Source organism: Rhodohalobacter mucosus, from assembly GCF_003150675.1.
Lineage (GTDB): Bacteria > Bacteroidota > Rhodothermia > Balneolales > Balneolaceae > Rhodohalobacter > Rhodohalobacter mucosus.
The window spans coordinates 115,344-173,014 of sequence record NZ_QGGB01000008.1; the positions used below are offsets into that span (position 1 = coordinate 115,344).

Consider the following 57,671-nt stretch of genomic DNA (forward strand, 5'->3'; position numbering starts at 1 on the left):
GGTTATGAATTGCTGCACGAAAAAGATCTTGATAAAAGCCTGGATGCAGCAAGGGATCTTCAACGATTAAATCCTGACGCCCCGGAAGGCTATACTCTTGAAGGTGAAGTGATGCAAAAACTGAACCAGTGGGAGCCCAGTATCAAATCATTCAACGAAGCCATTGAACGCGACGAAGACAACGGACGCCTCTATAACCTCAGAGGTTACTCCTATCTCAACTCGGATGATTTGGAAAAAGCCCGTGAAGATTTTGAACGCTCAATTGCACTTGACAACCTCTCTACCGCCCACCGGAACCTGGTTCTCTATAAAATTATGTCAGGAAAAGCTCAGGAAGCGATAAGTTATCTTCTTGACCGGATCCGGGCAGAGCCCAGAGATGTGGAAAACTGGATTCTAATGGGTGATCTTATGCAGAAAGGAGGCCATAATGACAAAGCCAAAACATACTATGAGCAGGCTTTAAAAATGGATCCTGAAAATGATTATGTACGAGAGTTGCTTGAAAATTAGTACCGGGACTGAATTACATCTGCCGAACAAATCTTATAAGGCCATAAAAAAAACCTGCATGATGGTAACCATGCAGGGTTTTTAGTTTTCTTCAAAACCGTTACGTACTACTTATTACTGGTCAGACCCTTCTTCCTGTGTTTGCTCCTGTGATTGCTGCTGAGGGGGAACAGCAGGCTGAGACTCAGATGGAATTGTGAAATCTGATGGATTTACATTCTCCATTCCCTGCTGCTGGATGGTGCTTTGATTTGCAGATCCCCGATCGATTGCAAAATTTGCGAGTACGCTCAGCGACAGAAAAAGAGCTGCAAGAATCGCTGTTGTTTTGGAGAGCAGATCGGCCGTTCTGCGGGCGCCCATTGCGGAACCTCCGGCCATACCCGCTGCCAGTCCTCCCGATAAACCCTCACGCTGCCCGGGCTGAAGAAGCACAACGATAATCAGCAAAAAGCAGATCAGGGTAATTAAACTGATAATTATTCCGTAAAGCATGATACTAATGATATAATTCGGTGGATGTAAAGAACATTTAAAATACGGGTCTTCGCAGACTTAACAAAGCCTCTATTTACTTAACGATCCATCTCCAATTTATTATATCCCTCTTCTGATGAAATATGAGAACGAAGGACAGACAGAGAAAAACAATTTTCGTACAATCTGAACTGCTTGCATCACATTATTTTATTTGGGAATGGGCTGTATCAGCTCAGGTGCATTATTTTGTGGATCATTCACTTTTTTACTTACACGCAAAACCGACATGTCCGTAAGCTGAATCTGATCACGGGCCTCCCTGAGAAGGGGTGCTGCCTGGTTCCCTTTCCCTTGAAGCCATTTATCAACATACTCCGAATTCAGCAAAACCGGCATAAACTCCGACATGGGCTGCACCAGCACATTCGATTCATCTTCAATGATTTTGAAATGAGTTGGTTCGGTATGCCCCCCATACACAATTCCCGCCATGGTAAGCAATGAGTGGTTAAGCAAGCGTACAAAGAACGGATATCCCTTTTCTGTGTCACCTTTCCAGATAAAAAAGCCGCTTGCCAATACGGAACAGCGAAACGTGTTGCCGCTTTGCAGCTCTTTATCAGCATCAGCCACCCTGATAAACGCATTACCGCCCGATTCCGGACCCCATCTCAATCTTTTAAAAATAATTTCCTCATCCTCGCGGTAAATCACCGGGATATGCTTGCCCGGAGTAATGTTGTAATCCGGTTCAAACAGATTATCCCTGATCGTGGAAATGCCAAGCCGGTTTTCCACCTCTTCTTTTGAAACAAAAAAGGCAAGTCTCTTCGACATAGTTTAAATAGCCTGATTAATATTGAATGCTTTGCTTACCAGATAACACTACCTTAAAAATGAATTATTTTTTACAGCGTTCAAAAATGAAAATCCTCTTTTATAACAATCATGAAAACAGGCTTCGCGCAGCGTGGAGGATTCTCATATTTTCTGTACTCCTGTTGAGCGGTATGCTTCTCTTTTCTGTTTTAACGAGTGGCAGCTCCGCTTTTTCCATTTTTATGGCGCTCTTCATCGTGCCATTGATTTGGTTCGCTGCAAAAAAGCTGGATAAACGGTCCATCCGAAATTACGGGTTATCACTATCCGGATCGTGGGTTCGCGACTTTGCAGCCGGAAATATCATGGCAGCCGCCTCCATGACGTTCCTGTTTTTGATAAGCCTGACAATGGACTGGGTCAGGATCGATGCATTTCAATTTCATTTCGATATACAATTCATTAGCGGGCTGCTCTATCTGCTGCTGCTGATGACGGCCGTAAGTGTATGGGAGGAAATTTATTTCCGAGGCTTTCTTATTACAAATCTGAAAGAGGGGCTCTATTTAAGATCCTGGGGAAACCGCGGTGCCGTGCTGCTTGCCGTCCTGATTTCATCCGTTTTTTTTGGGCTCATGCACTCCTGGAACCCAAATGCCGACTGGGCATCAACTTTGAACATTTCGATTGCTGGATTGGTGTTCGCTTATCCTTATATTGTAACCAATAGCATTGCCATTCCAATTGGCATGCACCTCTCCTGGAATTTTTTCCAGGGAGCAGTTTTTGGCTTACCGGTCAGTGGTACTACATTCGAACATATTTTGATGACTGTTGATGTAACCGGACCGGAAGTTTTTACCGGCGGGCAATTTGGCCCCGAAGCGGGCGCCGCCGGATTGATCGGGTTGATGATGTTACTCATATGCAATAGAGTCTATCTCAGCCGTTTTGTACATAGAGGTTGATAGTCCGGTAAGCATGCAGCACCGGCAGGATCAATACGCTGAGCCGGGTCCTTTTTATGGCCGCGGCTACTTGTAAATTGAATTATTGAATTAAATGAGGTATAACATTGTCGTTTAATCAGTTTCGACTACGCTCAGATATTTTAAAGGGCCTGAAGGACACTAAAATTGAAAGCCCTAATTCTCTACAGAAAAAAATCTTTAAAGCCGTTCAAACCGGGAATGACCTGGTCATTAATACTACAATCGATGAACAGCCGGAGGTAGGTTATCTTATTTCCCTGCTGAATCAGATTGCTCAGACAGACCGGCGACAGGGCACCCGCGCCATTATTCTGTCCGGTGACAAAGAGAGGGCTAAACAACTCGATGAATGGATATGGGCCATTGGTTATCATGCTTCCATAGAGAGTGCATGTATTACAGAAGATGGAGATCCTGAAGATCAGAAAAAAGCATTGTCTGCCGGCCCGGTTGTTATCGTTGCTACCCCGCACCGACTTGCAAGCCTGCTCGAAGAGAGCCGCACCATATTTCGGGAAGTGGAGCAGATGATTGTGGATCAGGCTGAAAACATTTCAGCCTGGAAGGATGTAGACTCTATCTCCAAAAGGATTATAAGTACGTGCCAGCGTATCTTTACAGCCTCCAGCGATAGCAAACAGCTTCGCGAAGCTGAAAAATCCCTGCTCACAGATCCTGAACTGGTAACGGTTGCTAAGAAGGAGAAAAAAGAAAAAGAGAGCACGACTGAAAAACCTGCCATTACCAAAGACCTAACGCAGTACTATATCAATGTTCCGCCGCGCTCTAAAATCTCGACCCTCATGGCGCATCTTAAACGCCATCAGGCCGATACGGTAATCATCTTTACAGCTTCCCGCCGCACAGCAGACAGACTCTACAAGATATTCAGAAAGAGCAACAAGAGAGCCGTTAGTATTCATGACCAGATAGACAAGAATACCTTTGATGAACGATTGGGCCGTTTTACCTCCGGGAATGTTCAGCATATTATAGTAGGTGAGCTTTCTGCCGCCGATATACCGCTTGAATACGCCACGCAAGTTATTAATTATGATGTACCCGAAGAGGTGGACGAGTACCGGCTGCGGGCTGATTTGGTTGGCGATGGAAAAGCCAGCAGAATACTATCCCTTGTTTCCAAACAAGACAGAAGCGATATACAGACGATCTGCGGATCGCTTGGTTACGCGCCGGAAGAAGTGCCCCTTCCCGAAGAGGTGAAGGAGAATGGATCCAAGGGAAAGCAAAAACCTAAAAAGACAACTTCAAAAAAATCCGGCGGACGCGGCAAAAAGGGAGGCCGGGGCAAGAAAAGGCCCCAGCGGGGATCAAAGAAAAAGCAGGGTGTTAACCTTGACGCTCTACCCAGGCCAACATTCGATCAGCTTGAGGGCGGAAGAAGCGGTAAGAAGAAAAAAGAGGAGAAAGAGGAAAAAGGCCTTGCCGGCTTCTTCAAGAAACTCTTTTCATAAATCACGTCTGTTCGAGATAAGAAGTTTAATTTAAAATGCCCCCTTTCCCGCTGGGATTCCTATGGGGCTGAGCATTAATTTTACTTCTGATTCCACCTGCATAACACCCTCCCCGCCATAAGGCGTACTCTCTTTCAGGACAGACTGCCGCTGTTGAATACACTCTGATCTTTAAGCTGCATGAATCCGGTTGATTAATCCAGCATCGCTTTAAACGTTTGATCTGTATCGTCCGGAGCCTGTGTATATAGGCTTACAAGCCAGGTAGCCAAAAGGGATGCAAAAAATCCCGGAATAAGTTCATACATGAGCTCTGACAATAATGGAATATAGTACCATACTATGGTGACAGCCGTTCCGGAAAAAAGGCCTGCAAAAATCCCGGCACGGGTAGTCTTTCTCCAGTAAAGGGCAAGAATGGATGTGGGGCCAATGGCCGCTCCCAATCCTGCCCATGCAAAAAGCACCAGCCAAAAAACCAGATCCTCAGCCAGAAAGCCGAATAACAGTGAGATAATGACGATGAACAGAACAACCATGCGGCTCAAAAAGACAAGCTTATTCTGTGATACATGTTCACCCTTTTTCAGAATCTTCTCATAGATGTCGCGAACTACGCTTGAAGCGGCAACCAGCAGCTGTGAATCGGCCGTGGACATGATAGCTGCAAATATAGACGCCAGCACAATACCGAATAGTACAGGGTGAAGATGCTGTTGGGCGAGCACCGGAAACAGATTCTCCGTATCACCGGCCGGAAGCATGGAAACATCGGGAAAATAGGCTCTGCCCGCCAACCCGATGAAAACCGCCCCCCAGGCCATAATCACATTCCAGCCGGTACCTATCAATGCAGCAGCTTTTAATTGTTTTGAGTCGTCAATCGACATGTATCTGGCCAGGATATGCGGATTTCCCGGTGAACCCAGGCCAATGCCCAGAAAGCCAATGGCTGCACCAGCCGAAAGCGAAAACGGATCCACAAACATTACATCCTGAGCCGAAATTTGTTGAAGAAGAGCTGGAAGCCCTCCGAAATCGATGATGGCAATAACGGGCAGCAGAACCAGCGAAAAAATCATAAATACTGCCTGTATCATATCACTCAGGCTGACAGCAAGAAATCCGCCCACAAGTGTATATACAAGAACGATACCCGCTGTGAGGAGGATTCCCGTATGCATTTCGAAACCGAAACCCGATGAAAATGCTTTTCCTCCGGCTACAAACTGTGCTGATACATAGCCGATCATAAATATGAGGAAAATGAGAACAAGGGTTGATCTCAGCCGGCCATTATCATCACCGAATCGTTCTGCAAAGAAATCAGGAATGGTGATGCAGTCGTATCGTTCAGTGAAGTTCCGTAACCGGCGGGCGTAATAGAGGAAAAGAAACAGTTCAACAATGATATAGCCTACGGCTGCCCAAATTGCTGAGGGACCCTGGGCATAAGCCATACCCGTAACCCCAAGCAAGAGCCATGCGCTTCTGCCTGAAACTACCGCAGAAAGAGCAACCACCACGCGATTCATTTTCCTGCCGCCGATAAAATATTCACTGATACCGCGGGAAGAAAACCTGGAAGCGTATATGCCAATTCCTATAATAAGTGCCAGATAACCGGCAAAAGCACCCGCAGCATACAGGTCAAGGGATACTGATAGTGACTCGGTTTCATTCATCGTTTATCCGCCTGCGTGACAGGAAATAGGCTGCTGCGATAATCAGTAGAGGCAAAACAAACATAATCAGATAAAATGAAACCATCTAAAATCTCCTTTATTTACAAAAATTTACCCCTGCTGAAAAAATTTATGAGCAATTGTTGTAACAAACTGCGCCTATACCCGTAGTTATGATATGATGTTTTGGTTAATGAAATGACTATCAAATAGTTCATAGGCCCGGCACCCTGAAAAGTGCCGGGTTCTTTTTTTTTGAGGCCTGCTTTAATCAGGGAAATATTCCCATACCGCCGTACATAAACGCCACTTTATCTATTGCACTTATAAAAGCGGCCGTTCTGAGGTCTACGCCCTTCGACTTTCTGATCTCATTAATTTCCCGGTAGGCATTCACCATTGTCTCTTCGAGTCCGGAATCAACTAGCTCCCTTTCACCACCTCCCTGGGCCAGAAATTCAAGCTCTTTTTCGGTAAACTTTCGGTCTGAGATGGTTTCAATCACTGACAGAATTTTCTTGTAACTATTCTCTTCAAAGCGCTTGCCCATTCTTCCGAACCGGACGTGCTGAATATTTTTGAGCCACTCAAAGTAGGATACCGTTACACCGCCTGCGTTCAGGTAATTATCGGGAATGATCAGTGCGCCACGTTTTTTAATAATTTCGTGCGCTTCATCGGTTGTAGGTCCGTTGGCAGCCTCGCCAATGATTTTAGCCTTTATTTTACCCGCATTATCCGCATTCAGCTGATTTTCCAATGCCGCCGGTATCAGTATATCACACTCTTTCTCAAGTACCGACTTGCTCGAACGTAATGTTTTGGTGCCCTCAAAACCGATAATGCCTCCGGACTCCTCCCGGTATGCCATCAGTTTTTCCAGGTCTATCCCCTTATCGCTATATATTGAGCCGTCTATCTCAGCAACGCCGATTAACCGGGCTCCACCCTCAATCATATACTTGGCAGAATGGTATCCAACATTACCCAGCCCCTGGACAATAAATGTTTTTCCTTCAAGGCCGCGCTCCAGCCCAATGGCTTTCATATCTTCCTCATTGTCGCAGGCTTCCTTAATGCCAAAAAAGACTCCTCGTCCGGTCGCCTCTGTACGGCCGCGAATTCCTCCCTGTCCCACAGGTTTTCCGGTTACACAGCCTTCCGCATTGATGTCGGAACTGATCTGCCTGTAAGTGTCAAATATCCATGCCATCTCTTTTGAACTGGTACCGTAGTCGGGAGCCGGCACGTCATTACCCGGGCCTATAAAGTTCTTTTTATAAAGCTCAAATGCATATCGCCGGGTGATTTTTTCCAATTCCTCTTCTGAATATTTTGACCGATCGATCATGATACCACCCTTGGCGCCGCCGAACGGTACATCCACTACAGCGCACTTATAGGTCATCAGTGCAGCAAGCGCCATCGTCTCATCCTCATTCACGGTCATGCTGTAACGAATTCCGCCTTTGGTCGGCATTTTGTGATGGCTGTGCTCGACCCGCCATGCGTGAATTACCTCAATGCTCCCGTCTTGTCTTTCGAGAGGGAAGGTAATGTGCAAAACGTCATTGCACGCCTTCATCTGTTCGAGCAGTCCCTTGCTGTGATTTGTAAACGCTGCCGCCTTATCAAAGGCTTTGTTAACCTGTTCGAAAAACTTGTATCCTTTCATTATTTATCGGGTTGTAAGTTATGGTAGTATGAATCGTATTGCATTGTCGTAATTCTGATTTTCACATCCAAATCATTCTGAACCTTTAGCTTAGCAGATTTTTTTTATGTACGATTTTCCACCTGTCGGGAAGACCGTTAATTTCCGCGAGAGCTATTGATTGTATATGCAATTTTTCAGGAATCCCCATCTCAAGCTTACTGAATTGGTCTTTGATTTTACTGCATGAGTTAAATCCATAGTAGATCGATGCATGAAAATTTTCTTTCCGGCCATATTTTCCCCCAAGAAGTAAATCCATTGATTCAGAATATTCCAGGAGCTCTTCCGGCTTATTTACCGAAATATAGAATCGCTGAAAGGGAGGGTCTCCGCAAATCAAATCTTTTGTATATACATTTAACGTTCTGTTTCGGGATGAAAATGAGTCCAGAATATCTGCAAGCCGCTCATATGCAGCAGATTCGGGTACAGACGAAAGCGTGATATGGGGTATGAACGGCGGCGAAGAAAGGCGGAGAGCCATTTGATTTATAAGGGAGGACAGATTTTGAGCAGCATACTCATCCGGCAGCAACCAGTATGAGTAACCTGTGGTCTCCTTTAGTTTATCCAAAGCAGAATAGTTTCGGATTTCGAATCATCCCCTTCATACATGCTTGTATGTATGAAGGGCCTGAGTCTAATAAGGTTCGCTTGCTGAGGCGTCAGCTACGGAGTCAGAGTGGAAACTGAATACATTTATTAAAAACAAAAATGCAATAGAGCCCAACGCAGCATAAACCAATGGCCCGAAAAGGCCCAATATGATGCAGATTACACCAATTATCAGGGATCCGACTGCGCCCCACACAACATTACCGATTGTTCCGATGCCTCTTTTAATCATCAGCAGATCTGTAAGATAACCGACAAGCATTCCGATGGATATCAGCCAGTAAATAGTGGCCCCGTTTAACTCTTCCATTCAATCATTCCTAAAATTTGTGTTTCTTTCCATAAAGCAAGAAAGGTACTAATTTAGAAGTTTCTTTGCCTCATTCACAGACGAAATTTACCCATGAATAGCAGAGCAGCTGAGCCCCGGAAAATCATTCATGTGGATATGGATGCTTTTTACGCCTCTGTTGAGCAGCGTGACAAGCCGGAATATCGCGGCAAACCCGTAGTTGTTGGGGGCTCACCTCAGGGAAGAGGAGTGGTAGCCGCAGCAAGCTATGAGGCACGCAAATTCGGTATACATTCTGCCATGCCGGCATCGCGTGCCGTTCAGCTCTGTCCGAATGCCGTTTTTTTAAAACCGCGGTTTGACGTTTACAAAGAGGTATCGGGTCAAATACGCGAGATCTTTTTTGAATATACTGACCTTGTGGAACCTCTCTCCCTGGATGAAGCCTACCTGGACGTTACGGTGAACCGCAAAAACAACCCCTCTGCCACCCTCATTGCACGGGAGATTAAAAAAAGGATTCGCAATGCAACGGAACTGACCGCTTCGGCAGGTGTTGCAGGAAATAAGTTTCTGGCCAAAATCGCTTCCGACCTTGACAAGCCGAACGGATTGAGCATCATCACTCCCGATGAAGCCGAAGCATTTATCGAGCAGCTGCCCATCGGCGACTTTTACGGAGTGGGAAAGGCAACACAACAGAAAATGGAAAAGCTGGGCATCCGCACAGGCAAGGACCTGAAAAAATGGAGTGAGGTGGATCTGGTTAAACAGTTCGGCAAGTCGGGCCACCACTATTACCGGATTGCACGAGGCATTGACAACCGAACCGTTAAACCGGACCGAATTCGAAAGTCGATCGGAAAAGAGCGCACATTTTCTGAGGATGTGTCGGACCTGGAATGGATTCATGAGTTCCTGGACGAGCTGTCCGGTAAAATCTCGCAATCGATGAAAAAACTGGATGCTTCCGGCAAGACCATAACGCTAAAGGTTCGTTACCGCAATTTTGAAACCGTAACCAGAAGTGCAACTCTCCACCACTATACCCATAGCGCTGAGGAGCTTGCAGCAACGGCAAAAACCCTGCTGGCTGAGACGGAGGCTGGAATAAGGGAGGTCAGGCTACTGGGAATTTCCGTATCATCCCTCAACCTTACAGAAGGCGGTTCTTTTGGAGAACAACTTGAACTGCCATTCAGGCTGGCCGCAGGGAAAACCACAAAGTAGATATCGCTGTCAATGATCCCAACGGAACCCCGGCATCACAAGAAATGTAAAAACAGAATACACACCGCATCAGCATGGATCCCGTAACCCAAGGCCTTGTAGGAGCTTCGGCAGCCTTTCTGTTCTCCGACAGCGAGAAGGCCCGGCCTGCAGCGCTCACAGGGGCTCTTTCCGCCATGGCGGCAGACCTGGATATTTTTATTGCAAGCCCGAGCGATCCGCTGCTCAACATTGAAATGCACCGCCAGTTTACGCATTCGCTTCTTTTTATTCCCGCAGGCGCCCTGCTTGTATCCGTTGTTCTCTATCTTTTTTTGAAAAAGCGGTTGAATTTCCGCCAGCTTTACATCTACTCATTTGCGGGATTTTCAACGGCAGGGCTACTGGACGCCTGTACCAGCTACGGTACCCAGCTTCTCTGGCCATTTGCAGATACCCGAATTGCCTGGAGCGTTATTTCTATTTTTGATCCGCTCGTTACGGCCGGACTGATTCTGTTTGTTGTTCCGGCCCTGATAAAGAAGAAAAAACGATTTGCATACATGTCCCTGGGCTGGCTGACTCTGTTTCTGCTTTATGGTCTATTGCAGCAGCAGCGTGCTGAATCGGCGGCGGAGCGCCTGGCGGACAGCCGTTCCCATTCTCCAACAGAGTGGGTTGTAAAGCCCACGCTTGGTAATCAGATTCTGTGGCGGGTTAACTACAAGCAGGGCGGCAAAATTTATACAGACGCCATCCGGACCGGTATTTTTTCAGGAATCCGAATTTATGAGGGCGAAAGCAGTGATGAAGTAAATCCGCAGTCGGAATATAAAAACATTGAAGGCACCACGCTCTATCGTGACCTGCTCCGTTTTGAAGCACTCAGCGATGGATACCTGGTGCGCCATCCTGAACGCCCTGATGTAATCGGTGACGCCAGGTTCTCTATGCTGCCAACTTCCATAACCCCGCTCTGGGGCATAGAGGCAGACACCACGCTGACAGGCCGGCATGCACCCTTTCTCTATTTCAGGGATTCGGGCCAGGAAGTGAGGAATGAGTACCTCAGAATGTTAACACATAATTAATCTTCGCCGATTTTTTTCGCTCCTCTAAAACTTTTTTGAATCCCCTGTCGTCTTAAACATAAACCCACAAACCAATAACAACAGCGTCAAATTGAACGAAATGGACGACATTTCGCTGATACGACTGGCCCAAAACGGGGATGCCAACGCATTCAATGAGCTTGCACAGCGCTGGCAGGGAAAAATTCACCGGTTTGTATACGGGTTCTTTGGAAATGCAGACGATGCCGGAGAGATTACGCAAAAAACATTGATTCGCGTATACAGAAAGGTTCAGGACCTGGATGATCCGGCCCGTTTTTCGTCCTGGATCTACCGCATAGCCAACAACCTTTGCCTGGATGAACTGAAGCGCGCAGGACGCAGGAGGTCAACCCCTCTGAACGGAGAAGAGACACTGATCGCCGATTCGCCCAGCCGCACTCCCGCAGGACAGCTGGAAAACAGGGAGCTGGGCGAAATTATTCAGGATGCATTGGTCCTGCTGCCTGACGAACAGCGAATTGTTATTGTTTTGAAAGAATATGAAGGGATGAAGTTTCGGGAAATTGCCGACATCCTTGAGGAGCCCGAAAATACAATCAAATCAAGAATGTATTACGGGCTAAAAACCCTCAGAAACACATTAACAAAGTGGAACATACCCAAGGAGTACCTGAACCATGAATAAAGAAGAAACCAGAAACCGTCTGATGGACTATCTCTACGATGAGATGGAAAGCGAGGAAAGAGCCGCATTTGAGAAGCAGCTTTCAGCCGATAAGGAGCTTCAGAATGAACTGAATGAACTGAAGTCTGCGCGATCGCTTTTTTCGAACATACCGTATGAAGCCCCATCCGGTTTGCTCTTCCAGGTGAATGATAAATCATCTGAACCGGACAGGGAGTCGCTGCCTGATGCGGAACAGCGCACTGCCCGCGGAGCATCCATTTACTCACTGTTCGGGCGCGGACTTGCAGCGGCAGCCATCTTACTGATCGGTGTATTTATTACCGCTTTTGCCGGCATCGAGTTTGGCAAAACGGAGAGCGGGTTCTATCTCACAATCGGTGAGCCTCCTGCCGTATCACAATCCGGACTCAGCGAGGAAGATGTGCTGAATGTGGTGACCCAGATGCGCGAGGAGAACGCCATCATGATGGCGGCCATGCTCGATCAGGCTCAGGCACAACAGAATGAGCAGCTTGAGGAGGCCATCAACATTCTAACGACTTACTATGAGGATCGCCGTCAGCAGGACCTGATGCTTATTTCAGAGGGTTTCAACCAGCTGGAGAGAGACACCTACTCCCGCTTCCGGCAGACAGATGAAACACTGGGCAACCTTATCTACGCACTGAGCAACCCATAAAGATTAAACATTTATATTATGAAGACACTTATCAAACTGATCCTGATTATCATTGCCATACTGCTCGGTGAACAACAGTTACAAGCTCAGAATGCCAATAATCAGATTGACTCCCAGATCCGAATCGCCGAAAGTATTCTGGAAGAGATATTTAAAAGCCCGGATTCCAATGCGCGTAATTTTTTTCCGGGGGGGCAAAAATTGGTACAAGGTGAATACATACCCGGCATAGGGGTGCACTTCAAAATTGACATCAGCCAATCCAGGTTTTACATGGACAGAGACAGCAGCAAAACAATATCCGGTAGTGTTGTAACCAAAGAATGGGTAGAGGAAAGAATGCTGGAGTACTACAACGGATATGCGGCGCAGCTGCGAAGCGTGCCCGACAGGGAGCAGGTGCGAATCACGTACGGTTCCGATACCATAAACCGGAGTGTTTTCATAATTGGGCGTCGACAGGAGATTTCATATGAAAGTCCTGAAACAATCACCGCCTGGGCATCCATGTCCGACATCAAAGCGTATGCATCCGGAAATTTGTCTGAACGTCAGTTTCGCGAACGTCTGACGATACAGGATATAAGTGAACAGGATGAAAGGAGGGATCTTAACATTTTTGCCTCTGTCCTGGAAACCGCCATGAACAGCGCCGAAACCGAACATCTTCGTGTTCGGCGTGAACCCACCTACGAATACCTGCCGGGTTACGGGGTTCATTATCACGTACGCGTCGGTACAGGATCTTCGTTTTCATTCGGAATTCTGGAAGACATCGCCGTAGATCTTGACGAGGCGGATCTTGAGGATTTTGATATAGAGATCGATCTGGGTGACATTGATGTGGATCAGAACAGATTCGAGTTTGATCTCGACAGCATGGACATTTCTATACAGAGAATGGCCGATTCTATGAAGGTTTATGCAGAGGGCATCCGGATCGATACGGCGCAGCTCAGGCAGCACGCTGAGCAGGCCCGTCAGCAAGCCGAACAGATGCGGCAGCGTTTTGAACTTCGGATTGCAGAGAGAGACAGCGTTGATCTGTCAGGCGATGCCGAACTGATGATGGACGAGCTAATACAAACCATGCGAGATTATTCCGGAACGCTGGCCAGTCTTGAGGAGGATCAGCTGCTGGTGATTACCCTGCACTGGGAAGGACGGAACCCGTCGCTGCCAGAACGCACGCAAATCCGCATAATCAAAGGCGATCTGCAGCGGGGCGCTGAGCCGGAAATTGAAGAAATCAGGCGTAGATAACCTGACCCGTGAAACCTCAGAAAAAAGCCGCTGACCCGATACAGGTCAGCGGCTTTTTATTTGTTCCTTTAACGGAGTCTTCGGATAATCTGACCCTGTCTCCCGGTCAGCTTGACCGGGGGGCATGATCGATGGAGGGTACTATCCGTCTCACGATCAGCCTGACCGTGCAGAAGAAGTAACACATCAAAGCCCTACGGCAGAACTCCTCAAGAGCAACCCTGCAAGTAGGTTAAGCGGGCAAGCTGCCCGCTGGACTAAGGAAGTCCCTCCTTCAACCGTTCAAGGTATAAGACACCCCGGACTGGATGTCCAGGGAACTTGGGACAAACCCGTTGAATGTTATTCTAAATAATCAAATATTTCCCTGAATTGAACGGAGAGAATATAATCCTACATCCATGCCTTTCTACAGGAGAAATCTTCCGCACTTGCAAGAGCCGGGGGCTGAGTACTTTGTAACCTTTCGATTAGCGGGTTCTCTTCCTAAAGAAGTGATTCTGCAACTCAAGGAATCCAGGCATTTTTTGGAAAAAGATTTTTGCAAGGACGTCGATTATCAGCTCAGAAAACGCAGGATTGACGAATTGTTTTTCAAAAAATACGAGTCATTATTGGACAGTCAGAGCACAGGACCTCATTGGCTGAAGAAAAAATCTATTGCTGCTATCGTGATGGAAGCACTTCATTTTCGCGATCGTAAAGAATACGATCTATATGCCTATTGCATTATGAGCAATCACGTGCACATCGTATTCAAAGATCTCTCTCCATATCAATTGAACCCGATACCCGAAAAAGAAAAGGAGAAAGCATTTCCGGTAACAAAAATCATGCACAGCCTGAAGTCCTACACCGCGTTAATGGCCAACAGGAAATTAAACAGAACCGGTGCTTTCTGGCATGAAGAGAGCTACGACCGAATGATCCGAAGTGAAACAGAGCTGGAAAACACCATCAGGTATACATTAAACAATCCCGTCAAAATAAATCTTGTAACAGATTGGTGGGATTGGCCATATAATTACTGTAAACCCGAGTTTTCGGAGAGTTTTTAATTTGCTCAATAAACAATCTTTGGACAAGCTGTCCGGGGTACATGTTCCAACATAAAGTAGTGCCCCTCCGGTCAGCCTGACCGTGCAGAAGAAGTAACACATCAAAGCCCTACGGCAGAACTCCTCAAGAGCAACCCTGCAAGCAGGTTAAGCGGGCAAGCTGCCCGCTGGACTAAGGAAGTTCCTCCTTCAACCATTTAAGGTATAAGACACCCCGGACAGGCTGTCCGGGGGACTTGGGACAAACCCGCACTCACCCATTCAGCGTATAATCGAGCGTAATATCGGCATTGAGCACTTTGGACACGGGGCATCCCTTTTTCGCGCCTTCTGCAAGCTCGTCGAACTTGTCGTTTTCAATTCCCGGAACTTTGGCATCCAGTTTCAGGGCAATTTTGGTAATGGCCCAACCGCCATTCTGCTTATCAAGCGAGAGTTCTGCATCCACGCTGAGTGTATCTGCCGTATATCCCTCTTTCTCCAGGGCAACACTGAGAGCCATGGCATAGCATCCTGAATGGGCGGCTGCAATCAGCTCTTCCGGATTGGTCCCAAGTTTACCATCTTCATTTTCAAAGCGTAATTTTACGGAGTACGGCTGCTCGTCGAATGCACCGCTTTGCGTGGTTAGCATTCCTTTTCCGCTGGTGCCGGCTCCTTTCCAAACTGCTTTCGCTGTACGTTTCATAGATTTTCAATCAATGGGTTAATGGTTGTTTAATAACAAAGAAATTGCGGAATATTTCGTTCACCCTTTACACTGATCTCACTCTCCTAGCTGCCCGAAAGTAATGTAAAATGAACCTTTTAAACGATTGCACTGCATGCCTATGCTCCCGGGAGCCCGATAAAAAATTTTTCACATCAGTAACATTTTGAACACGCTTTCGTAGAGTGACGAAGATAACGAATCAACAACAAATTTTGATATATGATGGGAAATCGACGCACTCGAAAACGAATCTGGATCACACTGACAACTGTAATTATTCTGGGCGGAGGTGCATTTTTTCTGATCTACAGTCAGTCTTCTGATGATGAAGTTCAGGAAGATCCGCATGTGGTCGCCGAGGTAGGCACCGTAATTGAAAAAGCACTCGCGGTGGGCACAATTGAGCCTGACAATGAAATTGAAGTAAAGTCAAAAATTTCGGGCGTGGTCAATAAAATTTATGCCGAACCGGGCGACTACGTGGAAGAAGGCGATCCACTTATTGAAGTGCGGCCGGACCCCACCCCGCTTGAGCTGGCTGAAGCCAAACGGAATGTAGAACGAACCGAAATTGAGAAAGAGAATCTCTCAAGGGAGATGGAAAGAATGCGGGTACTCCGGGAAAGCAATCTTGCATCCGATGCTGAATTTGAGGAACTCGAGCAGCGGTTCAAGGATGTTCAGATTCGCCTTCAGATCAATCAGGAAAGGCTTCAACTGCTTGAAACAGGCAGAATTACAATGGGAGACACCATGATCGAATCAATTATTCGCGCGCCCATCGACGGATATATTCTTGAAAAAATGGTGGATGTTGGTGAGCCCGTTGTGCCCCTTACCTCGTACCAGGCAGGTACGGCATTGATGAGCATTGCCGGTATGGACCAGCTTCTGTTCAAAGGCACGGTTGATGAAATTGATGTAGGCAAAATGACGGAAGGGATGAAAGCTGAAATCAAGATTGGCGCTGTTCCGGGCTCCGTGGTTTATGGCGAAGTATCCAGAATTTCCCTCAAGGCAACTACTGAAGACAACGCAACCGTATTTCCGGTTGAAATTACAATCACCGATCCAAATGACGTGGTTCTGCGCGCCGGCTACTCTGCCAACGCAGACATTATCATTGAACAGATGGTTGATGTTGTAACCATACCTGAACGGGTCATCATACTGCGGGACGGCCAAAGCTATGTGGAAATTCCTGGAGTTCAGCCTGGCACCCGGGAAGAGATTATGATTGAGACCGGTTTGAGTGATGCGATTACCACGGCTGTGGTTGAAGGCCTCGAAGAGGGCGACAAAGTTCTTGAGAAACCCGTACGAGAGCTTGCCATCCGATAACAAGGCCGATTGATTGCCAGCTACCGGTTCAGCCGTTGGTTTGGTCTGGGTCTACCGCAGTTACTATAGACATTTGATTTATGACACTCTTAAACCATATCTCTGAACTTTTCAAAAACCTTAGACAGCAGAAGCTTCGAAGCTTTCTCACCATCTTTGGGATTATGTGGGGAACCGCTACCCTTATTCTGCTTCTTGCTTTTGGGTTCGGATTTCGCGACCAGACCGTCCTGAATATGAGAGGCATGGGAGACCAGCTTGCCATCATGTTTCCGGGCCAGACAACCAAAGCCTTTGAAGGCTATGGAGTCGGCCGGCCGGTTCGATTCAGGGAAGCTGATGCACAAATGCTTGAGGAACAGATCTCCGACATTGGTGTAGCTACCCCCGAATATTCAAGAAATATGACTATATCCAACGGTCAAAGCCGCCGGAGCTCATCGGTTGGGGGAGTCATGCCCGTGTACAGCAATTTGAGAAATATCTTTGAACAGCCTGGCGGTCGATGGCTAAATGAGAATGACATTCAGGATCGGCGACGGGTTATTTTTATCGGCAATAAATTGGCGGAAAACCTTTTTGCCGACGAAGATCCGGTCGGAAAACGGGTGCTGGTAGATGATACGCCTTTCACAGTGATCGGTGTAATGCAGGAAAAACTGCAAAACAGCTCCTACAACCAGCGCGACGAGGACCGCGCATTCATTCCTGCCTCTACATTTTCGGTAATGGCGGGTACCGACCTGATAAACAATATTCTTTATGTGCCTGTAAGCGCAGAAATCGCGCCTGCGGTGCGGGACCAGGTTTACGAGGTGATGGGCAAGATACATCGTTTTGACCCATCCGACACGGATGCTATCGGGCTTTGGGACACTAATGAGTTCTGGTCTTTTATTGACGTCATGTTTCTGGGAATCAACGGCTTCCTTGGACTGATCGGATTCTTCACCCTGGCGGTAGGTGGTATCGGTGTGGCCAACATCATGTTTGTGGTTGTGCAGGAGCGTATGAAAGAGATCGGGATTCGCAGATCGGTCGGAGCCCGCCGTCATCACATCATGGGTCAGTTTTTTGTTGAAACATTTATGATTATCGGCATCGGTGCCGCAGCGGGATACGGAATCGGATGGCTTCTGGTGATGGCCACTCAAAACCTGCCCATCAAGGAATTTGTTGGTGCCCCGTTCTTTGCTCCGGAAGTAGGCATGCTGGCATTTCTGGTACTTGCTATTGTAGGACTTGCGGCAGGATTTCTGCCGGCCTGGAGGGCGTCACGGCTCGATATTGTGGAATGCCTGCGGAATTAACAGAGAATCTTCATCATTGCTTTTATGTGGAACTCATTATTCATAGAATTTTTCTCGGACCTTCGTAAACAAAAACTGAGGTCAACCCTGACTCTTATTGCGATAGCCTGGGGTACGCTGTCAGTTATTCTGCTTCTTGCGTTTGGACGCGGACTGGGCAACGGTTTGATCAAAGGCATGCTGGGTGCAGGGAACCAGGTGATGGTTATTTACGGTGGACAGACAAGCATCAATTATGAAGGACTCGGTGAGGGACGGCCGATCCGGTTCTCGGAAGAAGATGTTGACATGATTACCGATGCAGTACCCGGCATCTCCTATTCCAGTCCCCAGTATGGCCGTTGGGGAGCCAGCCTGGAGCGCGGTGACGTGATTACAACCACCTACATGGAGGGCGTGAATCCTGACTTTGAAATCATGAGAACCATGTACCCGGCAGCCGGCGGACGTTTTATCAATGAAACGGATGTAGACCAAAAGAGGCGCGTGTTGTTTTTGGGTGATGAAATTGCGGTACGTCTTTTTCAGGACGAAAATCCCATCGGGCAGCAGCTGTTTCTGGACGGAACCCCCTTTACAGTTGTTGGAGTGATGAAGCCCAAAATGCAAACGTCCATGAATAACGGCCCCGACGCCAACCGTGCCATTATTCCCTATACCACGTTCAAAAATATGTACGGCAACCGGAACGTGGGATCCATCCTCATCCGTCCTGAAGATCCCAACATGCAGGAGGAGATCAAAGCCGGAATCACGAATCTGCTATCCTCAAAATATAAATTTGATCCTGTCGATGAGCAGGCTATGCCGGTATGGGATTTTATTGAGCAGGAGGAGATGACTTACAAAATTGCAACCGGATTTGAGATCTTTCTCTTCACGGTTGGATTTTTTACCCTCATGATTGCAGGTGTCGGTGTGGCCAATATCATGTTCGTGATTGTAAAGGAGAGAACCCGTGAAATCGGCGTGAAGCTTGCCGTAGGTGCACGAAAGGTTCACATTATCACCCAGTTTATCTTTGAATCCCTGTTCATCTCCTTTATGGGGGGTGCTCTCGGAATCGCCATATCCTCTGCAATCGTTTATGGCGTAAATTCCATGCAGCTATCCGGCGGAGCAGCCGATTTTCTTGGCCAGCCCCAGATTTCTCAGATTGCTGTAATTGTGACCATTTCCGTTCTGGCATTGATAGGGCTTCTGGCAGGTATCTTTCCCGCTATCAAGGCATCCAGGGTGGATCCGGTGGAATCTCTGAGATACGAATAACTGTGTTGAGTACCGGAAACACAAAACGGCAAATCATTATGATACCGGTTTCTGACTGCGCCCCAGCACTTTTGCCGGTTCAATTATTGTCAGGTCCGCTTTTCCACGGCTCTTTTTCTTATATTGATTGAAAGCCGTTATTTCGAAAACTTAAAATTTACAGATGAATATCCGAATCTCTTTCGGCGTATTCCTGATAGCTATTCTTCTGCCCTGCACAACTATAATGGGTCAGTCACTAATACGTGACGTTGACTTTAGCGGGCAGTTTTTTTTCAGCACTGAGCATACAACCGGCACCGAGAATGTCAATAATGAGTTTTTCTTCAAAAGGGGGTATATCACGTTCCGAAAGGATATCACTGAACGGGTAGGAATCCGCTTTACACAAGACGTCTCCGTTGATCAGGAGGGTGACGGTGCAGGAGACATTGAGCTGAGGCTGAAATATGCTTTGGTAGACGTTCAATTCAGTGACTTCGGATTTCTGAAAAATCAGCATATCGAATTTGGCGTTGTTCATCGTCCATGGATCGATTTTGAGCAGGATATCAACGATTTTCGCAGCCAAAATCCCATGTTTCTGGACAGTAATAACTATCTTAGTTCTGCCGATTACGGATTTACCTATTTTGCGCATTTAGGGGAAGAGCTCCCGGGTGAATACCAGGATGGATTGCGTTCACCTCCGGGTCGATATGGCAGTTTCAGCATCGGCATTTATAACGGTGGCGGGTACTCCCGGCTTGAACAGAATAACAACAAGCTGCTGGAAGCACGCTTATCGCTAAGATTATTTCCCGATCGGCTACCCGGGCTTCAGACCACTGTTTTTGGCGACTACGGGAAAGGCAACCACGTTCAGAGTCCTGACTTCCGGATGGCGGGAGGTGCACTGTCTTTTGAGTCCAAAAAATGGGCTGTCGTTGGGGAGGGATTTATCGGAGTAGGTGATGGGGATGCCCGCTATTTAAATGAAGCAGGTGAAGCTTTAGCCACAATGGGCTGGAGCATATTTCAGGAACTCAAGCCCTTCAGCTTTCCTGTAAGTCTGACTCTAAGGTACGATGAGCTTGTTGACCGTGAAAACAAACAGTGGTTCGTCCATGAGCTGATCGCCGGTGTATCGTGGGTATTTCCCAACCGATCCAAAATCATCCTGAGCCTTGACCAGGTCTGGCTGCAGGATATCACGTTCTCCGACCACATTTCAACCGTTGAAATTATCACTGAGATACGGTTTTAATCCGTTTCAGCTTCGCATACTGCCCGAATCGACCAGCTCATTTCCGGCCCGGTTATGCAGGGCGTAATTAAAGCCCGGCTGAACGGCATAGGCTCCCGCTTCACCATCTTTATTCAGGGCCAGGAATCCGGCCTGAATGTCATCCACATTATCATGTTTTGATATGAGTCGCCGAACAGCTTCTTCACAGGCTTCCTGCGGTGTTCTTCCCTGACGCATCAGTTCCACGATTAAAAAGCTTCCGCAGATACGGATAATTGACTCCCCCAGTCCGGTAGCCGTTGCGGCACCCACTTCATCATCCACATAAAGCCCGGCTCCTATGATGGGGCTGTCGCCAACGCGGCCGTGCATCTTGTAGGCGAGTCCGCTGGTGGTGCAGCTTCCCGCCATCTTCCCGTTTCCATCGATGCCGATCATACCAATGGTATCATGATTTTCAATATTTATGACCGGCTTGTACTCCGACTGTTCCAGCCATTTTTCATAAGCCTCTTCTGCCCTGGGGCTCAACTCCTCCTCTTGCAGTTCAAATCCGTTTTCAGCCGCCAGCTTCCGGGCCCCCTCACCTGCAATCATCACATGGGGGGTTTCATCCATTACCAGGCGAGCCAGGGATATCGGGTGCTTCACCTGCCGCACGAATGCCACAGACCCGCACGATCCGTCTCCTTTCATAATGGAAGCATCAAGCGTCACGATTCCGTCCCGGTCGGGAAGTCCCTGCAGGCCAACGGACAGATTATCGGGATCATTTTCGATAACCCTTACTCCCTGTTCCACTGCATCAACAATCGACCCGGTTTCATTCAAAACCTGCCACGCTTTCTCATTTGCGGGTATGCCGTGGTTCCAGGTGGATAACAAAACCGGATCGCCAATAATCTTCATCCGGATTTCCGGTTTATCAGACTTACTTATTGTTGCGGCAAAAGGAAATGCAGCAGAAGCAGCTGCAAGCATGGAGCTTCTGAGAAAAGATCGGCGATCAGGCATGTTTAATTCAGATGATTAAGGTTCACCATCATGAAACTAAATGCCTTTCAATTAATCAATCGGAAAAAATGCCTTTTGAGCAGGGTCTCTATTTTCCAATTTCATTGATCCCGCTCTGGTACATCTCTCTGTTTGCACTCTTAAAGCCGCAAAACATGAGCCCTTGTATCGAAATCAGGTTTACTTAATTCATTTGAGCCCGTTTAACCCACAACGGTCACGACAACAATCAAAATTTACATGTCGTTATGGTCAAACGGGTTATTTTCCAATGCAAAACCGTGAGAAAATGCTGTCCAAAACGTCCTCATTGGTAATTTCGCCCGTTATTTCTCCCAGCTGCCTGAGTGATGAGCGCAGGTCAATGGAAAGAAAATCACCGGTCATGCCGCTATCGAGGGCTTCAACGGCTCTCCTGATATGCTCCCGCGCCTTCTGAAGCGCATCGCGGTGACGCGAGGAGGTTACAAGCAGGCTGGATGTATCATAATCCTTGTTTTCAAGGGCCCGCTGCTTCATCAGCTTTTTTAGGGTGTCAATATTCTCTTCCTTGATGGCCGATATTTTCAAATCAAAATGGATGCGCTCATCCTTATCATCCCGACCGGCAGCCAGATCCAGTTTGGTGCCTACCAACAGAAAGGGGGTTTCCCCGGCTCTTTTCTGAAACCCTGCGATCTCTTCTCTCTCACTTGTATGCAGCGGCTGTGAGAGGTCTTTCAGGTAAACAATAAGATCTGCCTGCTCAAACGCTTTTTGTGAGCGCCGTACCCCCTCAGCTTCAATGATATCTTTCGTTTCACGAAGGCCCGCCGTATCAATCAATTTGAACAGCAGGCCGTCGTAGCTCCAGTCGGCATCGATGGTATCGCGGGTGGTACCGGCGATATCCGTCACAATGGCGCGTTCTGTGCCGATCAGTGTGTTCAGAAGTGTGGACTTACCCGCATTGGGCCGCCCGATAAAGACCGTTTTGACTCCATCGCGGACCAGCCGGCCGGTTTCATAGGTATCCAGAAGTGTACCTATTTCCCTGTCCAGATCGGTGAGAAGCTTCCTCAGCTGCTCCTTGTTGGCGAATTCGACATCCTCTTCAATAAAATCGAGTTCAAGTTCCACCATCGCTGTGGCGTCAATAATCTGCTGCCGGAATTTATTTATATGCTCACCGAGCCTTCCCTCCAGCTGCTGGTGGGCAGCATCAACAGCTTTAATGCTTTTCGCATGTATGAGATCGGCCACCGCTTCCGCCTGCTCCAGGTCCAGCTTCCCGTTCAAAAAGGCCCGCTGAGTGAATTCGCCAGGTTTTGCAGCACGGATTCCCTGATCCAGTATGGTTTCCAGCACCGACTGAGTAACCAGCACCCCGCCGTGGCAGGAAACTTCTACCGTATCTTCGCCGGTATATGATTTCGGAGAACGCAAAACGGTAACAAGCACCTCGTCCACAACGCGCCCGTCTTTATGTACGATTTTTCCGAAATGTACCGTATGGCTCTCCACTTTGGTAAGGTCTTTCCCCCTGAAGCAGTTCTGAACCTTTTCAATCACTCCCCTCCCCGATGCACGGATTACAGCAATGCCTCCCTCACCAATGGGTGTGGCAATAGCGGCAACGGGCGGTTGATGGGAAATTTCAGACGTCATGTACGCAGGTAAATAATTCACTGAAAATTAACCAATCCCTACCCAAATGCAGAATTCGATTTTATTTCGTTCACGAGGGCGACCTTCATCAATAACTCATAGATTTTTCTGATATTGACAGAATCTGAGTAGTTTTCAGGGATCTTTCAAAAAGACGCGCAGGTTCTGCAATGACGAAAACAAAACTAACCGGCATCTTCCTGGGGCTATTGGGGTTCCTCATACCGCTGGTTCTTGATTTTCCCGGGCTCTCGCTTGCGGGGCACTATGCCATGAGTATTTTCCTGATGGCCGCCGTTTTCTGGATGTTTGAAGCGATACCCATTTATTCCACTTCCATTCTTGTCATCTTTTCACAGGTTATTTTACTGAGCACAGAGGGCGTGATTGATTACAGCGGTATCGCGGGCTACGAACCGGCATCCTACACCCGCTTTATTGCCACACTGGCCGATCCCATCATCATTTTATTTTTGGGAGGGTTCGTTTTGGCTGATGCCGCCGTGAAATACGATTTTGACAAAAACCTGACCCGTATTCTTCTTCGCCCCTTTGGCATTCGCACGGTGAATATCATGTTCGGCCTGATGGCGGTTACAGCAGCTTTATCAGCCTTTATGAGCAATACGGCTACCACAGCCATGATGGTCACCGTGATAATACCGATTATTGCAAAAATGGATCCGGCTGACCCCGCTCGAATTGGCATTGCGCTATCCGTTCCTTTTGCGGCCAATATCGGCGGAATTTCTACACCCATCGGTACTCCTCCGAATGCTGTTGTAATCGGGGCACTTAACCAGCAGGGGGTTGCTGTGGCATTCAGCAGCTGGATGCTTTACGCACTGCCTCTCGCGCTTGTTATGCTGTTTATCGCATGGCGCGTGCTGTTATGGCTCTACCCGCCGCAAACCGATACCGTTTCCATGACGCTCGACACGCGAATGAAACAGTCTGTACAAGCCTGGATTCTCTATATCACATTCGGGGTAACCGTTCTTTTATGGGTAACGGAAGGCATACATGGAATCAGGAGCAGCGTTGTGGCGCTCCTGCCCGTTACACTCCTCACTCTAACATCGGTTATCAGCAAGCAGGACATCCGAAAGCTGCCATGGGAAGTGCTCTGGCTTATTGCGGGCGGTATCGCACTCGGCATCTCCATGAAAGAGACGGGACTCGCGGAATGGATGGTGGGCAGTATTTCCTGGGATCAGCTATCATACATCATGGTACTGGTTGTATTTGGCGTGGTGGCACTGGTTATGTCCAACTTCCTTTCCAATACCGTTACCGCTTCCCTGCTTATACCGCTTGCCTTGTCGCTGGCCACATCAGGTGTGCTGGATGGTGTATTCGGCATGCTGATGATAGGCCTGGTTATTGCACTTTCTGCCAGTTTTGCTATGGTGCTGCCGATCTCCACGCCCCCAAATGCCATTGCGGTGAGTACGGGAATTATTAAAACAAAAGATATGATTGTGTCCGGCTTCATCATCGGCCTAATCGGTTTGCTGTTTGTACTGGTGCTTGCGGCTGTTTACTGGCCTTTTATTATTTAACAGGAGAACATCATGGCTAAAAAGATCTATATATTTGTAGTTGAGGATGAACCGGAGGTGCTGGACGCCATTGTGCGCGATATTTCCGGCTTTGAGGATGTGTTCCCGGTTGAAATGGCTGATACCGCTGAGGAGGCAAGGGATCTCATGACTGAGCTTTTGGATGCGGGCAGTGAAATTGGCCTGATTCTGTGTGATCATGTGCTTCCCGGACAGAACGGGGTGGAGCTTCTGGTTGATATGCAGAAAGATCCCCGTACCCGAAAAACAAGAAAAGTGCTGATTACGGGTCAGGCCGGGCTCGATGAAACGGTGCGAGCCGTAAATGAAGCAGACCTGGAGCACTACATAGCCAAACCCTGGAAAAAAGAGGAACTGGTCAGTATTACAAAAAAACTCCTTACCGATTATGTGCTCGATAACGGAGAGAACCCAATGGCCTACATGCAGGTGCTGGACAGTGAGCGCATCGCAGATGAAATCAGAAAAGGAAAAGGAATCACGGATTCATAGCTCTTATGAAATTCAAGCTTGGGTCTAAATGGCTCGAAAACCGTACCTACGTTACCCAGATGATTCAGCGGGCCATCACTGAATCAGGAAGCGATCAGCACCTGATGATGCGGGTAAAAAAGGGCCATGAGATCTTTCAGGAAGGCGAAGAGCTGAATGATGTTTATATCCTCCTGGAAGGCGGTGTAACGCTTTATAAACGAAAACCACAAACCGGGATTGACTTTCCCGTCCTGGAAGTTACGCCGGGCGCCATTATAGGAATTGTTGCCTATACAACCGGACAGCCCTCTCTTACCAAAGCGGTTGCCACGGAATCATCTACGCTGCTCAAAATTCCTGAGGAGGAGATCCGGGAGTTGCTGGCCGGCAGTGAAAAGGTTGGCGAATTTATCGACGAATTGATCCTGGCAAACCTTCTTGAGCGCTTCCGGGAGACGATTATTCTGCAGATAAAACTGGATTCGCTGAATCAGCGGCTTCAAAACGAACGCAACGACCTCAAAAAGGCATATGATGAATTAAAGACAATGCAGGACCAGCTGATCTACCAGGAGAAAATGTCAACGCTGGGTATGCTTGTCGCAGGATTTGCTCATGAGGTGAATAATCCCGCAACCTCTCTTTTACGATCTACAGAAACGCTCGAACGGCGCCTGAACGGATTCATGGAGTGGCAGGATGACGGATCAGAACGAATGGCCGCAGCACGAAAGTGCTACGAAGCGGGGAAAAAAACCGTTTATCCGGATACACATACCATCCGCGAAAAGTCGAAAGAACTGGAAAAAAGGTTCAGTATGGGACGCAAGTCACAGCTTCGGCTTCTGGCACAGTTTCCCGATGACCTTGTACGTCTTCTTGAAAACCTGCAGCCTGAGAATGACGAAGCCCTCAATTTCTATCTCAACTATTTTGAGATGGGCAAGATGCTTCAAAATATCGAATCGGCGGGAAACAGGATTTCAGGGATGGTGCAGAGCCTGAAAAGCTACAGCCGCAGCGACACCGAACAAGAGTGGGAAATGGTGGATATCCGGGAGGGGATACACGACACACTGCAGCTCACAAGCAACCGGATCAAGTACTACGATATTGAAATTGACCTTCAGGAAATTCCGAACACCCGTGCAAATCCAGCTGCCCTGAACCAGGTATGGACCAACATCATCCTGAACGCGGCCGACGCTATGGGAAAGAACGGATCACTGAAAATTCGATGCGACAATGACGAAGAACACATCTGGGTCACCATTGAGGATTCGGGGCCCGGAATAAAGGAGGAGTACCTGGATAAGATTTTTGAATCTTCGTTCACCACAAAAAAAAGAGATGTCAAATTCGGACTGGGCCTTGGTTTGTCCATCTGCAAGGAGATCGTGGAAAAACACGGTGGGTCCATCACGGCAAAAAACTCACTCCATGGAGGTGCAATCTTCACAGTTACGCTGCCGATTCGCGACATGTAATACAGAACCCCGTGAGAGGATCACACACCGGAATTTTATGTATTTTAACGTGAGTTCGTTAAAACCGGCCCGATTCTTCAGCCACCGTATCCAGGTTCAGGTCGAGTGCTTCAACAACCCGGACGATCATTTCTGATGCATCCACAAAGAAATCGGGATTGGTATTCTCAAACGTGTCGGTGGGCTGGTGATAATTCGGATGGTCTACAACGCCGAAATAGATAAAGGGAACTCCCTTTTCATGAAACGGGCCATGATCACTTGACATGGTCCAGTCCTGGGGCCAGTCTTCTGAATCATAACCGAATTCTACATTCACTTCAGAGTTTACTGCGACTCCCTCGATGATCGGTTTCAGAAATGGATAATGGGACGTACCAGCAGCAAAAATCTCATTTTCGAAATTGGCGCTTATCATATCCATGTTCACGTTCATCACTACGCTGTCGAGAGGCACAACCGGATTTTCAACAAACCATCTTGCCCCGCCAAGTCCCTGCTCCTCAGCATCCAGAGCCAGAAAAATGATGCTGTTTTGAGGCTGGTTTTGCGAAAAATACCGTGCGGCTGCTAGCAATGCGGCCGTTCCGGAAGCATTGTCATCAGCTCCGTTATAAATCTCCTGATCAACCATACCCAGGTGATCGTAGTGAGCGGTAACAACAATATACCGATCGGGATTAGCGGATCCTTCAGCATAGCCGATAAGATTCACTGCATCAATAAATTCATCGCCCGACCCGGGATTTACGTGGTTAAACAGGTGCTGATAGCTGTCTCCAAACATGGACAGATTAAGAGAATCATAGCGCTGTTCGATAAATTCACGCGCAATCCGGTTACCTTCGGTTCCGGTCAATCTGCCTTCCAATTCATCTGATGACAAAAATTTCAAATCACTGATAAGCTGCTCTTCATCCACGCGCTCGGGTACGTCGATTGTTTGATCTGCATCCGGTGAACAAGCAGGTAAACCGATACTGATTGCGATGACGAACAGAAAAACCGTTAGGCGTGTCAACATTTTGCTTATTTTGAACATGGTTTGAAAATTGAATGAGATTTTCGGTCTTTGACAATATACGGAGGTCAAGATCGAATTCTAACCCCGATTCAAAGGCTTTGTAACCATGGTGGTGGTTTTCCGTAAAGCTATAAGCTGACCAATACATTTCATAGTGAACATGAGGATATTCAATTCCGATAAATGACATAAGCGGAGGTAAGAGATGAGTATAAAATACAGAGGGTCAGATTACGACTCATACGATTCACGGGATCCGCTGGATGACTACCTGGACAAAGCGGAGCGAAGGGCCATACGAAAAGAACACGAAGGAAGGCGTTCAGGGAACTCCAACCTTAGAAATTTTGCAGTTATTTTCATTATCGCCCTGGCAGGTGTATTCGTGATTCGCGGTGTACAAAATTTTTCTATCTCACCCATTCCCGATGTAATTGAGTCCATTACAAACCCACAGCCCAGTGAAGATCTTCTAAACAGAATGAATGCACTGATGATTGAAATGGGCTACACGGATCTCACCAACGAACAGCTCACCGAATTGCGGAGTCAGGGTGTAACAGCCACCTATATATCAAATATCCGGTCGTTGGGATATGAAGACCTGACACTTGAGGACGCGGTGCGGCTTTCACAGGCCGACGTATCATCCACGTTCACGGCTATGCTTCAGGAGCTGGGTTATGAACCCACGGTTGAAGATCTGATCAACCTGCGCCGGGCGGATGTTACGGCATTTTATACCAGTAATATCCATGATCTGGGCTATCGGGATGTAACCTTCGATCAGCTCATCCGCATGCAGAGGATTGGCGTTTCGCCCGAACTAATCAGCCAGCTTCAGGCAGAGCGCGGAGAAGATCTACCCCTAGAGGAGATCATTCGATACCGAATCAGTAACCAATAAAAAAGTTCCATCTCCCCTCCCATATGACGACTCACAGGGAGAAGAGAGGAACGTATTATGCTGAGGTTTGATTTGTTTATTTCAGCGTAGCCTGTGCTGCTGCAAGCCTGGCTACCGGAACCCTGAATGGTGAACAGGATACATAGTCCAGGCCGTGCTCGTAACAGAACGATACACTGGACGGCTCACCGCCATGCTCTCCGCAAATACCCACTTTAAGCTCTGGTTTGGTTTCACGTCCAAGCCTTGTACCCATCTCAATAAGCTGGCCGACACCTTCCGTATCCAGCACCTGAAATGGATCCTGCTGCAGAATCCCTTCCTTGATATACTCCCCAAGGAATTTGGCGGCGTCATCCCGGCTGTACCCGAACGTCATTTGCGTAAGGTCATTTGTTCCGAATGAGAAAAATTCAGCATCCCTGGCAATCTGATCGGCCACAAGAGCCGCACGCGGTATTTCAATCATGGTTCCTACCTTGTACTCTACAGACTCACCGGTCTCTTCAAACAGATCGGCGGCCGTATTGTTGATCACCAGCTTCTGGCTTCTGAACTCCTGAGGTGTTCCGATCAGCGGAACCATTATTTCCGGAATCACTTTGATTTTTTCCTTTTTCAGTTCAATTGCAGCGCCAAGAATGGCCCGGGTCTGCATCTCCGTAATTTCAGGATAACTGATTCCAAGCCTGCAGCCGCGATGACCCAGCATAGGATTAAACTCTCTGAGCAGACGAACTTTTTCTGCAAACTCCGAGTGTCTGATGCCCAACTCTCCAGCTACCTTTTTGATCTCCTCGGGCTCATCAGGCAGGAATTCATGAAGCGGCGGATCCAGCAACCTGATCGTGACCGGGAACCCCTTCATAACACGGAAAATCTCCGTGAAATCCTTTTTCTGATAAGGGAGCAGCTTTTCAAGAGCTTCTTTTCTCTCCTCCAGCGAATTGGAAACAATCATTTTACGGATCGCTTTGATTCGTTCTTCACCGAAAAACATATGCTCCGTTCTGCATAAGCCTATTCCCTCGGCACCGAATTCAAGCGCTCGTTTGGAATCTTCAGGTGTATCGGCGTTGGTTCGAACCCTCATTTTTCTGATCTCATCCACCCAGGTCATGAAGGTGTGATAGTCTTCGTCAAGCTCGGGCTTTACGACATCCTTTTTGCCCTGGTACACGGTTCCCCGGGCTCCATCGATGGAGATCCACTCACCCTCGTGTATGGTAATTTCACCATTGGTAAAGGTATTGTTCTCATAATTTATAATGATGTCACCACAGCCTGCAACACACGGCTTGCCCCAGCCCCGGGCCACAACAGCAGCGTGGCTGGTCATTCCTCCCCGCGAGGTTAGGATACCTTCGGCCGCCGACATCCCGCCCACATCTTCCGGGCTGGTTTCTATACGAACCAGAATTACAGGAGTACCGTCAATAACCGCCTGTTCGGCTTCTTCAGAAGTAAAAACCACCTTGCCTACAGCCGCTCCGGGAGAGGCGGGCAGGCCCTGACCGATCACGGCATTTCCATTACTGTTTTTCTGGTCGATCTGCGGGTGAAGCAACTGGTCAAGGTGACCGGGTTCAACCAGACTTTTGACTGCGTGACGTTTCTCGACCAGTCCCTCTGCAACCATGTCGGATGCTATACGAATAGCTGCATGCCCCGTACGCTTACCGTTTCTGGTTTGCAGTATATAGAGAGTGCCCTTCTGAATGGTGAATTCAATATCCTGCATATTGCCATAATGCTTCTCCAGTTTTTTTCCGATTCCAACCAGTTCCCTGTACGGGTCGGGCATAACATTCTGGAGCGCTTTGATATCCTGTGGAGTACGGATACCGGCAACCACATCTTCACCCTGTGCGTTAAGCAGAAACTCTCCGTAAAAGCGATTCTCACCTGTTGACGGGTTGCGTGTAAAACATACACCCGTGGCACAATCATCTCCCATATTTCCATATACCATGGCCTGCACATTAACCCCGGTACCCAGGAGGCCTGTAATGTGGTTAATTCGTCTGTACTTCACGGCCCTGTCACTGTCCCAGGATTCAAATACAGCATTAACTGCTTTTTCCAGCTGCTCGTACGGATCGTCGGGGAACATATACCCCGTAGCTTTGCGATAAACCGCCTTGTACCGGTCAACAAGCTCTTTCAGGCTTTCCGTATCCAGTTCCGTATCGTGCTCCACACCCTGGGTTTCCTTAAGATCTTCGAGGGCATGCTCAAACTTCTCATGTGAGATCCCCATAACAACACACCCAAACATATCAATGAACCGCCTGTAGCTGTCGTAGGCAAATCGCTCATTGTTGGTATGGCGCATCAGCGCTTCAACCGTATAGTCATTCAAACCAAGATTCAGCACTGTATCCATCATTCCCGGCATGGATACGGCAGCTCCCGAACGAACCGATATCAGCAGGGGATGTTCGGAATCTCCAAACCGGGTGCCCATTTTCTCTTCAATAAAGTGGATTCCATCCTTTACACTTTGTTTGAGGTTGCGCGGCCAGATGCCCCCATGGCTTGAATAGTAGTGACAGGCTTCCGTTGATATGGTGAAACCGGCGGGTACGGGCAAGCCAATCGATGACATCTCAGCCAGGTTCGCTCCCTTTCCTCCCAGTAATTGCTTCATGCTGCGATCGCCTTCAGCTCCGCCGCCACCAAATGTAAATACTACCTTCTCATCTTTCACAGTCTGCATAATATTTTCCTGTTAATTCAAAATCTTTACGTTAAAAAAGTTATCCGGAAGAACCGGTCACCCGACAGTATCCGTAAAATGCCCGGAACATTGTATAGGGTTATTCCCGATTGGGGCATCCTGTAATAGTCTTAGGGTACGAAGGGGCGGACAGGCCTTACTCCGGTGAGAAGCCATCTTTTTGAACTGCCGGCATCGGACCGGCAGACCATTTTAATTTCTCTCTGAGTGCAGAAAATGTAGCCGGTTTCCAGGTTCCCCTTATGGCTGGTGCAGAATAGAGAGGATCCCGGATAAAAGTTAGTGAATGTTGCCCATAAGCTTTCTTATCGGCTTACTGAACAGTAGTAAAATGATTCCACCCCCAACCGTTGTCATCACGATGATCCAGAACAGGTCGGGCAGCAGTGTGGGGTCGGCCTGAATTGCCTGGTCGTCAAACTGTCCCGCAATTCGCCCTGCAATCAGATTTCCGAAAGCAATAGACATAAACCAAATTCCCATCATCTGTCCAACCAGCTTTTTGGGAGCAAGTTTTGTAACGGCGCTCAGTCCCACAGGGCTCAGGCAAAGTTCGCCTGTAGTGTGAAGCAGGTAGGTCATGATCAGCCATGTGGGAAGCACCTGGTTTCCGCCAACTACGTAGTATGATGCAAACATCATAACCAAAAAACCAAAGCCAAGAAATATCAGTCCGAGTGCAAATTTTGCCGGCGTGGAGGGTTCCAGGTTCTTTTTGGCCAACCAGACCCAGAGCCATCCAAAAACAGGCGCAAGCGTTATGATAAAAATGGGATTCACGGATTGCAGCCAGCTGGCCGGCATCAGCCAGCCAAAAATTTCACGATCTGTATAGCGCTCCGCAAAAAGATTCAGAGATGATCCGGCCTGTTCAAACCCTGACCAAAAAATTGCTGAAAAAACAAACAGCGCGGCAATCACACCGATTTTCTTCTTTTCATCACCTGTCAGCTCTTCTGCGATATAGATATAGGCAAAATAGGCAAGCACCAAAATAAAGATAACCAGTCCGGACGCATCTGCGATGGCAACCGGGTTGATGGTAATATATCCGCCGCTAACGGCTGCAAACAACATCACAAACAGTACGCCGGTTGCCCAGAGACCAATTTTAATCTTTCGGAACAGTTTATCACGATTCTCAGGAGAGTCTGTCACTTCGGGAGCGGCTCCCACATCGCCCAGATATTTTTCAGTGGCTTTGTACTGAATAAGGCCCAGCAGCATACCCACACCAGCTGCACCGAATCCGTAGTGCCAGTTAATTCCTTCTCCCAGATAGCCTGTAACCAGAGGCGCTATAAACGCGCCAATATTGATGCCCATATAGAAGATGGAAAACCCTGCATCCCTTCTGGCTTGTTCGTCATCAGCATACAGGCCGCCTACAATACTGCTGATGTTAGGTTTCAGCAGCCCCGTGCCGATTACAATGAGAATCAGGCCCAGATAAAATGTGGTATTGCCGGGTATGGCCATACTGAAGTGGCCCAGCGTAATGATGATACCGCCGTACCATATAGCGTTCCTCAACCCGAAAAATTTATCTGCAAGCCATCCTCCGGGAAGTGCCAGCAGATATACAAACATCGTATAGAGGCCGTAGATTGCTGTTGCAGTACGATCATCAAGACCGAGACCGCCACGATTGATTGCATCAACCATAAACAGTACCAGTATAGCCCGCATACCGTAGTAGCTGAATCTTTCCCACATTTCCGTAAAAAAGAGCGTAGCCAGCCCCCGGGGATGGCCAAAAAAGGAGTGGCTGTATTGACTAGTCCCGTCGGAATTTCCAGAATCTTTCATTATCTATATAAAAGGTTAACTGTTCATGACGTCCGCCATGATACTTAATGACGGCAATGTACGCAAGCTGCAGTGTTGTTTGGTATAATCTGCGTCTTCAGGCTGGCAGCCGATGCACTGCACAGCACCGGTCTAATGCAGGTAATTCGGCCGTGATTGGTTCTTTAACTCATTGGAGTGTTTTGGTTTTGCACAATACTGCTTTTGCAGCAATTTCACGATAATCCTAACCAACATATTTGCAAAATGATGAGAAGCATAACTCTTTCCATTTTCTTTCTGGCCTTCCTTCTTCAAACAGCTGCCCTGCCGGTAATTTCTTCTGCCCAAAGCCTCACTCCAGAAGACATCGTCAAACTCGAAACGGTTTCTTCTGCCGAAATGAGCCGCGACGGCAGCCGTATCGCTTTTACGCTAAGCGTTCCGCGAACCGATGAGGATGCCATCGGCCGCAACTATTCAGAGCTCTATCTTATACCGGCATCCGGCGGCGACCCAATTCCCGTCATTGAAAAACCGAACAGCGCCGGCTCACCCGAATGGGGTGCGGACGGACGCCTCTACTTCACTACACGGCTGACAGAGCACCATGCCTCAACCCAGGTTTATTCGGTAAACCGGGCAGGTGATGATCTGCAGCGTCATACGGATTCAGAATATGGGGTGGGTGCATTCCAGTGGAGTGACGATGGAAGCCGACTGGCTTTCACGGTAACGGACCCTGTGTCTCAGGAGAGACAGGACGCCGTATCACGAGGGTTTGACATGATCGTAGCCGGAGAAAATCTGCGCTATACCCGTCTCTATGTTCAATCGGCGGACGGGTCTGCCCGTTCTGTATCACCCGGTGACCTTCATGTGGTCGGTTTCAGCTGGACGCCCGACGGATCCAGGATTGCACTTCGTGTGACCGACGAACCCGGTGCTGACAATGACCAGATGTATTCCAGCATTATTGAAATCAATCATGACGGCACCGGCATGCGAACACTCCTCGATGAGCCAAAGAAAAAGGCCGGCATGAGCTGGTCGCCCGACGGATCCAGGCTGGCGCTGCTTGCAGGACGATCCTACAGCGATCCGCTGCCGCAGCGGATCTGGGTAATCGACCGCGAAAGCGGTGCATCCAGGGATATCACACCGCCGAACTGGGAAGGCACCCCCGAATGGGTAGGGTGGATGGACAATTCAACCGTGATGTTCAGCGCAGTGGAGCGATCCTCTACCGTACTCTATACGCTTCGTACCGACCGTGAAACACCAACGCGAATATCGGGCGGCGGGGCAGAGATTTTCAGGAGTGTAAGCCCGGACCTGCGGAACCGCTCATTTGCGGCTTCAGTGAATACCGCAGAACACCCCGGTGAGGTGTACGTTGGAGACGTAAGAAGGGGAGAACTCCGGCGGCTGACCAACCATAACGAGTGGCTTTCGGATCGATCGATGGGAGAGCAGCAATCCATTACCTGGCCGGGTGCAGACGGGCTTGAAATCGAAGGTGTTCTTACCAAACCGACCGGGTACGAGGAAGGGGTGAGGTATCCGCTTCTCATTCTTCCACACGGCGGGCCGGAAGGCATCAGCCTGAACGGATGGACTACGCGTGCGCTCTACCCGGTTCAGCTACTTGCCGGCCGGGGCTACATGGTACTGGAACCAAACTATCGGGGCAGCGGCGGGCGCGGAACCGATTTTGCTTCTGCCAACCACCGCGATCTGGGCGGCAAGGAATTTGATGACGTTCTGCTCGGCATTGATCATCTTGGCGCCATGGGCATGATCGATCCGGATCGCGTGGGTATTTCAGGCACATCCTATGGAGGCTATTTTTCAGCCTGGGCAGCCACACGCTACAGCGACCGCTTTGCGGCGGGTATCACCTTTGCGGGCCTCTCCAACTGGATCTCTTTTACGGGAACCACCGATATTCCGCATGAAATGAGCGTGGTTCACTGGGATCTCTACTGGTTCGACAATCCGGGGCAGAACTGGGAACGCTCACCGGTAGCCTGGTTATTGCAATCCGATACGCCCATGCTGGTAGCTCACGGCCTGGCAGACGACCGCGTACATCCCGAGCAGTCAATTCAGCTGCATCAGTTTCTGAAAATGAGGGATATTCCGACCGGCCTGGTACTCTATCCGAGAGAACCGCACGGACTCACCGAACGTGCGCACCAGCTCGATTTTATGAACAGGGTGATTGACTGGTTTGATGGGTATGTGAAAACCCCGTGAGAATTTATCACCAGAAAGTGCTATTTGGAGGTTGCAATCACTATTTACGTTTATCCCGGACGTAAATGGCTTTCGACTGTCCGTCTCCGATTTTTCGCTCCTCCATATCAAACAGCTTGGTAGCTGAGATCAGCTCGCCCAGTTTGTTGTACCCGTAGTTCCTGGGATCAAATTCGGCGGAAGCTTTCGACATATAGCTTCCAACCGGGGCCAAGTGGGCCCACCCGCTCTCATCCGACGCAGCATCCACAGCATTGCGGATCAGGTTGATCAGCTTGGTATCCTGCTTCAGCTGATTTGTGGATTTCTTGCGTCTGGCAGTTGTTTTCTCATCCTTTTCATCCTCTACCTGCAGAACCTCCGTAAAGATGAACTTGTCGCAGGCGGCCACGAAAGGTTCAGGAGTCTTTTTCTCACCGAAACCATACACCACGAGCCCCGCTTCACGAATCCTGGCGGCCAGCTTGGTAAAGTCGCTGTCGCTTGATACCAGGCAAAAGCCATCGAACTTTCCGGTGTAGAGAAGATCCATGGCGTCAATAATCAGGGCGCTGTCGGTCGAATTCTTTCCGCGGGTATAGCCGAACTGCTGAATGGGCTGAATGGAGTGCTGAAGAAGGATCTCCTTCCAGCTTCGCAGCTGCGGCTGTGTCCAGTCGCCGTAGATACGTTTTGCATTTGCGGTTCCATATTTTGCGATTTCGGCCAGCAGTCCGTCAATAATGGCGGCCTGTGCATTATCAGCGTCTATTAATACCGCCAGTTTAGGAGTATTCTCCATGTTCGTCTTTAACATTCTTTTTTAGTTCGATTTGGCTCAATATACCATTGATCCTGCTTAATTCTGTAATTTGAGTCAAAGAAGTCTTTGTAGCCTGCTATGATACTTTCCAAAAAAAGAGTACATGAAAAGAACGGCTGAAGAGCTTGTTCCAAACCCGGACAGCAAGCCAGATTGAGTCCTGCAAAATGGCAGCCTCACCGCTTTTTTTAACGATGCCGGTTTTAAATATCAATCAAGTTGTGTAATATTTTTGGATTGTTGCATAAAGCAACTCAAATCATGTATTCTTACGCTGTGAAAATTTTTGGTGTAACATATCGATCGGTTTCAAAGCCGGCTGCATTCCTTCTTTTAGCGGCTCTGCTGATGCCCACATGTCTGCATGCTCATGAGCTTGCAGAATTCTGCTCTACCGACATGGCAGCACATCATTCAATGAATGATTCTGCTCAGGACAGCAGTCATAAAGGATCCGATAACAACCACCATGCACCCGCTCCGGATGAAGAACAGCACTGCGGTTCGCTCGCTTTTTGTGCTTGCTCCTCAGACGAAGCTCCGCGCATTGATGAAAACCTGCTGATCCCCTCAACTGTTTCTGCGGCCATGCTCCCGGCTGATCCGGATTTCCGGCTGCAACCTGTTACTCTTTCCAAAAACATTTCTCCGGCTCTAAGCGGCCCCATTAACGGGCATGCTCCGCCTCTCTGGCTTCTTTACGACACCTATTTGCTGTAGCTCATTCTGCATATTGGAAGGAGAATCCCGCTTAATGGCGAGGACAGACAGAGGAGTGAACTGCGAATCTGTATAGGTGTGTGTGATGATGGAGCGTTGATTCAGCGAGAAGCCTTTTTAAGGTGTTGAATCCCCGCGAACACACCCCTCGCTTATGAAAATCAGCTTCGCTTTTTTCAATTCGCTTTCCCCTCTCCAGAGGGGATATTAAAGCTCCTTTCCCAACCTGAAACACCCACTCAATACAAAACTTTTAAACTCTTTAAAGAGTCCTCCCCCTTTGCGCGCAGAGAGGGAGACAGCCCCATAGGGAACCCTATGGGAAGAGTGAGTCCCGAAATGACGAATAAACTTATACGCTTTTTTCTCGAGAACAAACTGATCGCCGTGCTGTTATTTCTGACGCTGGCAGGGTGGGGACTATCCACGGCTCCGTTCGACTGGGATATCGGATTCCTTCCCCGTAATCCGGTGCCGGTCGATGCCATACCCGATATTGGAGATAATCAGCAAATTGTATTCACGGAGTGGCCCGGACGTTCCCCGCAGGATATTGAGGATCAGATTACCTACCCGCTTACCACACAGCTATTGGGACTACCCGGCGTTAAAACCGTTCGGAGTAATTCCATGTTCGGCTTTTCATCCATCAATGTCATATTTGAAGATGATGCAGAGTTTTACTGGAGCAGAACCCGCATACTTGAGAAACTGAACTCCCTCCCCGGCGGCACATTGCCAGAGGGTGTACAGCCCACACTGGGGCCGGATGCAACCGCACTGGGGCAAATCTTCTGGTATACCCTTGAGGGGTACGATTCTGAAGGGAATCCCGCCGGGGGCTGGGACCCTCAGGAACTTCGGTCTGTGCAGGATTTTCAGGTAAAATATGCCCTTTCATCGGTTGAAGGTGTGGCTGAAGTGGCCAGCATCGGAGGGTATGTAAAGGAGTATCAGGTAGAGATCGACCCGGCTGCAATGCGTGAAGCGGACGTCACGGTGCTTCAAATTGCAGAGGCCGTACGAAAGAGCAATCTGGATGTGGGAGCCCGAACCATTGAGATGAACCGCGCAGAGTACCTCGTTCGGGGGCTCGGTTACATCGAGTCTCTGGAAGACCTGGAGGGGAGCGTTGTAGCCGTTAACGGCAACACTCCTATAAAGATCAGCGATGTAGCCCGCGTACAAATGGGTCCTGCACAACGCAGGGGTGCGCTCGACAAAGCCGGTGCTGAAGCTGTGGGCGGCGTTATCGTAGCGCGATATGGTGAGAACCCGCTTGAGGTGATCAATAATGTAAAAGCCGAAATCGAGAGGATTAAATCCGGACTCCCATCCAAAGAGTTGTCAGACGGGACAGTCTCACAAGTAACCATAGTACCGTTTTACGACCGTACAGGACTCATTTACGAAACTCTTGGCACCCTGGAGGAAGCCCTTACCCTGCAGATTCTGATCACCATCATCGTGATCATCGTCATGGTGATGCATCTTAGAACATCTATCGTGATCTCTGCACTGCTGCCTCTTGCCGTTCTGATGAGTTTTATCATGATGAAGTATTTCGGTGTGGATGCCAATGTGGTGGCTTTGGCCGGTATTGCAATATCCATCGGTACCGTTGTGGATATGGGCATTATACTCACTGAAAACATGCTCCGCCACATGGAGGAAAAAGACCGGGAAGAACCGCTTCTTGAGACCATCTATCGTGCAACAACAGAAGTAAGTCCCGCTGTGATCACAGCGCTGTTAACCACTATTGTCAGTTTCCTGCCCGTATTTATGCTGGAAGCGCAGGAAGGGCGACTATTCGGACCATTGGCCTGGACCAAAACATTTATCCTAATTGCTGCACTGGTGATCGTTATCACCCTGATCCCCGCATTCTCTCACCGGCTTTTTTCACTAACGATTGATAAAAGGCGCTGGAAGATCTTCTGGAACGGTGTGATGATTACCGGCGGATTGATAGTTGCACTCACCGTTTACGGCTGGGGCGGACTGATACTGATCGCACTTGGCACCAATAATCTTATCGGGATTTATCGTGAAGAGTACAGGCCGCTGTCACCGCGGGTCAATACCGGCATTATCCTTCTGGGGGTCGTCTGGCTTCTTGCCGGTCAGTGGCTGCCGCTCGGTCCTGAAAACCCGATCTCCCTCAGTATGATATTTATCATCTTGATAATCGGTGTGATTTTCGGCCTCCTGTGGCTCTTCATGAAATATTACGAGCAGATTCTTACCCGTGCCCTAAGGAAAAAAAGGGTGTTTTTGTTGCTTCCTGTTCTCATTCTGATCGTTGGCCTCATGGGATGGAGGGGGTTTGACACCACTTTTCGCTATGTGGCCGAAGGATTCGATACAATTGGGATCGAAATTGATGATACCTCAGCATGGACCGCATTGGAGCAACGTTTTCCCGGACTGGGTCAGGAGTTCATGCCCACACTGGATGAGGGTTCTTTCCTGCTGATGCCCACCACCATGCCTCATGCAGGGTTGGAGGAGTCACTGCAGATGATGCAGGAAATGGATATGCGAATCGCGTCTATTCCGGAAGTGGAAACCGTGACAGGAAAAGTCGGGCGGGTGGAATCGGCCCTCGACCCAGCGCCAATTTCCATGTTCGAAAATATTATCCAGTACAAAAGTGAGTACAAGACGGATGATCGTGGACGCCGGATTCGGTTTAAAACTGAAAACGGTGACTTTGTCCGGGATGAATGCGGTAACCTGATACCGGACCGTAACGGGCGATACTACCGCCAATGGCGCGATCAAATCAAATCGCCGGATGATATCTGGGCGGAAATTGTGACAGCTTCCGACATACCGGGAGTCACCTCTGCACCACAGCTTCAGCCGATTGAAACGCGCCTGATCATGCTGCAAACCGGTATGCGGGCCAATATGGGAATACGAATAAGCGGGCCAGGCCTTGATGTTATTGACGGGTTTGCCACAGACCTGGAACGCATCGTCAGGGAGGTGGATGGAGTCCGCCCTGCATCAGTCTTCGCAGAACGCATCGCAGGAAAACCCTATTTAGAGATTGACATCAACCGCGATGATATTGCGCGATATGGAATGACCATTGCCGACGTCCAGCAGGTCATCACTACAGCCATTGGAGGGCAGGCGCTTGGAATGACTGTCGAAGGGCGGGAACGTTATCCGATACGTGTCAGGTATGCACGGGAGTACCGCAATACACCGGAAATGATGAATCGGATACTTGTGCCCTCACCAAACGGCAGCCAGATTCCGCTGGGGCAGCTTGCCGATATACGGTTCGAAACCGGTCCGGTGACTATTCGGAGTGAAAACACATTTTTAAGCGCCTACGTCACGTTCGACAGCCAGACAGGATTATCATCTGTGGATGTTGTAAATCGAGTTCGCAGAGATCTGGATGAGCGAATCAGTGAGGGGTCCTTAGCCATTCCCGATGGAATCAGCTACACGTTCGAAGGTGAATTCAAAAATCAACAGAGAGCGGCCGACCGTTTATCCGTTGTCCTTCCGATTACGCTGATGATCATATTTTTGATCATCTGGTTCCAGTTCAGGTCAACTCCGGTTACACTCATTGTCTTTTCAGGAATAGTACTTGTGTGGGCCGGCGGATTTATACTGCTTTGGCTTTACGGGCAGGACTGGTTTTTCAATTTTTCGCTATTTGGAACTGAGCTGCGCGAATTTTTCCACATGGGCACCATCAACATGAGCGTAGCGGTATGGGTCGGTTTTTTGGCTCTTTTCGGTATCGCCGTGGATAACGGAGTGGTGATGGCAACCTATCTCAATCAGTTATTTGAGCGAAAAAACCCACAAAATCGCGAAAACATCTATGCCACAGCTGTAGAAGCGGGCATGCGCAGGGTTCGTCCCTGCCTCATGACTACGGGCACCACACTTCTGGCACTGCTACCCATACTTACATCTGCCGGAAAAGGATCTGAAATCATGATTCCCATGGCGATCCCCATTTTTGGAGGAATGCTGGTCCAGGTATTAAGCCTGCTGCTGGTTCCGCTGCTGTATGCGATGTGGAAGGAGTCTGGTTTACAAACTGTGAATAAATTGGAGGATGAGGTATGAATAGTGAAAAGGCAAAAGGCAAAAGGCAGAAGACCCCCTCTTCCGTAGGGATCCCTATTGAAAAAGGGGGGGAGAGTCCGGGTCTCCTCCTCAGAGTCAACAGCTTGCTGAGTGTTCAGCGCAGCAATCAGGGGTGTGTTGGCGGGATGATGTTTAACGATTCAATTTGTTCACAACACAAAACCCCGGCAATACATACCCCAATATCCCCTCTGCCCGGTGGGTCGGGACGTGAACGCAAGAGGAGACTCCTGGCGCCCGTCCTGATTCTTGTAATTGGCATGATAACGACATTCACTCAAGCTGCTTCCGCTCAATTCCAGGAAACATATCCCCAGCTCGAAGAGTATCTCCGGATTGCGGTTGACCAGAACCCGGAGCTGCGATCTCTTCGCTATCTCTATGAAGCCGAGAGAGAAAAAGCCCGGGAAACCGGTATTCTGCCCGATCCGGAGCTGAACATCCGGTACGATTTCAATCCGATGATGCCCGAATCTCAACTGGGCCGGTTTTCGCTGTCGGCAATGCAGATGTTTCCATGGATCGGGACGCTTGATGCCCGTAAGCAGGCTCAGATTCATACAGCGGAAGTACAGCGATCATTGATTGATAGCAGACAGCTGGAAATACTTCGGGATATTCGGATCACCTGGCTCGATATCGCGGAAGTGACACAGCACATGAGAATTGCAGATCAGACGCTTCAGCTTGTGGGAGACCTTGAGCAGCTGGTAGAGATCCGATACGAAACCGCCCGGACCAGCCAGGCTGATATTCTTCGTATTCAGATGGAGAAGCAGAGAATTCAAAACAGAATCAGGAACCTCGAAGACAGGCTTGCGCCCCTGTTGGCCTCATTTAATGAACTCCTGAACAGGGAGAGAGATGAAGAGGTGAATACGTCCGAACCGCAGCAGCTGCCAGGCCCTGCTTATCCGGCTGAAGAGATCGCGGGACTGGCAAGGGATCAAAATCCGGTTTTTGAAACGCTGCGCCTGCGTGAGTCTGCACTTGAACAACAGGAACGGGCCGCCGTGCTCAGCGGGCGGCCGTCCGTTGGGCTGGGTCTTGAGGTTATGGGTCGTGATTTTGGCCCGATGTCCATGAATCCAAACGCCACCGAGAGTTTTATCGGAATGGCTACAATCAGGCTGCCGATTTATCGCGCCAAAACAAGTTCACAGAAGCAGCAAATATCAAGCATGCTGCAATCCGTTGAGATGCAGCGACAGCAAACTGAAAACAGAATTTCGTCTGAACTGGAACAGGCCCTTGAAACTTTGCGGTCTTCGAACAGGTCCATTGAGCTTTTAAATGTAGAATTGATTCCGCGTGCACGTCAGGTGCTCGATATTCTCAGTGAAGAGTACACGGCCGGCAATACCGCTTTTGATGAACTGCTTCAAATTCAGCGCGAACTGCTCGACCTCGAATTTGAACGGGTTGAAGCGATTGTGAATCAGAATAAGGCCATGGCAAGAATAGAGCGATTGATTGGAGGGAGTTCCCTCTTGAGAGGGGACAGATGATGAAGAGTCCAGCAAAATCATCAGGGGTGTGTTTATGTCAGGAGACCGAATCCTGATTGCAGACACCTCCTATAACCAACCACCCCCAACCCCTCCTTGGAAAGGAGGGGAGAGCCGAAATGAAATTTAATAAACAAACCAATACCAGAATGAACATCACAAAAAGCCAATATCTCACATACGCATCTGTATTGATAGCGGGCGTCATCCTCGGCTGGCTCTTTTTTGGGGGGTCAGAAACCACTCAAAACGGACATGACGACCACAGCCACGAACAGGTTGTCAATGAATCGGGTGAACAGGTCTGGACCTGCTCCATGCATCCATCCGTTCGGGAGGATGGCCCAGGCTCCTGCCCGATATGCGGAATGGATCTGATTCCCGTCTCAACCGATGAACGTGTGGACGACTACAGCATGGTGATGACCGAAGCTTCCATCCAGCTGGCCAATATTCAGACAGCGCCCGCCGTGCGCAGACAACCGGTTCGCGAGATTTACCTGCCGGGCCGGGTTGAAGTTGATGAACGGCGTGTCAGTTACGTTACCGCTCACTTTGAAGGACGCATCCGTGATGTGAAAATTGACTTTACCGGGGCGCCCATTCGCAAAGGCGATGTAATGGCCACCATCTACTCACCGGAGCTTGTGAGTGCACAACGGGAGCTGCTGCAGGCTGTAGAAACCCGCGAGCGCAATCCTGAACTCTACAACGCTGCTGTACGGAAATTCAGCCTCTGGGAGTTTACCGATGAACAGATTCAGGCTATCATAGACCGCGGGACTGTCCAAACCTATATGGAAATCCTTTCGCCTGTTAACGGTTTTGTGATGAAACGCAACGTGGTGGATGAGCAGCACGTGATGGAAGGAACCGTTATCTATGAGGTAGCCAATCTGGATCAATTATGGGTTACCCTGGATGCCTATGAGCAGGACCTACCCTGGATTTCAGAGGGTGACGACGTGCTGTTTCAGACCCGCTCAAACCCGGATCAGAATTACAGTGCGTCGATTGATTTTATTGATCCGGCTTTTAATAATGAGAAACGCACCATTCGGCTGAGAGCCGACGTGGAAAACGGGAACCACTCTCTAAAACCGAATATGCTGGTGCACGGAACCGTTCACGCGAAAATGGATGGTGAAAAGATCCTTGTGCCCGCTTCCGCCGTGTTATGGACCGGGCCCAGATCAATTGTTTATGTAAAAGATGCATCCGCAGAAATTCCGCGGTTTGAAGCCCGTGAAGTGGACCTGGGCGTAAGGGCGGGAGATCACTATATCATCGAAAACGGAATTGATGAGGGTGAAGACGTAGTCTTCAACGGTACTTTCCGTATCGACAGTGAATTTCAGCTGGCCGACCGATTCAGCATGATGAACCGCACCCCGGGTTCGGGAGCCGCTCAGGCCGGGCATCAGCATGGCGGAATGGATATGGCACGAAACGGAATCGACGATGCAGATCAGATTAATTATCAGAATGAAGCAGCCTCCGTTCCCGCTGCCGAACAGTTCAACGATGTTCCCAACGACTTTCGTGAGCTATTTACCAAAGCTGTTTCGTATTACATTGAAGGAAAGGATGCGCTGTTGGAGTCCGACCTGAGCTCTGCTCAATCCGCTTACGAAAGCTTCATTTCCAGCCTGGAAGAAATTGGTGTTCATGGGCTTTCGGGCGACGGACATGTAGCCTGGATGGAGAGCTATGAGGCTCTGGTGACCCATGCCTCGGGCATGCTCTCGGCTGATGATCGGGAAGCCAGGGCAAACTCTTTCAGGAGTCTCTCAGAAGAGCTGATCCGCGCGGTGAAGATGTTTGGCATAGATGGAGTGGTGTATCATCAGTACTGTCCCATGGCTTTTGGCAATGAGGGCGCAAGCTGGCTAAGCAGCAATCAGCAGATTCAAAATCCATATTTCCCGGAGACCATGCCGCGATGCGGTGAGGTGATTGAGAGAATTGAATAAAAATCCCCTCTTCAATCTGCATGGCTGATACGGATTAAAAAGAAACTCTGATCCGAAGCATATTGTTAAACCTATAGGAGGCAATAATTTTTATAAAAATAAAGAAAGGTACACATTATGCCATTATTAGATAGAAGCGATTTAAAATACGATTACATATGGTCAACGGAACCGGCTAAAAAGCCGCGATCCAGTGCAACCACAGAAAATGTGTCCAGACCAGAGGTATTAAGATCTGATGAAGGAGATAAGGTGCTTACGTTTCTAAACGGGTATGCAGAAAGCCGCGATATTTCGGATAAAGAAGAAGCACGCAATCTGGAGCCTCTTCTTCAGGACAAGCTTAAAGAGGAGGGAGAAATGACTGAACCGGATGCGGAAAAGTGGTTGGATAAGCAGCGGGCACAGTAAGAGCCCCTTAAAAATCACTTTATTTGTCTTTTTTTCGAGTGCAGTGCGTAATGGCACGGGGTATATCTTATGACTTAAGGTCACCGGCAGAAATAAGCATCAGGGGATTTGTGTTAAACTATTTCTGATGTCATTGTGAATGATAAATAAAGCGTTGCGGCAGAAGGCAGCGCAAACCAAACTATTGAACTGTAAACACACCTGAATGAAAGACGATCCTGAAGAACACTCACACAGCCAAAATGATCATTCAGCTGAAGGTGATCATAACCACAACAGCGATCACGATCACAATGGCCACTCCCACCGCGAACACCACAAGCAGATGGTGCAGGATTTTAAATGGAGATTCTGGTGGGTGCTTGGCCTGACCCTTCCCATTTTGGCGCTCTCCCCGATGATTCAGCAGTTTATGGGTGTCGATTGGCGATTCACGGGTGATGAGTGGATTCTTGCGGGCCTTTCCACCATCGTTTTCTTCTTTGGCGGATGGCCGTTTCTCACCGGTCTGGTGGATGAACTGAGGGAGAAACAGCCCGGCATGATGACACTCATCGGACTCGCCATTTCAATCGCTTATTTTTACAGTACGGCCGTTGTGTTCGGATTTGAGGGCGACCTGCTCTATTGGGAGCTTTCCACGCTGGTTGCGATTATGCTGCTGGGCCATTGGGTAGAGATGCGATCTGTTCTGAGTGCCTCGGCTGCCCTGGAAGAACTTGCTGAACTTTTACCGGGCGAGGCTCATCGCGTAAAGGAGGACGGTTCAACCGAAGATATTCCGGTGGATGAACTCCATAAGAGCGATAAGGTGCTTATTAAACCGGGTGAGAAAATTCCCGCAGACGGAAAGGTGGTAAAAGGCGAGTCGAGCGTAAACGAAGCGATGCTCACCGGTGAATCCAAGCCTGTAAATAAAGCTGAGGGAGATGAGGTGATCGGCGGATCTGTAAATGAAAAAGGCTCGCTCACAATCGAAATCACCAAGACGGGTGATGATTCCTTTCTATCACAGGTCATGAATCTGGTGGAGGAAGCCCAGCAAAGCAAATCACGTACGCAGGATCTCGCCAACCGCGCAGCGTTCTGGCTCACAATTATCGCCATTACCGCCGGCCTGATCACGTTTTTTTCATGGATCTCTTTTACGGGACAAGAGTTCGGTTTTGCCATGAACAGGACCGTAGCCGTGATGGTGATCACCTGCCCGCACGCATTGGGCCTCGCGATACCGCTTGTTGTATCCATGTCAACCAGCATCGCTGCAACCAACGGGTTCCTGATCCGCGATCGCGCTGCATTTGAACAGGCACGAAACCTGGATGCCGTCATCTTCGATAAAACGGGTACTCTTACCCAAGGCACTTTCACGGTTACGGACATCATGAGTTTCGGGGATGAATTTTCGGAAGAAGAAATTCTGAAATATGCCGCATCCCTGGAGAAAAATTCAGAGCACCCTCTGGCAAGGGGGATCCTTGAAAAAGCCGATGAAACATTTGAAGTGGATGAGTTTGATTCCATCACCGGCAAAGGTATTCAGGGCAAAGTAAACGGGAAATCCGTGAAAGTGGTCAGCCCCGGGTACATCCGCGAGAATAACATGGAGTATCCGGAAGACGATGTGGACGAAATCTCATCCCAGGGTAAAACCGTTGTATTTGTGGTTGTTGAAAACAACCTTGCCGGAGCCATTGCACTGGGTGATGAGATCCGGGAGTCATCAAGGAATGCCATTAAAGCGCTGCATGAAATGGACATTGAGTGCATCATGCTAACGGGCGATAATCAACAAACAGCCGATTTTGTAGCCAGTGAACTGGGCATCGATCAGGTTTTTGCCGAAGTGCTGCCCGATGAAAAAGCAGACAAGGTGAAAGAGGTGCAGAACCAGGGGAAACTTGTCGCGATGACAGGTGATGGGGTGAATGACGCCCCGGCGCTGGCCCAGTCCGATGTGGGAATCGCTATCGGTGCCGGTTCGGATGTAGCCGTGGAGACGGGAGATATTGTGCTGGTCAGAGACAACCCCGAAGATGTTACTGCATTGGTTAAACTTTCCAAATCCACCTACAGCAAAATGGTGCAGAACCTGTTCTGGGCTACCGGTTACAACGTGGTGGCCATCCCGCTGGCCGCAGGAGCCCTCTTCGCGTGGGGAATTGTGTTAAGCCCTGCCGTGGGTGCCATCCTGATGTCGCTGAGTACGGTGATCGTGGCGGTGAATGCGCGGTTTTTGAAGATGGATGCCTGATTACTGCACGCATGGGTCCGGACCGTGGACCGTGGACCGTGGACCGTGGACCGTGGACCGTGGACCGTGGACCGTGGACCGTGGACCGTTAAAAAATGAACTAATTTTTCTCACGCACCAAAGTGTCCTATTCCATTTCACCGGTATACACCACCCGCCAGATGCGTCCTTTTGTGGAGTCAGAGATATAGAGAGCTCCGTCGGGCGCTACCGCCAGGCCCATGGGACGGAATTCGGCGTTTCCGGGATTGATGATCTCTTCGGCACCTACAAAACCGTCCGCGAATATTTCATAATCAGCGGTTAAATCACCGTTCTGAAAAGGAATAAATGCAACGTTGTATCCTCCCTGTGGCAGGGGCGCACGGTTCCAGGATCCGTGAAAGGCGACAAAAGCGCCTCCCCGGTACCGTTCTGGAAAATGTGTTCCGGTATAGAAGCGCAGGTCGTTGGGTGCCCAGTGACCCGGAAAAGCCGTTACAGGATCCAGGTACTCAGAACAGCGTCCCACCTCCTCACCATCGCCGCCATATTCAGGAGCGAGCACTTTTCTTTGCTGCCGGCCGTCGTAATAGCAGTATGGCCAGCCCGCGTTCGCGCCCTCATTCAGGCGTAAGATCTCTTCAGCGGGCAATTCGGCATTATCTTCGGTCGTGAAAAGTTCCGGCCAGAGTGTATTGAGCTGATCCCGGCCGTGTTGTGCAACATAAAGTGAGCCGTTTTCGGAATTCCAGTCCAGACCCACGACATTCCGGATTCCCATGGCATATCGTAACCCATCCTGCTGCTGGGTCTGGTTAAGTGAATCAGCATGGAATCGCCAGATTCCAGCCTGACGCTCCAGCTGGGGGCACGGGTCAAGCCCCGGCGAGCCGGGTGTGCGCGAACTTTCCTGGCAGGCATTCGAGGGGGCTCCAACATTCACATAAAGATAACCGCTGTCATCGAATGTAAAGGATTTGGAGTCGTGCGACTCCTGTTCCGGAAATCCGGTGGCAACAATCTCAGGATTTCCTCCCGGAACAAGTGCACCGTTTTCAGGCATCGGCCAGCGATAGACGGCCTCTGTGTTTGATGCCCATATGTATCCATTGTGTACGGCCATGCCCGTCTCCCAGAGTATTCCGCTGCCCATCGGGGTCATATCACTGAATAACTCGATGACATCGGCTTTGAAATCGCCCGTGGTATCACGCAAAGCGGCAATACCTCCCTCTTCGCTTCGTGTTTTCACGTAGATATCACCATTGGGTGCGACGGCAATGTGACGTGCGGGTCCAAGACTGTCAATCACTACGCTTGCACAAAATCCGTCCGGCAGCGTGATGCCGCCATTATCTTCATCACAAACAATTTCCGCAGCTGTTTGCATCTGGCTCTCATCGCCAGCAGGTGCACCGCAGCCCGTTATCAGCAGCGATACAAAAAAAGCCAGGAGGGGAAGCTTCAGGTAATACCTGTCGGATAGTGAGGAATGGCTGTTACCCGGATGCGGATGGTTTTTGAAGTCGGACATTCTATCTGTGATTTGGTTGTCGGAATCGATTGATAAGGCTTGCTCTGTTTTCTCCGAAGGCTTTACTGCACAACGGAATGGTTTTCTGTTACACTAAAAAACCAAAAAAGAAGGCCCGATCAAAGTATGGAAGTTATCATCTTTCTGATGATCACCATCCCGGAGAGATATGAAAGCCGACATATCCCCCTTTTTCGGGCCGCTGAAACGGTACGGCATAATAAAGTTCTGTAATGAGGTAACCCAGTATATTGACGCGTACACTTACACCGGCACTGAATACCGGAATACGCTCCGTTGAACGTGTTTCCCATTTCAATTCAGGCAGATCATTCGGGGTCCAGCTCACGCCACCGTCAAAGAATGTGGTAAGTGTGGTAGGAATGGTCCGGGTGCTGAACAGTGCAAACTCATCCGGCCCAAGCAGGGGGTACCTTAATTCCAGATTTGCCACAGCCATACTGCTTCCAAGCAGCCTGTTAAACTCAGCACAGCCATTATTCCCGTCAGGAAGCCGGGTACACTCGCCCGGTTCAAACGAAGCGAAATTATATCCGCGCATGATGCTTTCAAATCCGAGAAAATTAGGGCTTAACCTGTCATCATTGGCATCTTCTCCGTAACGCCCGATGTGAAGCCCCCTGAATGCGAGCGTAAGAGGGTTAAAAAAGACGTATCGCCTGTAATCTGTTATTGTACTGACGTAATTCAATGTTCCGCGGGTGGGAGTCACCTCCAGACGAAACCGCTGACCAGCAACCGGTCCCGTAAGGGCCGGCACGGAGCTATCCTGAACGTACGCCAATGATACATTGAATAAGTTGAGCGGTGAGGGTGTTTCCAACTCTTCTACATCACGATCGAAAGCATTTCCAACCCGGTCGAATAGTGTGGTTACCACTTCTATATCTGACCATATATGTGTAAAACCTATACTGCTTTCAAGTCGCTGCGTGGTGGAAAAGGGATAAAAGCCCAACAGTGAAATACGGTCGTTGTATATTCGCCTGTTCACCTGATTCAGTGCATTTGCAACCACCTCTGTACCATCTATGGTGGTTGTATCCTGCGTAAAAAAAGCACGGCTTGTACGGAAGGGTATATGCGACACAGATGCGCCCCATATAAACCGGTTATCCTGGTTAAGATACGCTACCTGACCGCCTATATCTTTATAGGATCCCTGCAGTCGCAATGATGTCATCAACTGATGCTGGTTCAACATGTCGCTGAATTGCATAAATAATCCGCCTGCAGCTGCCACGCCAAGCTGATTTGATACTCCGACACCCCCTCCTCCCGTGATAAACTCCAATCCCAGTTTGGGGCGGTAGTCCGTTCTTGTAATGGCAGTGTCGGGAAGCACCTCCTGCCTTCCTTCAGCCAGTAATTCTGAAACTGCCTGCTGGCCCCTGCGATTCGCAGGTGGTAATTTTCCTGCTTCAGCCACGGGTCCGGCACGGTCCACAGGCACTCCGTCTGCATCATCAACCTGAAGTGTTCGAAACAGATAGCTGGATTGGCTGAATGTGGTAAATATCATCCTTCCCGAATCACGCCCCATTGTTAATGCAGGAGAATAACTGCTGATACCGCTTACCCCGGTACTGACGTCCGTAACCTGATAATAATCTTCGTCCTGGAAATCATAACGAAAGATATTGTTGACACCCCCGCGGTCTGAAATGAAATAGAGTGAATTACCATCAGGACTGAAAATCGGATTGATATGCTTTGCACCTTGAAATGGCGGTAAAACGGTTATTTCACGTGATTCAACGTCCATGAGCGTTATGACCATCTCGCCAAAATCCAGATTTTCCAGATCCGTATCCGGTCCGCGTTCCGAAATAAAGGCAATCGTCCCGCCATCAGGCGACCATGCCGGGTGCAGGTCTGAATAGGCGTCTTCTGTTAATTGCTGAAGAGAATCCTGTTTCAGATCGTACATCCAGAGATCGCTGAACCCATCCCTGGAGCCGGAAAAAACGATTCGGTTGCCATCGGGCGACCATGCCGGGTTGGTCATTGCTTCAGCTTCATCAAAACGGAATTCCTGTGTAATATTTCCATTATCCGGGTCAATGATGATCAGTTGATTATCGCCTTTCTTAAATACGACGGTGGCAAACCGTTCCCCCTCGGGCGACCAGCTGCCGGACGACTCAATAAAGCGCAGAGCATTCAGGTGCGGGTCGGTAAGGGTATTGGTCAAACTTCGGATCACTTCCCCGGTTTCAACATCGGCCAGGTACCACTCCAGTGAAAAAAGCTTTTCATTCGAAACATATACAACATACTCTCCGTCCGGACTGATGGATGGGGCTGTTCTGAGGATGTCGTCATCATCATCGAACACCGGCTCCCCGATCTCGTCGGGCGGTGTAGCCTGCTCGACCTCTTCACCATAGGTTGAAACAAGTGCATCATGCCAGAGTCCTGACAATGAATCGGCTGAAATATTCAGTGTATCCTGCAGCGCGTTATTAACGCCTTTCTGTGCAACTGCGCTGTAGAGCGGAAAAACAATTTGATCACCCCATGTTCCGGTCATGAACGTCCATAATGCATGACCATAACGATAGGGAAAATACTCCCTGCTGTTTCTGAGGTCATTAACGCTCGGAAGGTTATCATACAGTACAGCATCTCGCATCCACATCTCTGTCTGGGTGTCTTCAGTGCCAATTGATAGATATTCTGCCATGCCTTCGATAAACCATAGCGGAATATTCGCAGTAGCTCTGATACCGCCCAGATTGCTTGCCAACCTGTATTGAAATACATGAACGAGCTCATGGCCAAGTACATGATTGGTACTGCTGTTAGATTCAGCAAGGGGCATAATCACCCTCTTTCTAAGGCCTTCAGTAACACCGCCGGTTCCAACACCTACATTGGGTACGATATCGTTCTGCTGAAAATCAGCATGATTTGCATACAGAACCAGAGGGTTATCGTCGGCAAATGTATAACCGAACACCTGTGCATGCCGACCATACCAGCGTTCGGAAAGAGTGGCAAGCTGAGTTACCGCTTTCTCACTGCGGGGATAGTAGTATATATTGAAATTAGGAGAGTGCAGTACTTCAAAGTCAAAATCTTCATATTGAACCTTGTTCCTGCCAAAATACTGAGCATTCACCAGCTCGGGTAGCAACATCAGAACAACACAAAACAAAGTTAAAAAGTTAAACTTGTTTAAAATGTTCATAGAGCACGGATTCATTAAAATTAATAATCGCAACAACTGCCCCTATTAAATAAATGGGAGACAATGACCTAACGTTCCAAATATTTGTAGATCCTGATCTTTTATTGCAGATTATTCGGGGGCTGCCAAAAGAGTGCAAACCAAAAAGAACCCCTCTCATCCTTCAGGATTTGCCTTCATGCCTGAATCATGCCGATTCAAAGAAGTGATATGAACGGTCATTGAAGATGTGGTATCTTCAGGTATGGGGGAACAGAATCAAAATAATACCGGTCACCGTACAAAGAAGAACCTTATCTATGACAGCATAACTGCATTTTTGCTGTTCATTGCCGTTATCGGGATTGCCTTTTGGGTTGTAAGGGATATGGCCGGCGGCAGCGTTACCCTGTTTCATGTATTTGTTGCCGCATCCATCACAGCTGTTGCTACAGGCTTCGGAGCACTGCCCTTTCTGTTTGTGGAATCGTTTGAGGACAAATGGCTGGGTGTTGGCAATGCCATTGCTGCAGGGCTTATGCTGGGTGCCAGTATCGGACTTGTTTTTGAGGGTTACACCCTGGAGGGGGTCAGTTATCCCATCTTAAAAATGATTTCCGGCATTGTTGCTGGAGGAGTTCTGGTCTTTTTTTCACATCGTTTTTTAAATAACCGGGATGAGGACTATTCCATTGGCAACATCCGGGGGGCTAACGCCATTAAAATGCTGATGATCGTGGGAATTATGACCGTACACTCATTTGCGGAGGGAATCGGTGTGGGTGTCTCTTTTGGGGACAGCCCTACATTCGGGGCTTTTATCTCCATCGCAATCGCCGTTCACAATATTCCGGAAGGCCTGGCAATTAGCCTAATCCTCATTCCAAGAGGTACCAGTGTCCGCAAAGCCGCCTGGTGGAGTATTTTCAGCAGTCTTCCGCAGCCTTTAATGGCTGTTCCGGCTTTTCTCTTTGTACTTACGTTTAAGGAATTTCTGCCCGTTGGCCTCGGTATCGCCGCCGGCGCAATGTTCTGGATGGTGTTTAAAGAGCTGATTCCGGAAGCCAGGGAGGAGATCAGCAACCGGTCGGTTTACCTTATTACCGTAATAACGGCGATTGCCATGATGATTTTCCAGTTTCTCATTGAATAATCAGATAATCGGAAAGAATCCGAAACCGCATTAAACCAGAGATAAAATGTCAGCCGTAAACGTCACAAAATATTCAGGCGATGTCGAAACGTATGATGAATCGAAACTAAGAAAATCCCTAAGGAGCGCCGGTGCAGCCGAAGCGGTAATTGATGAAATTGCGGCGCATATCAGAAAGATGCTCTATGAAGGCATCTCCACACAAAAAATTTATAATGAAGCCTTCAAAAAACTGCGTGATGTTTCAGCACGGTCGGCCGGCAGATATAAACTGAAGGAAGCCCTTTTCGAACTGGGACCTTCCGGCTATCCGTTCGAAAAGTTTATCGGTGAACTTCTTACTCGTCTCGGCTATGAAACGAAGGTAGGCGTGGTTGTGGAAGGGGATTGCGTTAGCCATGAAATTGATGTGATTGCAAACAAGGAAAATGATTATGTACTGGTTGAATGCAAATTTCATAACAGAAATCAAAAGTACTGCAATGTGAAAGTGCCGCTCTACATTCAGTCTCGCTTCCTGGATGTAAAAAAGAACTGGACCAGCCAGCCGAATCATAGAAATAAACATCATTACGGATGGGTAGTGACCAATACAAGGTTCACAGACGATGCCAAAACATATGGCAACTGTGTGGGCCTTCGGCTTCTGAGCTGGGATCATCCCAAAGACAACGCCATCAAAGACCTGATCGGGCGCATGAATCTGCACCCCGTCACCTGTCTCTCATCTTTGACAAATGAAGAGAAATCATCACTCCTGGATGCCGATATTATATTTTGCAAACAGATCTGTGAGAATCCCAATATCATGAATACGACATCCGTCAGTAAACGTAAGTTCAACCGGATTGCCAAAGAAGCTGAGGCCATCTGCAACAATAACCGGGGGCTGGCAAATGGATAATAATAAGACCTTGAAAATACACTTTCTAGGCGCATCAGGTACAGTCACCGGTTCTAAGTATCTGCTTGAGTTTCCCGATTGTACCGTTCTTACAGACTGCGGACTCTTCCAGGGTTTGAAGAAGCTTCGTGAACTCAACTGGCAACAGCTCCCAGTACGCGCATCGGATATCGACTATGTTCTTCTGACTCATGGTCACCTTGACCATACCGGTTTTTTACCGCGGTTGGTTAAAATGGGATTTAAGGGTGAAATATGGGGCACTGCACCGACGCTTGATATTGCAGAAATCATTCTGCGTGACTCAGCCAAAATACAGGAAGAGGATGCGGAAAGAGCCAACCGGGACGGATTCACAAAGCACAGCCCCGCCAAACCACTCTATAATACCCTTGATGTTGAAAAAACCCTGAAGCTCTTCGAATCCAAACCACTGGATGATTGGATTCGGCTTGGCAACAATATCCGCATGCGTTTCAGATATAACGGACACATTCTGGGTGCTACATTCATTGAGTTGGATGCAGATGAAAATCGGATTGTATTTTCGGGAGACGTAGGCCGAAAAGATGACTTTCTTCTCAGGGATCCAGCAAAACCCGACAGGGCAGATTTTCTATTCCTTGAATCCACTTATGGCGACCGGATTCACCCGCACAGCGATAACCTGAAAAAGCTGCGGCAGGTAATCCTTGACACCACAGAACAAAACGGAACCCTGATCATACCCAGTTTTGCCGTTGAACGTGCCCAGCTTCTGATGTACATGATCTATTTGCTCCACCTGGAGGAGTCGATTCCGCGTTCCCTGCCCGTTATACTCGATAGTCCAATGGCCATTTCTGCTCTTTCCGTGTTCAGAAAACACCCCGGCTGGCACAAATTGTCGGATGAACAGTGTATGGGTATGACGGATCGCATCATTGCGGTGCAGTCCTATTCGGAAACTCTTGAACTGATCGACAACCCTGAATCAAAAATCATAATTGCCGGCAGCGGTATGGTTGGGGGCGGACGAGTGCTAAGCTACCTGGAAAAATATATCGGAAAGGAAGAGACGACCATTCTTCTGGCCGGCTTCCAGGCTGAAGGCACACGCGGGCGGCAGCTGCTGGAGGGAGCAGACGAGATTAAATTTTTTGGCAACTACCATAACGTAAAAGCAAGAGTAGATCTGCTTGAAGGTTTATCGGCTCATGCCGACCGGAACGGGCTTCTTGACTGGATATCCGACATAGAGGCGGCTCCCTCACATCTGTTTCTGACCCACGGTGAGCCCCACGCGCTCGACTCGCTCCGGGTAAAACTAAAAGATGAATATGGATGGAATTCTGACATTCCGGAGCTTTACGACATAAAAGAGATATGAACGCATCCAAAATTGAAGCGGTTATGAACCCGCAATCCGTTATATTTTTGCACCATAATGAAACCGGTTTGATTCCGTTACATGCCTTTGCATTACCCGTACCGATTTAAGACAATTTGAACTCACCATTTATGAAGAACAAAACATTTTACACGCTATTTGCCATCCTTATCGCTGCCAGCACAGGGTTTTGGATCTACATGTTTCAGGCTCCTTCTACGCAGGAGGCTGCTGCAGCTGAACCTTATGATGGACCGATTTCCCTTACCATGTATCATGCCGAAGGCTGTAACTGCTGTGTGAAATGGGGCGAATACCTGGAGCGAAATGGAGTTGAGGTTACCAGTGAACTGGTTCCCGACCTGGGTGTTGTGAAACAGGAGAAAGGTGTGCCCGGCCGGCTGCAGTCCTGCCATACCGCTGTAGCCGACGGCTACGTAATAGAGGGGCATGTGCCCGTCGAAGACATTCGAAGACTATTGGGTGAACGCCCTGATGCCATCGGAATTTCCGTTCCCGGAATGCCCCCGAATTCACCCGGTATGGACATCCCCTCCGACCGGCCTTACCAGTCAGTACTCTTTACGGAAGACCAGATGGCCATTTACAATACCCACGAGGGGCTGATTACCGAATAAGTCTTTAGATAGTTTATGTAGTTTTGTCCTTAGTAAACAAACTACTACGATCCACTATCATGATTGTTCACAAATGAATTACACGCAGGCTATTTTTTACCTCGTTTTGCTCTGCCTTCTGTTCAATTGTGATGAGCTAATGGGGCAAAAAAATGACTCTTCACCTTCAAAAGACCGGTTTTTAGGCTGGGCTGTAAAAGATCCAATTGATATTGCCAAAGCCACAGACCGACAGGATCTTGAAGCACTTTTGGTGGCAGGTATAGGTATTGTGGGCATATCTGCCTTTGATTACCGGTCATCCGATTATTTCCGATCTACTTTCGGAAACAATGATTTTCTTGGAGTAGTAAATGAATTGGGAAATCTAAATTATGTTGCTCCGTTCTCTGCAGCTCTATTTGGAACATCGCTGCTCACGGATAATCATAAATTTCAGGACGCGGCTTTTACTTCATTACAATCTGTTCTATACACAAAAATCACTGTAACTATTGCTAAATATGCATTTGCACGTGATCGGCCTGAGCAGAATACGGATCCATACGTTTTCAATTTTTTTGAGAGGAACGCAACATCCTTTCCATCCGGTCACGCTTCAAATGCTTTCGCCCTGGTTGTACCCTGGGTTGTATATTATCCGAACGTACTTACCTACAGCATGCTTGCCCTGCCGGTTGGAACGGCTCTCGCTAGAGTATCGAAAGGCAGGCACTGGATATCCGATGTCTCCGCAGGTGCATTGATCGGCGCTTACTGGGGTTATAAGCTCTCCAGGCGACACCTTAACCTTGCCGGTGCAGGAAATTTTCATGCAGTACCCATTATTCATGAAAACGGCGGGGGTATATCTTTAACGTTTTCTTTCTGAATATCTGGTCTGAAATCAGTTTGTGATTATCATTGTATTAGACCCCTAACAGGGTTATCCCTACAATTTTGATCCGAACTCATTTGTACCTTGTTTCATATAACAGAATCGAATTAACCCATTCCCGGGGGATCAAAATCTGCGTCAATCTGCAGAATAGTCAGCGAGCCTCCGGGGAAAAAAACAAGTTTAGAACCATGAGCTACTACATATCTACAACATTTAAAGGATCTTTTGAAGACGCGATCCAAAAAGTTACGGAAGAGCTAAAGGAGGAGGGTTTCGGAGTACTGACGGAAATCGACGTGAAAGAGACGCTTAAGAAGAAGCTGGACGTTGATTTTAAAAAGTACAAAATCCTCGGAGCGTGCAATCCCAATTTTGCACACAAAGCCCTGACCATAGAAGACAAGATCGGTGCCATGCTTCCCTGCAACGTCATCGTCGAGGAGCATGAAAACGGCAGCGTGGAGGTATCAGCCGTTGATCCGGTCAGTTCCATGCAGTCGGTAGACAATGAAAAGCTGACTCCGATTGCCTCGGAAGTGCGTGATACCCTTGAAAAAGTAATCAAGCGGGTCTAAAAAGGGTTAGCCACGGAGGCACAGAGTTACTTCTTTTTCCGTGCCTCTGTGGCAATCAGACTACTCCGATCACTCCCCGGACACCTGGTTCATCAGCTCTTCGATTGCGCGTTCAAGCTGTTGGTCGCGCCCTTCGCTGATCACTTCCGGATCATTTTTTACCCTGATCATCGGTTCGGTTTGATTATTTTCCATCCACTCGCCCGACATGTTTCTTGCGCTGACCGGCACCACACCCCAGCGGGTTCCGTCCGGAAGGCCTTCCCACCCTGCAAAGCTGCACGTTCCGGGAACCGGCAT

The 57,671-nt window shown here is 48.6% G+C and carries 46 protein-coding genes (2 of these 46 cut by a window edge); 30 read left to right on the forward strand and 16 right to left on the reverse strand.

From position 1 onward, the window contains the following. Positions 1-516: the 3' portion of a tetratricopeptide repeat protein gene (locus tag DDZ15_RS11665; RefSeq protein WP_109647281.1), read on the forward strand. The gene continues 27 nt to the left of window position 1, outside the view; the window shows 516 of its 543 coding nt (coding positions 28-543); its start codon lies off the left edge, out of view; its stop codon occupies positions 514-516. 114 nt (positions 517-630) lie between these two features. Here the strand turns inward: DDZ15_RS11665 and secG are convergent, their stop codons facing one another. After that, positions 631-1,011 (reverse strand): preprotein translocase subunit SecG, encoded by a 381-nt coding sequence (gene secG, locus DDZ15_RS11670; protein ID WP_109647282.1) that lies wholly within the window; start codon positions 1,009-1,011, stop codon positions 631-633. Between the two features lie 192 nt (positions 1,012-1,203). Beyond that, positions 1,204-1,833: an SOS response-associated peptidase gene (locus DDZ15_RS11675; RefSeq protein ID WP_109647283.1), complete on the reverse strand. Its 630-nt coding sequence runs from the start codon at positions 1,831-1,833 to the stop codon at positions 1,204-1,206. Positions 1,834-1,919: 86 nt separating this feature from the next. Here DDZ15_RS11675 and DDZ15_RS11680 point away from each other — a divergent pair, with 86 nt between their 5' ends. Then, the gene (locus tag DDZ15_RS11680) at positions 1,920-2,783 is read left to right on the forward strand and encodes a CPBP family intramembrane glutamic endopeptidase (RefSeq protein WP_158278697.1); all 864 of its coding nucleotides are present in this window, start codon (positions 1,920-1,922) and stop codon (positions 2,781-2,783) included. 107 nt (positions 2,784-2,890) lie between these two features. Continuing rightward, positions 2,891-4,282 (forward strand): DEAD/DEAH box helicase, encoded by a 1,392-nt coding sequence (locus DDZ15_RS11685; protein ID WP_109647285.1) that lies wholly within the window; start codon positions 2,891-2,893, stop codon positions 4,280-4,282. Between the two features lie 194 nt (positions 4,283-4,476). Here DDZ15_RS11685 and DDZ15_RS11690 read toward each other — a convergent pair whose 3' ends face one another. The 4 genes from DDZ15_RS11690 to DDZ15_RS11705 all read right to left on the reverse strand — a co-directional run bounded on the left by DDZ15_RS11690 (position 4,477) and on the right by DDZ15_RS11705 (position 8,609). Then, a complete protein-coding gene (locus tag DDZ15_RS11690; RefSeq protein ID WP_109647286.1) occupies positions 4,477-5,967 on the reverse strand; it encodes a sodium/proline symporter in 1,491 nt (496 codons plus the stop codon). Between the two features lie 271 nt (positions 5,968-6,238). Then, positions 6,239-7,642 carry a Glu/Leu/Phe/Val family dehydrogenase gene (locus DDZ15_RS11695; protein ID WP_109647287.1) on the reverse strand — a complete coding sequence of 468 codons (1,404 nt, stop codon included), beginning with the start codon at positions 7,640-7,642 and terminating at the stop codon, positions 6,239-6,241. An 85-nt stretch (positions 7,643-7,727) separates the two neighbouring features. Further along, a complete protein-coding gene (locus DDZ15_RS11700; protein WP_158278698.1) occupies positions 7,728-8,258 on the reverse strand; it encodes a hypothetical protein in 531 nt (176 codons plus the stop codon). Between the two features lie 66 nt (positions 8,259-8,324). Then, positions 8,325-8,609, reverse strand: coding sequence for a hypothetical protein (locus DDZ15_RS11705; RefSeq protein ID WP_109647289.1), 285 nt, complete (start codon positions 8,607-8,609; stop codon positions 8,325-8,327). Between the two features lie 93 nt (positions 8,610-8,702). Here DDZ15_RS11705 and dinB point away from each other — a divergent pair, with 93 nt between their 5' ends. The 6 genes from dinB (at position 8,703) to DDZ15_RS11735 (ending at position 14,564) form a co-directional block, all read left to right on the forward strand. Next, positions 8,703-9,821: a DNA polymerase IV gene (gene dinB / locus DDZ15_RS11710; RefSeq protein WP_109647290.1), complete on the forward strand. Its 1,119-nt coding sequence runs from the start codon at positions 8,703-8,705 to the stop codon at positions 9,819-9,821. 74 nt (positions 9,822-9,895) lie between these two features. After that, entirely contained in the window at positions 9,896-10,891 is a 996-nt protein-coding gene (locus tag DDZ15_RS11715) for a metal-dependent hydrolase (RefSeq protein ID WP_109647291.1), read from the forward strand. A gap of 100 nt (positions 10,892-10,991) precedes the next feature. Further along, on the forward strand, positions 10,992-11,561 hold the full coding sequence (locus DDZ15_RS11720) for an RNA polymerase sigma factor (RefSeq protein WP_109647292.1): 570 nt from the start codon (positions 10,992-10,994) through the stop codon (positions 11,559-11,561). Continuing rightward, positions 11,554-12,243: an anti-sigma factor family protein gene (locus DDZ15_RS11725; protein WP_109647293.1), complete on the forward strand. Its 690-nt coding sequence runs from the start codon at positions 11,554-11,556 to the stop codon at positions 12,241-12,243. The genes DDZ15_RS11720 and DDZ15_RS11725 overlap by 8 nt, the downstream gene beginning before the upstream one ends. Positions 12,244-12,261: 18 nt before the next feature. Continuing rightward, complete coding sequence (locus tag DDZ15_RS11730; RefSeq protein WP_109647294.1) at positions 12,262-13,506, forward strand: hypothetical protein; 1,245 nt, start codon at positions 12,262-12,264, stop codon at positions 13,504-13,506. A 527-nt stretch (positions 13,507-14,033) separates the two neighbouring features. Continuing rightward, a complete protein-coding gene (locus tag DDZ15_RS11735; RefSeq protein ID WP_158278699.1) occupies positions 14,034-14,564 on the forward strand; it encodes a transposase in 531 nt (176 codons plus the stop codon). 253 nt (positions 14,565-14,817) lie between these two features. On the opposite strand, the gene DDZ15_RS11740 is transcribed toward DDZ15_RS11735, so the two are convergent. Continuing rightward, the gene (locus tag DDZ15_RS11740; protein ID WP_109647296.1) at positions 14,818-15,252 is read right to left on the reverse strand and encodes an OsmC family protein; all 435 of its coding nucleotides are present in this window, start codon (positions 15,250-15,252) and stop codon (positions 14,818-14,820) included. A gap of 243 nt (positions 15,253-15,495) precedes the next feature. Here DDZ15_RS11740 and DDZ15_RS11745 point away from each other — a divergent pair, with 243 nt between their 5' ends. The 4 genes from DDZ15_RS11745 to DDZ15_RS11760 all read left to right on the forward strand — a co-directional run bounded on the left by DDZ15_RS11745 (position 15,496) and on the right by DDZ15_RS11760 (position 20,442). Then, on the forward strand, positions 15,496-16,617 hold the full coding sequence (locus DDZ15_RS11745; RefSeq protein ID WP_109647297.1) for an efflux RND transporter periplasmic adaptor subunit: 1,122 nt from the start codon (positions 15,496-15,498) through the stop codon (positions 16,615-16,617). Between the two features lie 80 nt (positions 16,618-16,697). Continuing rightward, positions 16,698-17,927 (forward strand): ABC transporter permease, encoded by a 1,230-nt coding sequence (locus DDZ15_RS11750; RefSeq protein WP_109647298.1) that lies wholly within the window; start codon positions 16,698-16,700, stop codon positions 17,925-17,927. A gap of 24 nt (positions 17,928-17,951) precedes the next feature. Further along, on the forward strand, positions 17,952-19,196 hold the full coding sequence (locus DDZ15_RS11755; protein ID WP_109647299.1) for an ABC transporter permease: 1,245 nt from the start codon (positions 17,952-17,954) through the stop codon (positions 19,194-19,196). Positions 19,197-19,359: 163 nt separating this feature from the next. Beyond that, positions 19,360-20,442, forward strand: a complete 1,083-nt coding sequence (locus tag DDZ15_RS11760) for a hypothetical protein (protein WP_109647300.1) — start codon at positions 19,360-19,362, stop codon at positions 20,440-20,442. Between the two features lie 6 nt (positions 20,443-20,448). Here the strand turns inward: DDZ15_RS11760 and DDZ15_RS11765 are convergent, their stop codons facing one another. Both DDZ15_RS11765 and mnmE read right to left on the reverse strand, forming a co-directional pair. Beyond that, positions 20,449-21,438 carry an isoaspartyl peptidase/L-asparaginase family protein gene (locus tag DDZ15_RS11765; RefSeq protein ID WP_109647301.1) on the reverse strand — a complete coding sequence of 330 codons (990 nt, stop codon included), beginning with the start codon at positions 21,436-21,438 and terminating at the stop codon, positions 20,449-20,451. Between the two features lie 261 nt (positions 21,439-21,699). After that, positions 21,700-23,085, reverse strand: coding sequence for a tRNA uridine-5-carboxymethylaminomethyl(34) synthesis GTPase MnmE (gene mnmE, locus DDZ15_RS11770; RefSeq protein ID WP_109647302.1), 1,386 nt, complete (start codon positions 23,083-23,085; stop codon positions 21,700-21,702). A 170-nt stretch (positions 23,086-23,255) separates the two neighbouring features. On the opposite strand from mnmE, the gene DDZ15_RS11775 reads away from it, so the two are divergent. From DDZ15_RS11775 to DDZ15_RS11785, 3 genes are read left to right on the forward strand one after another with little or no spacing between them, the layout of a single operon-like run. Next, on the forward strand, positions 23,256-24,647 hold the full coding sequence (locus DDZ15_RS11775; RefSeq protein ID WP_242979010.1) for an SLC13 family permease: 1,392 nt from the start codon (positions 23,256-23,258) through the stop codon (positions 24,645-24,647). A 12-nt stretch (positions 24,648-24,659) separates the two neighbouring features. Further along, positions 24,660-25,160, forward strand: a complete 501-nt coding sequence (locus DDZ15_RS11780; protein WP_109647303.1) for a response regulator — start codon at positions 24,660-24,662, stop codon at positions 25,158-25,160. Between the two features lie 5 nt (positions 25,161-25,165). After that, positions 25,166-26,629 carry an ATP-binding protein gene (locus tag DDZ15_RS11785; RefSeq protein WP_109647304.1) on the forward strand — a complete coding sequence of 488 codons (1,464 nt, stop codon included), beginning with the start codon at positions 25,166-25,168 and terminating at the stop codon, positions 26,627-26,629. 58 nt (positions 26,630-26,687) lie between these two features. On the opposite strand, the gene DDZ15_RS11790 is transcribed toward DDZ15_RS11785, so the two are convergent. After that, the gene (locus DDZ15_RS11790; RefSeq protein ID WP_109647503.1) at positions 26,688-27,653 is read right to left on the reverse strand and encodes a M20/M25/M40 family metallo-hydrolase; all 966 of its coding nucleotides are present in this window, start codon (positions 27,651-27,653) and stop codon (positions 26,688-26,690) included. Positions 27,654-27,858: 205 nt separating this feature from the next. Here DDZ15_RS11790 and DDZ15_RS11795 point away from each other — a divergent pair, with 205 nt between their 5' ends. Beyond that, on the forward strand, positions 27,859-28,560 hold the full coding sequence (locus DDZ15_RS11795) for a hypothetical protein (protein ID WP_109647305.1): 702 nt from the start codon (positions 27,859-27,861) through the stop codon (positions 28,558-28,560). Between the two features lie 76 nt (positions 28,561-28,636). On the opposite strand, the gene ppdK is transcribed toward DDZ15_RS11795, so the two are convergent. Further along, positions 28,637-31,279: a pyruvate, phosphate dikinase gene (gene ppdK / locus DDZ15_RS11800; RefSeq protein ID WP_109647306.1), complete on the reverse strand. Its 2,643-nt coding sequence runs from the start codon at positions 31,277-31,279 to the stop codon at positions 28,637-28,639. A gap of 300 nt (positions 31,280-31,579) precedes the next feature. Next, the gene (locus DDZ15_RS11805) at positions 31,580-33,109 is read right to left on the reverse strand and encodes a peptide MFS transporter (RefSeq protein ID WP_109647307.1); all 1,530 of its coding nucleotides are present in this window, start codon (positions 33,107-33,109) and stop codon (positions 31,580-31,582) included. A gap of 246 nt (positions 33,110-33,355) precedes the next feature. Here DDZ15_RS11805 and DDZ15_RS11810 point away from each other — a divergent pair, with 246 nt between their 5' ends. Then, positions 33,356-35,347: a S9 family peptidase gene (locus tag DDZ15_RS11810; protein WP_109647308.1), complete on the forward strand. Its 1,992-nt coding sequence runs from the start codon at positions 33,356-33,358 to the stop codon at positions 35,345-35,347. A gap of 40 nt (positions 35,348-35,387) precedes the next feature. On the opposite strand, the gene DDZ15_RS11815 is transcribed toward DDZ15_RS11810, so the two are convergent. Beyond that, entirely contained in the window at positions 35,388-36,143 is a 756-nt protein-coding gene (locus DDZ15_RS11815; protein ID WP_199222957.1) for an NYN domain-containing protein, read from the reverse strand. A 267-nt stretch (positions 36,144-36,410) separates the two neighbouring features. Here DDZ15_RS11815 and DDZ15_RS11820 point away from each other — a divergent pair, with 267 nt between their 5' ends. The 6 genes from DDZ15_RS11820 to DDZ15_RS11845 all read left to right on the forward strand — a co-directional run bounded on the left by DDZ15_RS11820 (position 36,411) and on the right by DDZ15_RS11845 (position 47,143). Then, the gene (locus DDZ15_RS11820; protein ID WP_109647310.1) at positions 36,411-36,869 is read left to right on the forward strand and encodes a hypothetical protein; all 459 of its coding nucleotides are present in this window, start codon (positions 36,411-36,413) and stop codon (positions 36,867-36,869) included. A gap of 339 nt (positions 36,870-37,208) precedes the next feature. Next, complete coding sequence (locus DDZ15_RS11825; protein WP_109647311.1) at positions 37,209-40,976, forward strand: efflux RND transporter permease subunit; 3,768 nt, start codon at positions 37,209-37,211, stop codon at positions 40,974-40,976. A gap of 281 nt (positions 40,977-41,257) precedes the next feature. Next, positions 41,258-42,505: a TolC family protein gene (locus tag DDZ15_RS11830; protein ID WP_158278700.1), complete on the forward strand. Its 1,248-nt coding sequence runs from the start codon at positions 41,258-41,260 to the stop codon at positions 42,503-42,505. A 149-nt stretch (positions 42,506-42,654) separates the two neighbouring features. After that, positions 42,655-44,478, forward strand: a complete 1,824-nt coding sequence (locus tag DDZ15_RS11835; RefSeq protein WP_158278701.1) for an efflux RND transporter periplasmic adaptor subunit — start codon at positions 42,655-42,657, stop codon at positions 44,476-44,478. Between the two features lie 117 nt (positions 44,479-44,595). Continuing rightward, entirely contained in the window at positions 44,596-44,889 is a 294-nt protein-coding gene (locus tag DDZ15_RS11840; protein WP_109647314.1) for a hypothetical protein, read from the forward strand. A gap of 205 nt (positions 44,890-45,094) precedes the next feature. Beyond that, a complete protein-coding gene (locus tag DDZ15_RS11845) occupies positions 45,095-47,143 on the forward strand; it encodes a copper-translocating P-type ATPase (RefSeq protein ID WP_109647315.1) in 2,049 nt (682 codons plus the stop codon). A 127-nt stretch (positions 47,144-47,270) separates the two neighbouring features. Here the strand turns inward: DDZ15_RS11845 and DDZ15_RS11850 are convergent, their stop codons facing one another. Together DDZ15_RS11850 and DDZ15_RS11855 are read right to left on the reverse strand one after the other, a co-directional pair. Then, complete coding sequence (locus tag DDZ15_RS11850) at positions 47,271-48,659, reverse strand: PQQ-dependent sugar dehydrogenase (protein ID WP_199222958.1); 1,389 nt, start codon at positions 48,657-48,659, stop codon at positions 47,271-47,273. 151 nt (positions 48,660-48,810) lie between these two features. Next, positions 48,811-51,873, reverse strand: a complete 3,063-nt coding sequence (locus DDZ15_RS11855; protein WP_158278702.1) for a BamA/TamA family outer membrane protein — start codon at positions 51,871-51,873, stop codon at positions 48,811-48,813. 367 nt (positions 51,874-52,240) lie between these two features. On the opposite strand from DDZ15_RS11855, the gene DDZ15_RS11860 reads away from it, so the two are divergent. The 6 genes from DDZ15_RS11860 to DDZ15_RS11885 all read left to right on the forward strand — a co-directional run bounded on the left by DDZ15_RS11860 (position 52,241) and on the right by DDZ15_RS11885 (position 57,371). Further along, the gene (locus DDZ15_RS11860; RefSeq protein WP_109647505.1) at positions 52,241-53,005 is read left to right on the forward strand and encodes a ZIP family metal transporter; all 765 of its coding nucleotides are present in this window, start codon (positions 52,241-52,243) and stop codon (positions 53,003-53,005) included. A gap of 46 nt (positions 53,006-53,051) precedes the next feature. After that, positions 53,052-53,909 (forward strand): restriction endonuclease, encoded by an 858-nt coding sequence (locus DDZ15_RS11865; RefSeq protein ID WP_109647317.1) that lies wholly within the window; start codon positions 53,052-53,054, stop codon positions 53,907-53,909. Further along, on the forward strand, positions 53,902-55,278 hold the full coding sequence (locus DDZ15_RS11870) for an MBL fold metallo-hydrolase RNA specificity domain-containing protein (protein ID WP_109647318.1): 1,377 nt from the start codon (positions 53,902-53,904) through the stop codon (positions 55,276-55,278). The genes DDZ15_RS11865 and DDZ15_RS11870 overlap by 8 nt, the downstream gene beginning before the upstream one ends. Before the next feature lie 131 nt (positions 55,279-55,409). Beyond that, a complete protein-coding gene (locus DDZ15_RS16845) occupies positions 55,410-55,916 on the forward strand; it encodes a DUF411 domain-containing protein (RefSeq protein WP_242979012.1) in 507 nt (168 codons plus the stop codon). 139 nt (positions 55,917-56,055) lie between these two features. After that, positions 56,056-56,787 carry a phosphatase PAP2 family protein gene (locus DDZ15_RS11880; RefSeq protein WP_158278703.1) on the forward strand — a complete coding sequence of 244 codons (732 nt, stop codon included), beginning with the start codon at positions 56,056-56,058 and terminating at the stop codon, positions 56,785-56,787. A gap of 197 nt (positions 56,788-56,984) precedes the next feature. Further along, on the forward strand, positions 56,985-57,371 hold the full coding sequence (locus tag DDZ15_RS11885; RefSeq protein ID WP_109647320.1) for a DUF302 domain-containing protein: 387 nt from the start codon (positions 56,985-56,987) through the stop codon (positions 57,369-57,371). A gap of 69 nt (positions 57,372-57,440) precedes the next feature. On the opposite strand, the gene DDZ15_RS11890 is transcribed toward DDZ15_RS11885, so the two are convergent. Beyond that, a protein-coding gene (locus tag DDZ15_RS11890) for a S41 family peptidase (RefSeq protein ID WP_109647321.1) crosses the window boundary here: on the reverse strand, positions 57,441-57,671 show its end. Its footprint extends 2,997 nt past the window's final position; only the last 231 of its 3,228 coding nucleotides appear in the window; its start codon lies off the right edge, out of view — the gene reads right to left on this strand; its stop codon occupies positions 57,441-57,443.

Excerpts from the sequence above, each read along its gene's own strand:
- DDZ15_RS11775 (WP_242979010.1), top strand. The coding sequence starts at position 23,256 with ATGACGAAAACAAAACTAACCGGCATCTTCCTGGGGCTATTGGGGTTC.
- DDZ15_RS11815 (WP_199222957.1), bottom strand. The coding sequence starts at position 36,143 with ATGTTAAAGACGAACATGGAGAATACTCCTAAACTGGCGGTATTAATA.
- DDZ15_RS11720 (WP_109647292.1), top strand. The coding sequence starts at position 10,992 with ATGGACGACATTTCGCTGATACGACTGGCCCAAAACGGGGATGCCAAC.
- DDZ15_RS11785 (WP_109647304.1), top strand. The coding sequence starts at position 25,166 with ATGAAATTCAAGCTTGGGTCTAAATGGCTCGAAAACCGTACCTACGTT.
- DDZ15_RS16845 (WP_242979012.1), top strand. The coding sequence starts at position 55,410 with ATGAAGAACAAAACATTTTACACGCTATTTGCCATCCTTATCGCTGCC.
- DDZ15_RS11855 (WP_158278702.1), bottom strand. The coding sequence starts at position 51,873 with ATGAACATTTTAAACAAGTTTAACTTTTTAACTTTGTTTTGTGTTGTT.
- DDZ15_RS11740 (WP_109647296.1), bottom strand. The coding sequence starts at position 15,252 with ATGAAACGTACAGCGAAAGCAGTTTGGAAAGGAGCCGGCACCAGCGGA.
- DDZ15_RS11680 (WP_158278697.1), top strand. The coding sequence starts at position 1,920 with ATGAAAATCCTCTTTTATAACAATCATGAAAACAGGCTTCGCGCAGCG.
- DDZ15_RS11705 (WP_109647289.1), bottom strand. The coding sequence starts at position 8,609 with ATGGAAGAGTTAAACGGGGCCACTATTTACTGGCTGATATCCATCGGA.
- DDZ15_RS11885 (WP_109647320.1), top strand. The coding sequence starts at position 56,985 with ATGAGCTACTACATATCTACAACATTTAAAGGATCTTTTGAAGACGCG.
- DDZ15_RS11835 (WP_158278701.1), top strand. The coding sequence starts at position 42,655 with ATGAACATCACAAAAAGCCAATATCTCACATACGCATCTGTATTGATA.
- DDZ15_RS11695 (WP_109647287.1), bottom strand. The coding sequence starts at position 7,642 with ATGAAAGGATACAAGTTTTTCGAACAGGTTAACAAAGCCTTTGATAAG.
- mnmE (WP_109647302.1), bottom strand. The coding sequence starts at position 23,085 with ATGACGTCTGAAATTTCCCATCAACCGCCCGTTGCCGCTATTGCCACA.
- DDZ15_RS11825 (WP_109647311.1), top strand. The coding sequence starts at position 37,209 with ATGACGAATAAACTTATACGCTTTTTTCTCGAGAACAAACTGATCGCC.
- DDZ15_RS11765 (WP_109647301.1), bottom strand. The coding sequence starts at position 21,438 with ATGCCTGATCGCCGATCTTTTCTCAGAAGCTCCATGCTTGCAGCTGCT.
- DDZ15_RS11830 (WP_158278700.1), top strand. The coding sequence starts at position 41,258 with ATGATAACGACATTCACTCAAGCTGCTTCCGCTCAATTCCAGGAAACA.
- DDZ15_RS11795 (WP_109647305.1), top strand. The coding sequence starts at position 27,859 with ATGAGTATAAAATACAGAGGGTCAGATTACGACTCATACGATTCACGG.
- DDZ15_RS11755 (WP_109647299.1), top strand. The coding sequence starts at position 17,952 with ATGTGGAACTCATTATTCATAGAATTTTTCTCGGACCTTCGTAAACAA.
- secG (WP_109647282.1), bottom strand. The coding sequence starts at position 1,011 with ATGCTTTACGGAATAATTATCAGTTTAATTACCCTGATCTGCTTTTTG.
- DDZ15_RS11880 (WP_158278703.1), top strand. The coding sequence starts at position 56,056 with ATGGGGCAAAAAAATGACTCTTCACCTTCAAAAGACCGGTTTTTAGGC.
- DDZ15_RS11805 (WP_109647307.1), bottom strand. The coding sequence starts at position 33,109 with ATGAAAGATTCTGGAAATTCCGACGGGACTAGTCAATACAGCCACTCC.
- ppdK (WP_109647306.1), bottom strand. The coding sequence starts at position 31,279 with ATGCAGACTGTGAAAGATGAGAAGGTAGTATTTACATTTGGTGGCGGC.
- DDZ15_RS11760 (WP_109647300.1), top strand. The coding sequence starts at position 19,360 with ATGAATATCCGAATCTCTTTCGGCGTATTCCTGATAGCTATTCTTCTG.
- DDZ15_RS11845 (WP_109647315.1), top strand. The coding sequence starts at position 45,095 with ATGAAAGACGATCCTGAAGAACACTCACACAGCCAAAATGATCATTCA.
- dinB (WP_109647290.1), top strand. The coding sequence starts at position 8,703 with ATGAATAGCAGAGCAGCTGAGCCCCGGAAAATCATTCATGTGGATATG.
- DDZ15_RS11820 (WP_109647310.1), top strand. The coding sequence starts at position 36,411 with ATGTATTCTTACGCTGTGAAAATTTTTGGTGTAACATATCGATCGGTT.
- DDZ15_RS11690 (WP_109647286.1), bottom strand. The coding sequence starts at position 5,967 with ATGAATGAAACCGAGTCACTATCAGTATCCCTTGACCTGTATGCTGCG.
- DDZ15_RS11780 (WP_109647303.1), top strand. The coding sequence starts at position 24,660 with ATGGCTAAAAAGATCTATATATTTGTAGTTGAGGATGAACCGGAGGTG.
- DDZ15_RS11730 (WP_109647294.1), top strand. The coding sequence starts at position 12,262 with ATGAAGACACTTATCAAACTGATCCTGATTATCATTGCCATACTGCTC.
- DDZ15_RS11750 (WP_109647298.1), top strand. The coding sequence starts at position 16,698 with ATGACACTCTTAAACCATATCTCTGAACTTTTCAAAAACCTTAGACAG.
- DDZ15_RS11840 (WP_109647314.1), top strand. The coding sequence starts at position 44,596 with ATGCCATTATTAGATAGAAGCGATTTAAAATACGATTACATATGGTCA.
- DDZ15_RS11865 (WP_109647317.1), top strand. The coding sequence starts at position 53,052 with ATGTCAGCCGTAAACGTCACAAAATATTCAGGCGATGTCGAAACGTAT.
- DDZ15_RS11860 (WP_109647505.1), top strand. The coding sequence starts at position 52,241 with ATGGCCGGCGGCAGCGTTACCCTGTTTCATGTATTTGTTGCCGCATCC.
- DDZ15_RS11715 (WP_109647291.1), top strand. The coding sequence starts at position 9,896 with ATGGATCCCGTAACCCAAGGCCTTGTAGGAGCTTCGGCAGCCTTTCTG.
- DDZ15_RS11870 (WP_109647318.1), top strand. The coding sequence starts at position 53,902 with ATGGATAATAATAAGACCTTGAAAATACACTTTCTAGGCGCATCAGGT.
- DDZ15_RS11790 (WP_109647503.1), bottom strand. The coding sequence starts at position 27,653 with ATGTTGACACGCCTAACGGTTTTTCTGTTCGTCATCGCAATCAGTATC.
- DDZ15_RS11745 (WP_109647297.1), top strand. The coding sequence starts at position 15,496 with ATGATGGGAAATCGACGCACTCGAAAACGAATCTGGATCACACTGACA.
- DDZ15_RS11725 (WP_109647293.1), top strand. The coding sequence starts at position 11,554 with ATGAATAAAGAAGAAACCAGAAACCGTCTGATGGACTATCTCTACGAT.
- DDZ15_RS11850 (WP_199222958.1), bottom strand. The coding sequence starts at position 48,659 with ATGTCCGACTTCAAAAACCATCCGCATCCGGGTAACAGCCATTCCTCA.
- DDZ15_RS11675 (WP_109647283.1), bottom strand. The coding sequence starts at position 1,833 with ATGTCGAAGAGACTTGCCTTTTTTGTTTCAAAAGAAGAGGTGGAAAAC.
- DDZ15_RS11810 (WP_109647308.1), top strand. The coding sequence starts at position 33,356 with ATGATGAGAAGCATAACTCTTTCCATTTTCTTTCTGGCCTTCCTTCTT.